Origin of the sequence: Pseudoalteromonas sp. TB25 (genome assembly GCF_000497995.1) — a bacterium.
GTDB classification, from domain to species: domain Bacteria; phylum Pseudomonadota; class Gammaproteobacteria; order Enterobacterales; family Alteromonadaceae; genus Pseudoalteromonas; species Pseudoalteromonas distincta.
In genome coordinates, this window is record NZ_AUTI01000272.1 from 1 (window position 1) to 44,321 (window position 44,321).

The following is a 44,321-nucleotide window of genomic DNA, read 5'->3' on the forward strand; positions in this document are numbered from 1 at the left end:
GGCTACTTTAATTTCTTTAACTGTACCGGCAAATGGAGCTGGAACTTCCATTGCTGCCTTGTCGCCTTCCACGTTTAAGATAGATTGCTCTTCTGAAACGGTGTCACCAACAGCAACCATGATTTCAGTTACTTCAACTTCATCATCGCCAATATCTGGTACAGTTACTTCTTTAATTGAAGAACCTGTAGAAGCAGCTGGTGCTGCTTCTTCAGATTTAGCTGGAGCAGCGGCTGATGTATTTTCCTCATCAGTGCCTTCACTCTCGCCTTCAAACAAAAATACTAAAGAGCCTGTTGTAACGGTGTCGCCAACGTTAACTTTAATCTCTTTTACAGTCCCTGCTTGAGAAGCAGGTATTTCCATTGATGCTTTGTCACCTTCAACATTTAGTAATGATTGGTCAACATCTACTTTATCGCCAACGCTTACTAATATTTCGGTTACTTCTACTTCGTCGTCACCAATATCAGGTACTTTAATTTCAATACTCATTGCAAACCTCTTATGCGTACAGTGGGTTAAGTTTGTTAGTGTCGATGTTGAACTTTTTAAGTGCTTCAACAACTACTGACTTCTCAACTTCACCGCGTTTAGCAAGTTCAGATAACGTAGCAACAACAACGTAGCTTGCGTTAACTTCAAAGTGACGACGTAGGTTTTCACGGCTATCAGAACGACCGTAACCATCTGTACCTAACACTTTGTAGTTGCTGCTTGGAATGAATGAACGCGCTTGTTCTGCGTAGTTTTTCATGTAATCCGTTGCTGCAACAGTCACAGAGTCGTTTAATACGCTTGTGATAAATGCTGTTTTTTGCTCGCTTTCAGGATTAAGCATGTTAAAACGCTCAACATCTTGACCATCACGCGTTAGCTCATTGAAAGATGTTACTGAGTAAACATCTGATGCAATACCATATTCTTCGCTTAAGATTGAAGCAGCTTTGCGCACTTCAGTCATAATAGTACCTGAGCTTAATAGCTGTACGTTGGCTTTTTTACCTTCGTAACTTTCAAGCTTGTAAATACCTTTACGAATACCTTCTTCAGCGCCTTCTGGCATAGCTGGTTGATGGTAGTTTTCGTTCATAAGCGTTAGGTAGTAGTAAATATTTTCTTGGTCGTCACCGTACATACGACGAATACCGTCTTGTACAATAACAGCCACTTCAAACGCGTAAGTTGGGTCATAAGAAACACAGTTAGGAACCGTGTTTGCAAGAATGTGGCTGTGACCATCTTCGTGTTGTAAGCCTTCACCATTTAGCGTTGTACGACCCGCTGTAGCACCTAATAAGAAACCACGTGCTTGTTGATCGCCCGCCATCCATGCCATATCGCCAACACGTTGGAAACCAAACATAGAATAGTAAATGTAGAATGGGATCATTGGTAAATCGTTAGTGCTGTATGAAGTTGCAGCAGCAACCCATGACGACATTGCACCTAACTCATTGATACCTTCTTGCAATACTTGACCTGAAGTTGCTTCTTTATAGTAAGAAACAATATCACGATCCTGTGGCGTGTAGTTTTGGCCATGCGGGTTATAAATACCGATTTGACGGAATAAACCCTCCATACCAAATGTACGCGCTTCATCTGCAATAATTGGTACGATATTTTTACCAATGCCTTTATCTTTTAATAAGATATTAAGTGCACGAACAAAGCCCATAGTAGTAGATATATCACGCTTTTGCTCTTCAAGTAGTGGCTTAAATGCATCTACTTCTGGCAACGTAAGTTTTTCACTAAAACGTGGAATACGCTTAGGTGTGTAACCTTTAAGCTCATCACGACGCGCATGTAGGTACTTGTACTCAGGTGAACCTTCTTCAAGCTCTAGGTATGGTAATTCTTTTAATTGCTCTTCAGATACTAAGTCATCAAGACCAAGGCGTGAACGTAAATGTGCAACATGCGACATGTCCATTTTTTTCACTTGGTGCGCAATGTTTTTACCTTCAGCTGCTTCACCCATGCCGTAACCTTTTACAGTTTTAGCAAGAATTACAGTTGGACGACCTTTTGTCTCTTCTGCTTTTTTAAATGCAGCAAATAGTTTTGATGGCTCATGACCACCACGCTTAAGCGCAAAAATTTCATCATCTGTCATATCTGCAACAAGGGCAGCTGTTTCAGGGTAGCGACCAAAGAAATGCTCACGCACGTATGCGCCATCTTTAGCTTTGTATGTTTGGTAATCGCCATCAATTGTTTCGTTCATCAATTGTAGTAATTTACCTGTTGTGTCTTTAGCAAGCAGAATATCCCAACCGCTGCCCCACACTAGTTTAATTACGTTCCAGCCAGCGCCTTTAAACAAGCCTTCTAACTCTTGAATAATTTTACCGTTACCCATAACTGGGCCGTCTAAACGCTGTAAGTTACAGTTAATTAAATAACAAAGATTATCTAGTTTTTCACGTGCAGCGAAAGAAATAGCACCACGTGATTCCGGCTCATCCATTTCACCGTCACCTAAAAACGCATATACACGTTGGTTTTTAGTGTCTTTTAAGCCACGACCATCTAAGTATTTTAAGAAGCGTGCTTGATAAATTGATGAAATAGGACCTAAGCCCATTGATACCGTAGGGAACTGCCAAAACTCAGGCATTAACTTAGGGTGTGGGTACGATGGTAAGCCTTCGCCATCAACTTCTTGGCGGAAGTTATCTAGTTGCGCAGCCGATAAACGACCTTCAACAAATGCTCGTGCATAAATACCTGGAGAAATATGACCTTGGTAATAAACTAAGTCACCACCGTCTACATCATTTGGTGCTTTAAAGAAGTGGTTAAAACACACTTCATAAAAAGCAGCAGATGATTGGTAAGACGCCATATGGCCGCCTAAGTCGAGATCTTTTTTAGATGCACGTAGAACGATCATAATCGCGTTCCAACGTATAATTGAACGAATACGACGTTCAAGATTTACATCACCTGGGTAAGCAGGCTCTTGATCTACAGGAATAGTATTAACGTAGTTCGTGGTAATACCCGTTGGCATATCAACGCCGTCTAAACGGGCTTGCTCTAATACTTGCTCAAGTAAAAACTGAGCTCGTTCAACACCTTCTTCGCGCACAACTGATTCAAGAGCTTGTAACCACTCTTGTGTTTCTAGCGCGTCTACGTCAATTTTATTGACTTCAGACATATGGAGGTTTCCTTATGTTTAAAATACGAATATTGTTAATTTAATATCACAGCTACTTAATTTGTGTGTTCAAAGTAGTTATGTACTAACTTAATTTTGTTTAGTGCGTCTTAAACTACGTTCAATTCGCGAATGTTCTTTGCCTGCTTCAAGTAGTGCTTCTTCGATAAATGCTAAGTGCGCATTACTTGCTAAACGGGCTTGCTCTGGATTACCGTCAATAACGGCATCCATTAATAAACGCCTGTGTTGGGCTAACTGACTGCTAATATCTGACTTTTTTAATAGAACAGTTAAATTTTGCAATACATTTTGCTCAAGCAGCGCTTTCATACCTCTAACTAAATGCAGTAACACCACATTGTGCGAGGCTTCTGCCACGCTAAAGTGAAATGCATTAATTGCTTTTGCTTTTTGCTGTAAATCATCATTAACTAAGGCAATTTCATCAAAGCTTTGTTTTACTTTGCTAAAATCGTTGCTGGTCCCGCGCAGTGCTGCGTAGTAAGCAGCAATCCCTTCTAATGCATGACGAAATTCAAGTAAATCAAACTGCGACTCAGGGTGTTTACTAATCAAATCAAAAAGTGGATCAGTAAGCCCTTCTTCGAGCTGATTTTTTACAAACGTGCCGCCACCTTGGCGACGCGTAACTAAACCTTTCGCTTCTAATTTTTGAATTGCCTCACGCAGTGACGGGCGAGACACTTCAAACTGCTTTGCTAGTTCACGCTCTGGTGGCAACTTTTCACCTGGTGCTAACGAGCCTTCAAGAATCATATTCTCAAGTTGCTGTAAAATAACATCAGATAATTTTGCTGCTTTAATCTTTAAAGACATGAATCAACGTCCGCGTTGTATAAATACCAAGAGCCCATAAAACGGGGCTTTAAGTAGTATGATTTACCCAAAAGGTAAATTGGTCATACCAAAAATTTTCAATACGGTATCAAAAACACTATTAGCTGTCAATTTACAGGTAGTTTGAGCAATTAAAGTAGCGTAACGCATTTTGAACGAAGATCAAACAATGCGCAATTTACAAAAATTGTTATAACGTATTTGGGATGAAAACAATTGGTCTGACCAGAATAAATTAGAATATTAGCTCTATTTTATTGTACTTAAAAACTGCAGGAAGAGATTAAAGCACCTTACATTGCATAAGGTACTTTATTAAAAAAGTATTAACTTAAGACAGCCCACCAAATAATGTAAGCAACGCTATAAGTACTAAGTAAAATAATACATTACGCTTAACAAGCTTAATCATACACGTGGCTTCGTAGGTACAGCCGTAATAACGCTTTTCAATTTGCTCTGCAGCAAGTGCAGTACATGTTACTACTTCGCGATTTGGAGACTTAAAGTTAAGCACGTAACGTAGCCAACAACTTGTGCCTTTATTAAAGTTACCTATTACTAAATAACCAAAGCTGGTAATACGTGCAGGTAACCAGTCGAGCCAAAACAATAGTTTATGTATAAGTTTAAAACGCTTAGCAAATATTACTTTATGATCTTCTCGTACTAAATCAGCTAAAGTACGTACCAGTGCATATAAAACCGCACCTGGCGCACCTAAAACAACAAACCAAAAAATCACCGCACAGTAAAATCTAAAGTTTACCCATGCCAATGTTTGCCCAAAGGTTTCGCCACCATCTTGATCATCAGTACGCTTTTGACCTATTTGCAGCGCATATAAAGATGCAGCAGTACCATCATCTCGCGTTAAGGCATTTAAGTAAGACTTATATAAAGCACGCTGCTTGGCACAACCAAAGCAAACCAAAAGCACAGCAATATTAATAGCTAACTGCCATAGTACAAAATCAGATAAACAATAAATAAACGCTATTGCTATTACTGGAAGTAACAGCCAAATTAAAAAGCCCGGAGCAGAACTAAATAAGCCTTTGTCACCTAGTAGCTTATTAGAGCGATTTAAATAACCATTTGTGTAATAGCTTATCTGCCAGTAATTAGACCGAGCCCCTAAACGCTCCAGAATTAATGCAATTATTATAGAAACTAAAATCATGGGAATAACTCTCTTAACTTAGTTGTTCAAGCATATTAAAAAACAATGGCCAATTAAAGCTACTGCCAGGATCGGTTTTACGTCCCGGGGCAATATCGCAATGCCCAACAATACGCGAAGGGGTAATTTTTGGATAGCGTTGTATTATAGATTTACTAAGTGTAGCTAATACTTCGTATTGCGCTAAAGAGTATGGCGTGGTGTCGGTACCTTCAAGCTCAATGCCAATGCTAAAGTTATTACAAGCAGATACGCCCTCAAACTTAGATTGCCCTGCATGCCAAGCACGTTTTTCAAAAGGCACGTATTGTATAACCTCACCGGTGCGCTTTATAAAGCAATGGGCCGATACACGTAAATTTTTTAAGTCACTAAAACTCGAGTGAGCATTGCAGTCAATGCTACCCATAAATAACTCATCAACAAAAGGTGTACCAAACTGCCCTGCTGGCAAAGATATATTGTGAATAACCAGTAAAGAAATATCAGCCTCATCAGGGCGCTCATCAAAATGCGAACAAGGCCGCTGCGCTACAGTACTTAAAACACCGTCTAAATCTATTTTCATGATACGTTTATTATATAAATATCAAGATATACATAGCACTGATGCTAAAGGATTTATTAAAACAATGATAGTAACAAACAGGTATAAAACCCTACCTGCAAATAATTCAAACCCACACGTAGGTGCTAATTTACGTCCGCTCATGTAACGTAACTTTTGAAATTAAAAGCGAGGTATAAAACCTCATCTACAGGTAATACAACCCCACACGTAGATACTAATTTACTATAAGCACTTATCTTTATATTGGTGAAAAGGCAATCGCTTCTCTTTCTTTTATAAACATAGTAAAATTTGCTTAATTTATTAACGCTTATGAGCATCCCATGTCTATTTCGCACACTCTTATTACTCAGCTTGTTACTCTTGCACTTGACGAAGATTTAAATTATCAAACAGCACAAGAAGGCGATATTACCGCGCAATTGATCCCTCAAAATGAGCAAGCAAACGCCAAAGTAATCACCCGCGAAGACTGTATTTTTTGCGGAAAAGACATCATCCTTGAAGTATTTAAACAAGTAGACCCAAGCGTTAAGGTTAATGTACTTATTAATGATGGCGACGCAGTTAAAGCAAACAGCACATTATTTACAGCCACTGGTTCAGCGCGTTCAATATTAACTGCCGAGCGTACTGCACTTAACTTTGTACAAACGTTATCGGGTACNCAGCCACTACTACAGCCCATTATGTAAAAGAGCTAAGCGGCACAACAACGCAACTACTCGATACACGCAAAACCATACCAGGCCTTAGAGCACTTCAAAAATACGCAGTAAAATGTGGCGGCGGTGCAAATCATCGTATTGGTTTATTTGACGCATTTTTAATTAAAGAAAATCATATAGCGGCTTGTGGCACAATAAACAAAGCCGTTGCTCAAGCTAAACAAAATCACCCAAACAAACCTGTCGAAGTAGAAGTAGAATCACTCCCAGAACTTAAGCAAGCAATTGAAGCTGGCGCCGACATAATTATGCTAGACAACTTTAGCGTAGAGCAAATTAAGCAAGCTGTAATTTTAACCAATAAGCGCGCAAAACTAGAGGTTTCAGGCAATATGACCCTAGAAACGCTCAAAATTTATTCACAAGCAGGTGTCGATTTTATATCAAGCGGGGCATTAACAAAAAACTTACAATCAATCGATTTATCGATGCGCTTTGAACAATTATGAAGCAATAATGGGTAATTAATACCGCTAATTAATTGACAAGTTAAGTAAAAAAGCATTAAATAACCCAAAAGGCTTACTTTGTAACAAATTGTTAAATTAAATCGCTTTTTTATAATAAGATACGTGCTAAATACTAAAATAAAATGGTAGACTAATTCTGTTGTACTATTTTATTTAAAAAGATAGTCATAAATAACTAGTACCTTTACTTTTTAAAGACATAATTAAAAACTAAATCAACTAAACTACTTACTTTATGCCTATACTATTTGTTGCTACAACATGTAGTGCACTTAGTAAACTTTTATAATTAGTACTAAACATAATGAATTCACATTCGGCTTTTGTGTTTCATACTCTAAAGCTAAAGTGTAATAAAATTAATTTTAAGTAAAACTGTAAAGTAAATCAGTTAAATTAAGTGAGGCATTTTGCCGCTTAAGTGATTTAAGTTACAAAAATCTATCCTTTAGGAGAGGAAACATGAAAACAATGACTCAAAAACAACAGGGTTTCACCCTAATTGAATTAATGATTGTAGTAGCAATCATCGGTATTCTTGCTGCAATTGCATTGCCTGCGTATTCGAACTATCAAGCAACATCAAAACTTACGGCTGGGTTATCTGAAGTTTCAGCGGGTAGAACAGGCTTTGAGATAACGTCAAATAGCGGCACAACTCCAACAAATGCTCTTGTTGGTCTTCAAAATACAACAGAAAATTGTACAATTACAACTGATGCCACAGGTATTGAGTGTGCAATTCGAAATGCTCCTACTCAAGTAACTGGTGCTAAAATCAAATGGACTCGTACATCGACTGGTGGCTGGTCTTGTGCGACCACAGGTATTACAGGTGACAAAACTCTTGCACCTAAAAGCTGCCCACAATCTTAATCATTTATTGATTACTAAAAAGCGCCTTGTTTGGCGCTTTTTTAATGCGTAAGAATTAGCATTCATGAATTTAACAAATACAACAAAACCATCGCTTATCAGCTTTTTTTTTCTATGTGCGCTAATACCTTTGATACCAATAGTTTCCTACGATTATCATAACCACCAACGTATCATTCAAATAGCTTTTTTACTTATCACAAGCCTACTAGTGCTTACTCCTTTTTTAGGTAATAAAAAACCTACTTTTAAGCTTTCACTAAATAAAAAAAGCAGTGTTTTGTACTTAATTTTTATTTTCAGTGGTTGCTTATCTACATTGATGAGTGTGGAGCAAAGTTTTAGTCTGCTGTACACGCTTCATATAAGCTTACTTATTTTAACTATGTATTACGTAAGTACCATAAATGACAAAAGGTCTATTTTATTTATCATTTATGCATTATTGATAGCTCATACGAGCTTAATTTTAATATGCCTACTTAATATAATTTTTACACTTTCGGAGCAGCAACCTTTAAATCCATACATAATTTACTCAGGCTTTATTAATATTCGCTTTTTTAATCAAGTACAGGTATTTATTCTTCCATTTTTAGTGTTACTCCTAAAATTTACAAGCATACAGCGCCTTGTATTTATTATTTTATTTTTAAACTTATTACTTATATTTATTGGGCAAGCTCGCGGGGCTTTACTCTCATTTTTAGTTTTCTCTATTTTTGCTCTCGCTTTAAAAACTACATTAAAAAAACAAGTACTTATTGGATTAGTCTGCCTTGCTTTAAGTTGTATTACTTTTTATGCCCTGGATTCATTAAATAAAGGAGGTACTGAAATACTACGCACATCCTCCTCAGGCCGTATCGAGCTATGGTTTAATACTTTTTCTAACCTATCTTTAAAGCATTTATTTATCGGCAATGGTCCTGGAGTATTTGAAATGTCACTTGGGAGTTCAGCCCCTTTTAGTCACCCCCACAATTCATTAATTGAAATTTTAAATGAATGGGGTCTTATCGCCCTTATATGTATTTTAACCGCTGTTTTTACAACATTTAAAAAAGCGATAACACATTTAAAAAAGCATAAAAAAGACATCATTACTGAAAGCCTCTTTTATTCTTTTGCTATAGGAATTACATACTCACTATTTTCTGGTGTGCATGTAATGCCGGTTTCGCAAACACTCTTATTTATAATGTGGGGGTTGCTACTTGGTAGAATCAATAAAAAAAGTATCCAAAGCATTTCCATAAATAAATACTTAAAAGCTTTAATAGCCATTTTATTTATTTTTGCATGGTACCTTTACTTACAAAAAGCGATAAGTATTTATAATAATATTGACCCTGATAAGGGCTACATTTACGGGCCTAGATTTTGGTCCGTTGGGCAACGATTTTAAAGCGTCCAACTTTTCTACCAAGAATCATTAGTTTAAGTTATGCTTGTAATAATGAAGTTTAAACCAAATTCAGCTGGGTACTCTTAATGGCAAAAAAACAACAAGATAAAGGCCTCGATACTTTTCAGTGGGTCGGTGTAAGTGCACGAGGGAAGAAACTTGAAGGCGAGCTTACAGGTAATAGTATTGCATTAGTAAAAGCTCAGCTTCGTAAGCAAGGTATCACTCCTTCAAAAGTGAAGCGTAAAGCAAAACCACTGTTCGGTATTCAAAGTGTTCAAAAGGTAACCCCTAAAGATATAGCACTACTTACTCGCCAAATTGCGACTATGTTGATGGCGGGCGTTCCTTTAATACAGGCCATTGAAATGATTGGCTCTGGCTCGACCAATAAAAGTGTCGCCAAATTAATGGAAACTATTGCTGATGAAGTAAAAGCGGGGCAACCACTATCTACTGCACTTAGAAAACACCCACGTTATTTTGATGATTTATATTGCGACCTTGTAGCCTCTGGCGAGCAATCTGGTGCACTTGATAAAATATTTGACCGAGTTGCTTTATATAAAGAAAAGTCCGAAGCGCTAAAATCAAAAATTAAAAAAGCGATGTTTTATCCTATTTCAGTATTAGTAATCGCCGGCATTGTAACCTCAATACTATTAATATTTGTAGTGCCGCAGTTTCAAGATATATTTGCAGGTTTTGGGGCAGAGCTTCCTGCATTCACTTTGTTTGTTATTGGCATATCAGACTTTATGCAAGCATATTGGTGGATGATACTAATCGCTATTGTAGCTTTTGGATACGCTTTTAAAGAAGCAAAACTAAGAAGTTTAAAGCTCAGAGATGCAACCGACCGAGCTATACTAAAACTGCCAGTAATTGGTATGATTTTAAACAAAGCAGCTGTTGCTCGCTATGCACGAACTCTGTCGACTACGTTTGCTGCAGGTGTGCCGCTGGTTGATGCGCTTGACTCTGCTGCCGGGGCTTCAGGTAACGCTGTTTATCGCTATGCCATTTTAGATATTAAAGTTGAAGTGAGCTCTGGTAATCAAATGAACTGGGCAATGCGTAACTCAAAAATATTCCCTGATATGGTAATACAAATGGTTGCGATTGGTGAAGAATCTGGCTCACTAGACGGTATGCTTGCTAAAGTAGCTACTATTTACGAGCAAGAAGTTGATGATGCAGTAGACGGCCTTTCAAGCCTACTTGAGCCACTTATTATGGCTGTACTAGGTGTACTTGTTGGTGGCTTGATTGTTGCGATGTACTTACCTATTTTCCAACTTGGCTCTGTTATTTAATTACCAAAAATAACAATTTACAGGAAATAAAAGAGAGGCTTACTTTTTTGATAAGGTATGGCTATTAATGTCTTCTCATTTACTCTCTTTCACTTCTCTATGTGATAAATACTTCACTTAATTTTTAAACGCTTAATTTTTAAAATAATTTTCAGGTAATATGATGCAAAGTATTATTGAAGTAATGCAAAGCCAGTTGTGGTTTTATTTAACCACTATTGGCTTAATTAGTTTATGTATTGGTAGTTTTTTAAATGTGGTTATTTATCGCTTACCACTGATGATGCAACGTGAGTGGCAAAGCGAATGCCGCATATTGCTAGATGATGAGCTTACAGCTAATAAATCTAAACAAGCCAATATCAATAAGCCTTTTAACTTAGTAAAACCCAACTCTACCTGCCCTAAATGCAAAACTGCCATTAAGCCTTGGCAGAATATTCCTATTATTAGTTGGTTAATACTTAAAGGTAAATGTGCAAGTTGCAGTAATCCTATTTCGGTCCGATACCCTGCTGTAGAGCTAATTACTGCCCTATTAAGTTTAATTGTTGCCTATAGCTTTGGTGCGACCGAGCAAGCTTTATTATATATTTTTGTAACGTGGATTTTAGTAGCACTGACCTTTATTGATATTGACCACATGCTGCTGCCAGATCAACTTACACTTCCGCTTGTTTGGCTTGCACTTATTACCTCGGTAATGGGTTACACAATTACACCAACCGATGCCATTATTGGTGCGGCTTNGCTTGTGGTTATTTAAGTCTATGGAGCGTGTTTTGGCTATTTAAGTTATTAACCGGTAAAGAAGGCATGGGTTATGGCGATTTTAAGTTGCTTGCTGTATTTGGGGCGTTACTTGGCTGGCAGTCATTGCTTACTATTATTCTGCTTTCGAGCGTAGTGGGTGCCATTATAGGTATTGCACTGTTAAGCATACAAGGTAAAGACAAAGCGACCCCTATCCCTTTTGGCCCTTATTTAGCGATAGCTGGCTGGATCACTATGCTTTGGGGCAACCAAATTCAAGGCGCTTATTTTAATTTAATTGGTTATTAAAATGAGTGAGCAAATTACTAAAGTAAACAGCTGGGTATTAGGTTTAACAGGCGGTATTGGCTGTGGTAAAACGGCCATCAGTAACATGTTTGAAGAGCTTGGGATTACAATAGTTGATGCCGATATAATTGCGCGCGAAGTAGTACTCCCAAATAGCAAAGGGCTAAAAGCGATTACAGCACACTTTGGCAAAGATATTTTATTGCCTGATGGCACATTAAATAGAGCAGAGCTTCGCGCAAAAATATTTACTAACAACAGTGACAAAGAATGGCTTAATGCGTTGCTACACCCTCTTATTCGCGCAAAAATACTAAACGATTTAAATAATGCAACTAGCCCTTATGTTGTTTTAGTAGCGCCTTTATTGTTTGAAAACAACCTTGATAAATATTGCGACCATACCTTACTTATTGACGTACCAACCTCTGTACAAGTAGCGCGTACAGCAAAACGTGACAACACAAGTAGTGAGCAAGTTAAAAGTATTATTGCCTCGCAAATGTCACGTGCCGATAAACAGCAAAAAGCGGATGATATTTTAAATAACGACCGTAGTTTAAACCTAGTGCATATAGAACTTGTTGATCTGCATAAAAAGTACCTACAATATGCATTACACAACAAAACTAACTCACTTTAACACTGTCCTAACTCACACAAACTCGTATTTTAGTTAGTAAAATCACAACAAAGAATGAAAGGTGATGTAATCACCTTCTTTTTTCTGATAAATTGCTTACTATTGAAGGAATAAAACAGGTGCGCAATGAATATTAACTCACCGTTATTGAGAAAATTTATAACCCTTGGCCGCATTGATGCCGACACGGTTAAAAACAAACAAAATGAATTTGCCTCAACAGCTGAGCTTATTTCTAAATGTGGAAAAATCGATAGTAAAGATTTAGCTGAACAATGCATTGATTTGTTTCGCGTACCTTATTTTGATTTAAAAGACTTTGATCCTACAAGAATCCCGGCCGATCTCGTAAAAGAAAAACTCATACGTAAACATCACATTTTACCGCTTGTTCAAAAAGATCGAAAAGTTTATATAGCAGCATCAGACCCAACAGATTACGGCGCATTCGAAAACTTTGAGTTTAGTACCGGTCTTTCATGCGAAATTGTTGTTGTTGATTATATTCAACTCGATAACAAAATTGAGCAATTACTAGATGCCACTGGCAGCTTAAATCTAACTGATGACGAGTTTCAAGAATTTGCTGATTTAGACTCAGAAAGCCAAAGAGATACAGCACCACAAGATGACGATAAAGATGATGCGCCTATCATCGTATATATCAACAAAATTTTAATGGATGCCATTAAAAAAGGCGCCTCTGATTTACATTTTGAACCGTATGAGCACAAGTACCGTATTCGCTTTCGTATTGATGGCATTTTGCATGAAGTGGCAAGCCCACCTAATACATTAGCAACCAAGCTTTCTGCGCGTATTAAAGTAATGTCGCGACTCGATATTGCCGAAAAACGCAAACCACAAGATGGTCGTATAAAGCTAAAAATTACTGAACGCAAAAGTATCGATTTTCGTGTAAGTACCATGCCTACCTTGTGGGGCGAAAAAATAGTAATGCGTATCCTTGATTCATCAAGCGCTATGTTAGGCATTGATGTATTAGGCTATGAGCCTGAGCAGAAAAAGCTCTACATGGACGCGCTTGCCCAGCCTCAAGGGATGATACTTGTAACAGGGCCAACGGGTTCTGGTAAAACAGTATCGCTATACACAGGTTTAAATATATTAAACCAGCCTGAGCGTAATATTAGTACTGCGGAAGATCCGGTTGAGATTAACCTTGAAGGTGTAAACCAGGTACAAATTAATATTAAAGCCGATATGACTTTTGCCAACGCCCTGCGCGCATTTTTACGTCAAGATCCTGATGTAGTTATGGTAGGTGAAATACGTGACTTAGAGACCGCAGAAATATCAATAAAAGCGGCGCAAACAGGTCACTTGGTTTTATCAACATTGCATACAAACTCAGCGCCGGAAACAATCACTCGTTTATTAAATATGGGTGTACCCGCTTATAACGTAGCAAGTTCGATTAGCTTAATAATAGCCCAGCGTTTAGCACGTCGCTTGTGCCCTAAATGTAAAACGCCAGAACAACTTCCGAGTGAAGAACTTGCTCGCCAAGGATTTAGTGCCGAGCAAATTGAAGAAATGACGTTATATATGCCTAAAGGGTGTGATAGCTGTACTGATGGTTACAAAGGGCGTGTGGGTATTTACGAAGTAATGCAAATTACTCCTGAAATTGCCCAAATTATTATGCGCGGTGGAAATTCGCTTGAAATAGCAGAGGTATCACTTAAAGCCGGTTTTAATAATTTACGTTTATCGGGTTTACGCAAAGCAGCCGATGGCCTTACATCCCTTGGTGAAATAAACCGCGTAACCAATTTTTAAAGTCCCACAGTAAAAGATAAGGCTCTAAGCTCAGAGCCTTATAGCTAGAGACTCATATCTAAGTAATGTAATATGCACCAAAAATTTGTAGAGAGTAATTTATGCCTACTGTTGTAAACTGCCCAACCTGTAAAACTAAAGTTGAATGGTCAGAGCAAAGCCCATTTCGCCCTTTTTGCTCAAAGCGCTGCCAACTAATTGATTTAGGTGAATGGTCGTTCGAAAATAATAAAATTTCTGCACCAATCACCTCGGCACAAGAGTTTAGCCAAGACATGATAGAAGATATTGAGGCAATGATGGCTAAAAATGAAGATGACTTTTTTAAATAATTTATCTTCATAATGCCCTAAATACAAAAACCAGCATTACGCTGGTTTTTTAGTATTTACAAAAAAGTAAAATTAACTTTTTTGTTTACGGTGCTTTTTATTCATACGCTTTTGCATTTTAGCAAACTTCTCTTTTTGCTCAGCGTTAAGCACTTGCATTACTTGGTGTTGTGTTTTTAGTTTAATTAAACCAAATTGCTCACCTTTTGCATGACGTTCATTTAATAGCTCTTTTGCTGCATTTTCGTCAAATGTCGCAGCCGAAAGTAATGCATCCATTTTTGCTTTGTGCGCTTCACGCATCGCTTTACGGGCTTCTTTATCGTCGCCACGCAGAGCTTTCATTTGTGTTTTTTGCGCTTCAAAAATAGCCTTTAGCTTAGTTTGCTGCTCATCTGTTAGGTTTAATTTTTCAACGCCGCGCTCAGAAAGTAAAAAGCGAGCTTGAGAATGGCCTTGCTTATGTCCGTCGCCTTTAGCTAACACGCTACCAGCACCAAGCGTTGCTGTTGCTAAGCCACAGATAAGTACTAATTTTGAAAGTGTGTTTAATTTAGTCATAATCATTACCTTAATATTGGGTTGGTTGTGGCTGCTAAGCCAGTGAGTTAACTATACCTAACTCAACGCAAAGTAACGCAAAGCAGTGTAAAGGTTGTGTAAAGATTCACCTTTGCACTATTTAGCGGGTAAAATAACGCTATAAACAACTCTAAGGGTTTGTAAATGAGACTATTAATGATTGATGACGACACTGGCCTTTGTGAGCTATTAAGTGAATATTTAACTGTCCAAGGCTTTGAAATACAAAGCGTACACGACGGTGAACAAGGCCTTAAACTAGCACAAGCAAATGACTACGCCCTTATATTGCTAGATGTAATGTTACCAACGCTTGATGGTTTTGAAGTACTTAAACAACTTAGGCAAACAAAACTCACACCGGTAATAATGCTTACAGCAAAAGGTGAAGACTTTGACCGTATTTTTGGTCTAGAGCTAGGCGCTGACGATTACATTCCAAAGCCTTTTAATCATCGTGAATTACTAGCCCGCGTAAAAGCGATAACTCGCCGTATAGAGCACATTAATAGTTTAAATATAGCTACAACGAGTAAGTTACTCGTTAATGGCATTACTGTTAACCTTGCAGCTCGAGAGGCCTCAATAGACGGCTCTACACTAACGCTTACTGGTACAGAGTACGAAATACTCACGCTATTGTGTAAAAATGCAGGTGAAGTGGTTAGTAAAGAGCAAATTAGTGAAGAAGTACTAGGTAGGCGTTTAGCTTCTTTTGATCGCTCTATCGATATGCATGTAAGTAATATCCGCAAAAAAATAGCAGAGCATATTCCAGGTGAGCGAATTAAAACAATGAGAGGTACGGGTTATGTCTTTATCCAAGGCGAATAAAAGCACTTACTTTGCTTGGTTAAAACACCCTGGGCACTACCTGTTTTTTAAAATATTTATTTGGTTTTGGTTAACTATAATCGGCACCGTTGCAGCGCTTATATTTTTAAGTAACATTACCGCTATTAACGCGGTAACTAACGAGCCGCTTTATGGCCCTATGAAAAAAAACTTAATATATACCGCTAAAAGTATTGAGCGCACTGCTATTAAACATAAGCGCAGCCTAAGCGATGTATTAGTACACCCTCGCCTATCAAAGCGTAAACTTTTATACTTAAGCGCAGCTCAAAGCGAAGACTCCCTTAGTAGTAAAGAGGTGCCAGAGAGCATCGACTTAAGTTTATTAAACTTTACTCAAAATATGTCACCACAAATTATTTTTACTGAAAAATATCAAGCCTTCGGCCCTGTTAACATAAACGTGCCTGAAGGGAGTTTTTATCTTTATGAAATAGATATTAACCATCAACCGCCGCTATTAATGCGCTTTAAGCTTATGCCTAATTGGATGAAAATAGTCATCGCAATTGTTGCCTCTCTTATTTTAAGCTTTGTATTTAGCCGTAACTTAATAGCCCCTATAAATAGTCTTAAAAAAGCAGCTATTAAACTATCAGCGGGCAACCTAAGCGCAAGAGCCGACATTTCTGTAAACCGAAAAGATGAGCTGGGAATACTTGGGCGAGACTTTAACAGCATGGCCAATCAGCTAGAGCTTTTAATTAGTTCACAAAAACGCTTATTAGCCGACATATCACATGAGTTACGCTCGCCCCTTACGCGTTTAAAAATGGCTACNTAGCCAATCGTATTTATTACGCATAGAAAAAGAAGCAAACCAACTTGATAAGATGATTGCAGACGTGCTGCAAGTTTCTCGCTTAGAAGCAAAAAGCCAAGCGCTTTCACTGCAAAAACAATCATTACAAATAATTGTAGATCACGTTATTAACGATGCGCAGTTTGAAGCAAAACAAAATAATAAGCAGCTAAATATAGTGGGCGCTGTAGAGGTAAATATTAATTGCGACGAAACACTTATTGCCAGTGCGCTTGAAAACCTACTTCGTAACGCTATTAAATACGCAAACAATACAATTAGCATTACTCTAAAGCACACAGATGCCATTTATATAGAAATATGTGATGATGGCTCTGGTGTGCCCGATGATCAACTGAGCAAGCTTTGTGAGCCCTTTTTTAGGCAATCAGATGCGCGGGATCGCGTAAGTGGTGGTACGGGTTTAGGGCTGGCGATTGCTAAAAATGCTATTACTGCGCATGGTGGCAGTTTAGTATTATCAAATAAAGAACTAGGTGGCTTGTGTGCTAATATAACCTTGCCATTAATAAAAGAGTAAAGCATGTTTTATAGTTCAGAAGCCCAGCTTGAGAGCAATCAAGAGGCCATTAATGTTTTTTATACTGAAAATTTAATTAAAAGCTACTTAGATACGCCATCAGGAAAGCTATTTTACGCATACGCAATCCCTAAAAACGCGACAACCGCAATAGTAGTAAGTACAGGGCGTATTGAAGGCCTAGAAAAATATAAAGAACTGCTCTGGGAGCTGTATTGTAATAATTTTGCTGTGTTTATTATGGATCATCAAGGTCAGGGCCGCTCTTACAGGCACCTTAAAAATAAACATAAAGGCTTTGTAAAACATTATAATAACTACAGCAGTGACCTAAATAACTTTGATCAGCAAATAGTTTCAAAACATTGGCAAGGTAAAAAAGTCATGCTGGCTCATTCAATGGGTGGCGCCATTGCTATTGATTATTTAGCAAAATTTGAAAATAGCTATAAAGGCGTGTTTTTGTCTGCTCCTATGTTTGATATTTTTACAAAAGACGTACCAAAAATACCAACGAAGTTTATTGTTAAATTAGCCACTTTACTTGGTTTACACTCTTGCTATGCATTTGGACAAGGCAACTACAACCCGATCCCATTTACCGAAAACGTACTTACTAGCAGTGAGAAGCGTTACACCTACTTTAGGCAAACCTATAAATTAGAACCTAACATACAATTAGGTGGCGTTACGTTTGGCTGGCTAGCAGCTACAATATCGTTTTTAAAGTCTGTTGATAACCTAAACGTACCAATCCCTTTGTTTATAGCAAGTGCAGCTAGCGATACAGTGGTAAACAACGAAGCACAGTACAGTATTGCAAAAAGGCATGCTCATGCAACGATTGAGAGTTTTGAAGGCGCTAAACACGAGCTACTTTTTGAACGTGACGAAATTCGAAAGCCGCTATTAACTAACTTTTATCAATTTTGTGAGTCGGTGACGGCTTAACAAGTACTGACAAAGGGTCGAGGTGGATCAGTATATCTACCTCAGACTCAAAACGTTCTTTGAGCATTGCCTCTACTTCATCAGCCACATTGTGCGCGCGAATCAAGCTTAAATGATCATCAAGCTCTAAGTGCATTTGAATAAACTTAACTTTTCCGCCTTGGCGAGTACGAATATCATGCACGCCATGCACATCAGCATGGGCTCTGGCTATGTCAAATATGCTTTGTTTTTCATCATCAGGTAGCTCTTTATCCATTAAATGATCGGCACTATCGCGAGCTATATCCCAGCTGTTATAAAGTAAGTAACCCGCTACACCTATTGCAAAAATAGGATCTGCATACAACACGCCATAATAAGCTAACAAAATAGCTAACAGCACAGCAGCGTTTAATATTAAATCGCCTTTGTAATGTACTGAGTCGGCTTTTATAGCAATTGAATCGGTATACTTAACCACTTTGTTTTGTACAAATACAATGACGAGCGTACACGCAATAGCAAAAATACTTACCCACACACCTAATAAAGAATGGCTTAACTGTATAGGGTTAAATAATCGCTCAATACCATGAAAAGCAAGTAGGCAACCTGATCCAGCAATAAATGCGGCTTGGCCAAGTCCTGCAAGTGCTTCAGCTTTTCCGTGTCCAAATCTATGGTCATCATCTGCTGGGCGCAGTGCGTAACCCAACACTAAAAAGCTCATAGCGGTGGCAGTAATATCCATTAACGAATCAGTTAACGAGCCAAGCATTGAAGCCGAGCCAGAAGCCAGCCAGGCCCATGTTTTTGCGCCGATCATTAAGCTAACCATGACCATGGTAACAATGCTGGAAGTTTTAACCCAAAATTCGTAGCTACGGTTATGCACGCGTGTATCCATTAATCACTGTATTGAATGTGTTGAGTATATCATTTTTTTAAAAGGTTTCGTGTATACTGCCCTTCGTCAAACTACAGATTATTTTATAAGGCTCATTATGCTGGATATTGTTTTATACCAACCTGAAATACCGCCTAACACAGGTAATATTATTCGCCTATGTGCCAATACTGGCTATGCATTACATTTAATTGAGCCATTAGGTTTTGAATGGGACGATAAACGCGTGAAACGTGCGGGCCTTGATTACCATGAATTTAGCCATGTTCAACGCCATGCCTCTTTTGAGGACTACCTTGAAAAATGCAAACCTAAAAAAGTGTATGCCTGTACAACTAAAGGCAGTCAGTTTCATCATGAAGCAAGTTACGAAGCTGGCGACTGCTTGGTATTTGGTCCTGAAACACGCGGCCTGCCTGATGAAATGATTCAAGCATTACCAAACGATCAGCGTGTACGTATTCCTATGCAAGCAAATAGCCGTAGTATGAACCTTTCAAATGCAGTTGCCGTGTTTGTTTACGAGTCGTGGCGTCAGTTGGGCTTCCCTAACGCCCAGTAAATATAATCCGTTAGGCAATAAAAAACCGACATAATGTCGGTTTTTTAGTTAAGGCCTAGCTCAAGCGCTTATTCAGCGCGTTGTTCTCGTCCTAAAAGAGCCATAGCGGCTTCTTTCATGTCTTTATTTTCATAAAGTACTTTATAAATTTGCTCTGTGATTGGCATTTCTACGCCAGCACGCTGCGCTAGTAAATACACTTCTTTAGTGTTTCTAAAGCCTTCAACTACTTGGCCAATAGACTCAATAGCAGCATCAACACTCTCGCCTTTACCTAACGCCAAACCAAATCGACGATTACGTGATTGGTTATCTGTACAGGTTAGTATTAAATCACCAAGGCCTGCCATTCCCATAAAGGTTTCTGGCTTAGCACCCAGAGCACAACCTAAACGAGTGAGCTCTGCAAGGCCTCGGGTAATGAGCGCGGTACGCGCATTAGCACCAAAACCTACACCGTCCGAAATACCGGCACCAATTGCAATTACATTTTTAACCGCACCACCGAGCTGTATACCAATAAAGTCATCATTGTTATACACACGGAATGAGCGACCACAATGAAGTAAATCAGCCAGTTGCTGCGCAAATTCAGGTGACGTAGAAGACACTGAAATAGCTGTAGGTGACCCCATCGCCATTTCTTTTGCAAACGTAGGACCCGAAAGTACCGCAAGTGGTATGTCATCACCCAATTCTTGCAAAGCAACTTCTTGTAACAAACGTCCAGTATTAGGCTCAAGCCCTTTAGTTGCCCACGCTACTTTAGCACCCTCTTGCAATGCAGGTTTTATTTGCGCAAGCGTGTCGCCAAAAGCATGGCTTGGCACAACAACAAGTACAATAGCACTGCTAGCAACGGCATGTTGTAAGTTAGCTTCAAGAGTAAGAGTATCTGGGAAAGGAGCATCAGGTAAGTAACGTTGATTTTTCCGCTCAGCTGCAAGCGTGGCAACGTCGTCGCTATTTCTTCCCCAAAGTGTCACCTGGTGACCATTTCGGGCTAAACAAATAGCAAGGGCGGTGCCGTAAGACCCTGCCCCTAATACAGTAACAGCTGTAGTTGCTGTACTCATAAGTTATGCGTCTGCTGAAGCCTGGTCAGCTTGCGCAGTACGTTGTTGCATGTATTGTGCAAATAACGCATCAAAATTAACTGGCGCAAGGTTAAGCTGTGGGAAAGTACCACGGTTAACAAGATTTGAAACAGCTTCACGTGCATATGGGAATAACACGTTAGGACAAAATGCACCTAGCATGTGCGCAAGTTGCACTTCTTCAACTTCAGCAATAGTAAAAATACCTGCTTGTTGAATTTCACATAAGAACGCAGTTTCTTCACCAATAGATGCAGTTACAGTTAGCGCTAAAACAACTTCAAATACACCTTCGTCCAACTTGTTTGAGCGTGTATCTAGGTCTAGCTTAACTTCTGGTGTCCATTCTTTTTGAAAGATGGCCGGAGAGTTTGGCGTTTCAAACGATACATCTTTAGTGTAAATGCGTTGAATAGTAAATTGTGCGCCAGCTTCAGCAGCTGCTACGTTTTGATTTTCTTCGTTCATTGTTATTCCTAACTTGTTCGTTATTATAATTAAATTAAGCGTTTAGCTTAGCGTCAAGTTTACCTTGCGCTTCAATAGCCATCATGTCGTCGCAGCCACCGATATGTTCATCATTAATAAAAATTTGCGGTACTGTGCTTGCACCACCTGCTTTGGCAATCATTTCATCGCGTAGCTCAGGCTGCACACCAATATCATAATTTGTGTATTCAACGCCTTTGCTGTTTAAAAGCGAAAGAGCACGCTGACAAAATGGACAATACGCCTTGGTGTATAAAACAACATTACTCATAATAAATCCTCTATCGGCCTAGCTAAACTGATTAGCGACCTGTTGTAGTTGGTAAGCTGGCAGATTGCCACGCACCCATGCCACCTGCTAATAAGTAAACTCGTTCAAAACCAGCTTTACTCATAGCGGCTGCAGTACCTTGGGCAGTCATACCTGTAGTACATACAACTATAATGGGTTTAGTCTTGTACTTTTCAAGGCTTGAAAAGTCAGATTTTTTCGCATTCTCTGGGCTTAAGTGCTCAGCACCAGAAATACGCCCTGCATTAAACTCTTTTTGCGCACGTATATCGATTACTTGACCGTCATCACGGTTAATAAGTAACGTAAGCTGCTGGGGATTTATTTGACGAACAGCTGAAAGCTTACTTTTTATCCAGCCACTAACAATAAGGAAAACAATACCAACCCAAGCAAGGCTTAAAATGGGATGATTTGTAATAAATTCAATATATTGATCCATTCTACTTCCACTATGAAATTATGTTTTAAACCTAGGGCGTGTTGGCCTTTGTGGATTGAAATTTGTTCAATCTAGGGGCGATTAAATCGCGGCGCGAGATTTGTAACCTAGTGGGCTAAGTAAAAACCGAGCAACAAAGAGGTAATAGTCCCTAGAAAGAACCCAGCGGGCAGCGTATGTTTGGTATTTATGCTACGTTATCGCCTATTTATGGGGAGTAACCACACTTCATAGGCTCTGCCTTGCCTAAAAACCAAACATACTGCTGCAAATTCAACCACCAAAGTGCAACACGCCCTAATATTTTAAGGATTTTGTACTTTAGCCACGCAAGTATACCCAAACCAACCTAAAATGCGAGTTTAGGAGCACTTAGAGGCGTTTAAAAAACGATAAAGCCCCCCCATATATAGTTAACAAGAACTCTGGATAATAAATTTATCTCAAGCAGAGTTCAGGTTAGTCAATGAGGTATAAGTGAAAAAATTTAATATCTTGTTTTCAATGCTGATCCTAGCTTAAAAACACGGTATGCTAAAACCACGCTAATAAACCTTTTTAGGTGCACAGTATCCATCAACAGATACTAATTTTCAGGAGCTATTATGACAGAGCATAAAAAACCACTGGTATTAATGATTTTAGACGGTTGGGGACACCGCGAAGATACGCAAAGTAATGCTATTCTTGCAGCTAACACACCTGTATTAGACAACTTATGGGCCACCCGCCCACACACATTAATATCGGCTTCGGGTTTAGATGTTGGTCTTCCTGATGGTCAAATGGGTAACTCAGAAGTTGGCCATGTAAACTTAGGTGCAGGGCGCATTGTGTATCAAGATTTTACCCGTATCACCAAAGCAATTAACGATGGCGAGTTTGATTCAACCCCAGCCTTAGTTGAAAACATAGACAAAGCAGTAAGTGCTGGTAAAGCGGTTCACATAATGGGTCTTTTAAGCCCAGGTGGTGTGCATAGCCATGAAGATCATATAGTTGCAAGTATTGAGCTGGCGGCAAAACGTGGTGCTAAAGAAGTCTATTTCCATGCATTTTTAGACGGCCGTGACACACCTCCACGTAGCGCAAAAGCATCAATTGAACGAATTGAAGCGTTATTTAGTAAACTTAAGTGCGGACGTTTAGCATCACTTATTGGCCGTTACTACGCAATGGACAGAGACAACCGTTGGAACCGTGTAGAAAAAGCTTACAACGTAATGACGCTCGCCGAAGGCGACTTTAATTTTGATAATGGTGTTGAAGCACTTAATGCAGCGTACGAGCGCGACGAAAACGACGAGTTTGTAGCAGCTACGACTATTACGCCAACAGGTGCCACTCAGGCTTCAATAAACGATGGTGACACCGTTATTTTTGCTAACTTTAGAGCAGATAGAGCCCGCGAAATTACCCGCGCTTTTGTTGAGCATGAATTTGATGGTTTTACTAAAAAAAGAACGCCAGAGCTTAGCGCATTTGTAATGATGACAGAGTATGCAGCCGATATAGACGCACCTGTTGCATTTGGACCTACACCACTAATAAACGTACTCGGTGAATGGTTTGAAAAAAATAATAAAACACAGCTTCGTATTTCAGAAACCGAAAAATACGCACACGTTACATTTTTCTTTAGTGGCGGACGTGAAAGCGAATTTAAAGGTGAAACACGCGAGCTAATTCCTTCGCCGCAAGTAGCAACCTACGACCTACAACCTGAAATGAACTCAGAAATGCTAACCGACAAACTGGTAGAAGCAATTAAAAGCGGTAAATACGATGCTATTATTTGTAACTACCCTAATGGCGATATGGTTGGTCACTCAGGTGTATTTGAAGCCGCTGTTAAAGCTTGTGAAGCTGTAGATAGCTGTATCGGACGTGTTGTTGATGCGCTAGAAGAGTTTGGTGGTGAAGCACTAATTACAGCCGATCATGGTAATGCTGAGCAAATGGCTGATCTCAAAACAGGCCAAGCACATACTGCCCACACTAGCGAACCTGTGCATTTTATTTATGTTGGTCGCGATGCAGAGCCAATGCAAGGTAAAGCCTTGAGTGATGTAGCCCCAACAATGCTTCACTTAATGGGTATGGAGCAACCAAAAGAAATGACTGGTACGCCTATCATGATGTTGAAATAACACATGAACAAACGTATTAACCGGTTAATTAAGTGCGGTTTGATACTAACTTCATTAGTGGCTGCATCTGCAGTTGCTAATGAAGATCGTACTAAAAAAGACTTATCAGAGGTTCAAAATGCACTTGAGCAAAGCCAAGCTGAATATAACGCCCAAAGAAAAAAAATAGCGTCGCTACAAAAAAATCTAAAAAGCCATGAACTCGATATAGCTAAAAATGCTAAAGCACTTAACATGGCAGAGCAATCCGTAAAAGAGACTAAAACACAGCAAAAAGAGTTACAAAGTAAAGCCGATGAGCTTGATAAAAAATACGCTCAGTTTCAGAAAATTTTAGCCGCGCAACTCAAAAGTGCCTATATGGCCGGTGGCGACGACTACTCTAAAATGCTGTTGAATCAAGAAGACACAGCCAAGTTTGAGCGCACACTTAGCTATTACAATTACTTAAATAAAGCCCGTATTGAACAAATCGAAGATCTAAAAGATCTTCAACAGCAAATAGTACAAAACCAAGAAGAGCTCGTTAAAACGCAAGAAAAACTAGAGCTTTTATTTGATGAACAAAAAAGGCGCCAAACTGCATTACTTAATGCACAAAGTGAGCGCCAAGCTAATCTTAAAAACTTACAAGCTCAGCTCAACAGCACTAAAAGCTCAATAAATTATTTAAAAGAAAACCAACAAACTTTAGTAACAACGATTAAAGAGCTCGAAAAAGAAAAAACACAAAAAATAGAATTACTTGGCCTAAATAAGAGCAAGGGCAAATTAGACTGGCCGAGCAAAGGTAAGTTAGAGCACACATTCGGCCAACGTAAACATGGTGGTATTGATTGGAAAGGCGTATTAATTGGTGCAAAAGAAGGCACTAATATTAATAGCGTGCACAACGGGCAAGTTGTATTTGCCGATTGGCTAAAAGGTTATGGATGGGTAATTGTTGTAGACCATGGTGAAGGTTTTATGAGCCTATATGGCCACGCTCAAACGCTACTAAGAGATGTAGGGGATATGGTACGTGAAGGCGAAACCCTCGCTTTAGTAGGCCAAAGCGGCGGACAGGCAAGTTCTGGTCTATACTTTGAAATACGCCACAAAGGACGCGCAGTAAATCCTGTAAAATGGTGCAAACGTATTTAATTAGATAAATCGCTGCACCGCCCTGGAGCAGCTGATGACAACTAAAAAACACACAATAAATACCGTTAATAAAAAAAGTGCAGACTTTTATATAAGTCTGTACTTGCTTGTATTACTAACCCTAATTACCTTTACTAGTAATGCACTAGCAAGCTCAATTAAAGATCTTAAAAGACAACAAATAGACGAAATACTCTTCAACATTCATACCTATTACGTTGAAGATCTCACCTTACAAAATAGCCACCATATTAAATATAACAACCAACAGTTTGAGCGTTTATATTCAAAACTCGACTCCTATTCTAAGTACTTAAATGAGTATGAATTAGCCTCATTATTTGATAACACAAATGGTCGTTACACAGGTATTGGTATAGAAGTTAAGAACATAGACGAGAATATGACTATTGTTAACGTGGTTAATAATTCGCCCGCAAAAGCGGCAGGTATTTTACCAGGCGATATTATTGTAAGTGTAAACAACAACGCAGCCCAAAACCGTACTATCGACGAAGTAGCAACACTAATAAGAGACAGTGAATTTTCGAATATAGATATAATTGTAAATCGCGATAACAATAAAAACCCACTCACTTTTCATGTCACACGTCGCCAAATAAACCTCGAAAGTGTAACAAGCGAACTTTTAGATTTTGGAACTGGTTACATAGCTATCAATAACTTCTCTAACCACACATTACATGAAGTTGCACTACAAGTTGCCGCCCTGCAAAGCCATTTTGGCTACCCACTTAAAGGCTTAGTAATTGATTTACGTGATAACCCAGGGGGGACATTACAAAGCGCAGTGGCTGTATCAGACCTATTTTTACAAAGTGGCACTATAGTGACGACTAAAGGACGTTTTTACGATGCTAACCAAGCATTTTATGCAAAGCGTGGAGACATTCTAAAAAATGCGCCCATAGTTGTGCTTATAAACGAAAATTCTGCCTCTGCAGCCGAAATACTTGCAGCAGCACTTAAAGATAATAACCGAGCAACCATTGTTGGCAGCCAATCTTTTGGGAAAGGCTCTGTACAATCACTCATTCCACTCGGTGATGGCAATACCGCATTAAAGCTCACCACAGCGAAATACTTCACACCGTTAGGTAAATCGATTGATGGAATAGGAATAACCCCAGATGTGGCGGTTAATCAAACAAACCTTTCACAAAGTAATAAAGCCGTTATAATAAAAAATGAACACACTAACAATAATGCGCAATTACTTACTGGTAATCTAACCGATTTACAGTTGGTTAAAGCCAAACAATTACTCAGCATGCAATAGCTTGTATAAGCTGTATAAATAAAGCTAAAAAGATAATAAAAACTATAAACGTGAAAATAATAAAATGGCTAACATTAGCTATTTGTTTTAGCTCTGCAACAATTAGCGCCAAGCAAATAGCAATAGTGATAGACGATATAGGCTATCATCAACGGGACTTAGAGTTCCTTTCCTTACCTGGGCAATTGTCGTATTCAATTTTGCCCCATACCCCTTATTCGCAAATTTTTGCAACACTTGCCAGTCAATCAAATAAAGAGTTATTGCTTCATGTACCTATGCAAGCACTTAACGGTAAAGAACTAGGGCCTGGTGCGCTTACTTTAAATATGAATAAAGAGCAGCTTCAGCAAACTCTTGGAACAGCTCTCGCTAGTTTACCGCAAGTTAAAGGCGTTAATAACCACATGGGCTCAGCGCTTACGCAAAAAAGCCAAGCTATGAAGTGGACAATGGAAGTACTTAAAAAGCGTCATTTATATTTTTTAGATAGTCGCACAACCGATTTGAGTCAGGCACAAAATGCCGCTAACTTTTTGGGTGTTGCTAATATTAGTCGCCAAGTGTTTTTAGACAACATAACTACACCAGAACAACTGCAGCTAAGGCTTGAAGAGTTAAAACAATTAGCCATTTCCCATAGCTTTGCCATTGCAATTGCTCATCCCTACCCTGAAACCATCGAATTTTTACGCCATGCCTTACCAGAGCTAACTAAGCAAGGTTTTGAACTCGTACCTGTTTCGCAATTAGTTGAACGTAAGTACATTCAGTTAGCGCATGCTGAGGGAAAGGGAGTGAGTGCTAGGTAATATAAGCTTTAAATAATGCTATATCCGAATAATAAACTAATACCAATTCGCTTAATTAAGTGGTCTATTTTGAGGGCGGAAAAACGTGTTGATAGCTAGGCAAAAAATTCACTATTCGGTTGTTCTAAATGAGACTTTTTTAACGCAGGTAGCGACACGTTTAGCCTCGCAAAATGATTAAGTATTATTGCGGATTGGTATAACCATTCGATAATGCAGAGTATCGGTATTACTTGATTAGATATTTTATCGTTGGGTTTCGCTTCGCTCAAACCAACCTACTCAAAAGCAAAAAGCCCCGCATTTTCATGCAGGGCTTTTTAAATTTTGCTGCTTGAGCAATATTAGCTCATAGCGCTTTGTAACTTTTTCATCGCTGTTTTTTCAAGCTGACGAACACGCTCAGCAGATACACTGTACTTTTGTGCAAGCTCCTGAAGCGTCGCTTTATCATCAGACAACCAACGTGCGCTAACAATATCTTGTGAACGTTCATCTAGTGTTTTAAGTGCGCTAAATAAACGGGTATGCGCTTGCTCTTTCCACTGCTCTTGTTCAACGTCGTCAGCTAAGTCAGCTGCGCCATCTGTTAAATACTGTACTGGAGAGTATGTACTTGTTGGTGCATCGTCGTTATCGTCACCAGTTAGGTCAAAGCCCATGTCTTGGCCGCTCATGCGCGATTCCATTTCACGTACTTCTTTTTCACTCACACCTAGCTCGCTAGCAACAGTGCTAACCTCAGCTTGGTTGAACCAACCTAAACGCTTTTTGTTTTTACGAAGATTAAAAAACAATTTACGTTGCGCTTTAGTGGTTGCAACTTTAACTATGCGCCAATTTTTAAGAACAAACTCGTGAATTTCGGCTTTAATCCAATGCACTGCAAACGACACTAAACGTACACCCACTGTAGGGTCAAAACGTTTAACCGCTTTCATCAGGCCTATATTACCTTCTTGAATAAGGTCAGCTTGTGGTAAGCCGTATCCCGAGTAGCTTTTAGCAATATGTGCTACAAAGCGTAAATGCGACATAATGAGTTGCTTGGCAGCACTAAGATCGCCTTCTTCCTGAAGTCTTTTAGCAAGTTCTTGCTCTTGTTCAACTTTAAGCATAGGAATAGTGCTTACCGCTTGAAGGTAACCGTCCATGCTTGCGCTTTGTTGTCCGACTGTAAGTGCCATTGCGTATAAATCTTTACTCATTTTTCACCTCGGTGATAAACATTTGAAACTATCTTAGCACTCTTTCTCTAAGAGTGCTAACCCCAATTTAAAACTTTTTAAAAGTATAAATCAAGCAGTTTTTAGTATGTGTTTAGTCTACTACAAGCGACTGAATAAGTGATGAATTGAGGGATTGCAGCCAATTAACCTAACCGCATCACCTTATTTACAACTCATTACTTTATGGGAGGATAGTACACAAATATGACAGTTTTAGTAACGGGAGGTACAACCCAGTCCGATACGTTACGCATATCAAGCTGGGTTGGTTCACTTATAGTTTGCAGGGTTTTTTATACTTTATCGGGTTCTATTTCTTTAATATATCGATTTACAGAAAGGTACGAGCCTACAAATCCTAAGCTTGTTGCAAGTAACACTAAAAAGCCGAGTTCATTAAGCGATAATCCTATTAACGAAAAACTTGTTTGATACACCCCCGCTACACTGCTCACAGCGCTTGAAAGCCACCACATCATCAGACCTACGCATATAAAGGCAAACAAACCACCTATTACACCATACCAAATACCGGTCCACAAAAATGGGGCATGTATAAAGGTGTTCGTTGCGCCTACTAGCTTCATTACTTGTATTTCTTCTTTTTTATCCATGATCGACAAACGAATGGTGTTACCAATAATAAGTGTCACTGAGGTAAGTAGTAATAATGCGATAGTTATTACACTTTCTTTGAGTAAATCTAGTAATGCATTTAAACGCTCTAACCACGCTATATCGAGCTTACCAAAATCAACTTCACGTTCACTTTCTAATTTAGTTAGCAGTACTTTAGCGGCATTTGGGTGTCTGTGACGTTTTGTTGGAGTAACGAGTACCACATCCGGTAATGGATTTTTATCTAAATACTCCAAAGCTTGCCCAAAGCCAGATACGTCTTTAAATTCTGTTAATGCCTGTTGTTTTGAAATAAACTCAACACTTTCCACTTCTGGGTAAAGTGCTAAACGCTTTACTAATGTTTGCGTTTCTTGCTCGTTCATACTTTCTTTTACAAACAACGATATTTCACTCGCCTCTTCAAAGCCACTACTCACTTGCTGTACGTTTTTAACGACTAAGTAAAGTGTTGCAGGTAACGTTAGGCTCAAACCAAGTACAGCGATAGTCATCATAGACGCAAGCGGCGTGCGCCACATTTCACCTAAGCTATGCACACCTTGGCGAAAAATATTAATAATAAAAAAATAACCGCCAGCTAATACTGATTTTTTTTGCTTGTCGTTACTATTTTGGCGACCTTTAAAAAGTAAACTCATAGTGCCCCCTCAGCAAGCGGGTCTTGAAGCATACGGCCATCTTTTAAGGTTAAGCTACGATACTTCATACGTGCAACCAAACCCAAATCATGCGTTGCGATAAGAACAGTGGTACCGTGTTTATTAAAGTCTTCAAACAACTTGAGTATTTCCATTGAAAGCTCTGGGTCAAGATTACCTGTTGGTTCATCAGCTAGTAAAATTGGTGGGGAGTTTACAATAGCTCTGGCAATACCAACTCGTTGCTGTTCGCCTCCAGAGAGCATAGAAGGATGACATTTAACTTTGTCAATTAGGCCTACCTTGTCAAGCGCGCCATGGACCCGTTTAGCTATTTGCTTATGGTGAGTCCCCTCAATAATGAGAGGTAATGCCACGTTATCAAAAATAGTGTAGCGCTCTAATAACCTATGGTTTTGAAAAATAATACCTATATCACGACGAGCATAAGGAATTTGACGCGAGTTTACTTTGTTTAAATCAACACCGTTGATAAATACACTACCTGCTGAAGGACGTTCCATTAAGCTAATTAACTTAAGCAACGTACTTTTACCCGCACCACTGTGGCCAGTTAAAAAGGCAAGTTCACCCGGTTTAATATGAAAATTAACTTTTTCGAGGGCGCGGTGCCCTCCAGGATAGGTCTTACTTACTTGCTGAAAATTTATCATCTTTTTATTATGCCAACTCCATTAACACATTAATGAAATTAGTATTCCTCGCAATTAAAAAGGGAGCTAGCTCCCTTTTTTGGTAAATTAAACGTCGTCCTCATCTTGGCTAAATAACGCATCAATAAAATCATCGCTTTTAAAAGCGCGTAAATCATCAATACCTTCACCAACACCAATGTAACGAATTGGAATATTAAACTTATCTGCAACCGCAAAAATAACACCACCCTTTGCAGTTCCATCAAGTTTTGAAAGCGTAATACCAGTTAAACCAACACATTGATTAAACAGGTTTACTTGGCTAATTGCATTTTGCCCTGTGCCTGCATCGATAGTTAACATCACTTCGTGCGGCGCATCAGGATCAATCTTTTTCATTACACGAGCTATTTTTTCAAGCTCTTGCATTAAATTATCTTTATTTTGCAAGCGCCCAGCTGTATCAGCAATTAACACATCTATATTACGTGCTTTAGCCGCTTGGAATGCATCAAACACAACTGATGCACTATCTGCACCTGTATGCTGTGCAATAACGGGAATGCTGTTACGTTCACCCCAAACCTGAAGCTGCTCAACAGCTGCCGCTCTAAACGTATCACCAGCAGCCAGCATAACCGACTTACCTTCGTTTTGAAATTGCTTAGCCATTTTACCAATAGTCGTTGTTTTACCAACACCATTTACACCTACCATTAAAATAACAAACGGCTTTTTATCTTCGCTTATGACTAAAGGCTGTTCTGCCGTTTTAAGCATCGCAGCCATTTCTTGTTTCATTAACTCATAAAGCGCATCACCATCTTTTAACTGTTTACGGTTCGCTGCATCAGTTAAACGATCAATCAACTTCATGGTAGTATCAACGCCTAAATCGGCGGTGAGTAATTGAGTTTCAAGATCTTCAAATAATTCGTCGTCTATTTTTTTTCCACTAAAAATAGACGCAAAACCAGAACCTATATTAACGCGAGTCTTTAACAAGCCTTTTTTAAGACGAGAGAAAAACCCTTCTTTTTTTGGCTTTTCGGCTTTTTTAGCTTCTTCAATTGCAAGTTCTGCTGTGATACGTTCTTGTTCTAAACGCTCATTTTCTGCTTTTTCAGCTACAATACGTTCTTGCTCTAAACGCTCATTTTCTGCTTTTTCAGCCGCAAGGCGTTCTTGCTCTAAGCGTTCATTCTCTGCTTTTTCAGCTGCAAGGCGTTCTTGCTCTAAACGCTCATTCTCTGCTTTTTCAGCTGCAAGGCGCTCTTGCTCTAAACGCTCACTTTCTGCTTTTTCAGCTGCAAGGCGTTCTTGCTCTAAGCGTTCATTCTCTGCTTTTTCAGCCGCAATGCGTTCTTGCTCTAAGCGTTCATTCTCTGCTTTTTCAGCCGCAATGCGTTCTTGCTCTAAACGTTCATTCTCTGCTTTTTCAGCCGCAATGCGTTCTTGCTCTAAACGTTCATTCTCTGCTTTTTCAGCTGCAATACGTACTTGCTCTAAGCGCTCATTTTCTGCTTTTTCAGCCGCAATGCGTTCTTGCTCTAAAAGCATCTGCGCTTCTTGTTCTGCTAAGCGCTTCGCTTGCTCTTGCCTTTGAGCTTCAGCATCCGCTTGTTCTTTTGCTAATAACTCAGCATTCGCTTGCTCTATTGCAAGCTTTTCGGCTTTGATCGCCTCATCTTGTTTTTCAAGGCGTATTTGCTCTAGTCGCTCAGCCTCTACTTTTTCTGCCGCTAATCGTTCTTGCTCTAAGCGCATCTCTTTTTCTTGATCGGCTAAACGTTGCGCATGTTCTTGTCTTTGCGCCTCGGCATCTGCTTGCTGTTTTGCAAGTAATTCAGCATTGGCCTGCTCAATGGCAATCTTTTCCGCGTTTTCAGCACGCTGGCGTTCTTGTTCTAAACGCTCTGTTTCAGCCTCTGCTTTTAACCGTTCAGCTTCAGCTTGCTCTTGCGCTAGTTTTTCTTGCTCTAGCTTCTGGGCCTCTTCTTGCGCTAATACTTGTTGTTTATCAGCTGCTGCTTTTTGCTCTGCTTCTTTTTTATCTGACTTGCCAAAACCGAGCCACGACATGAATTTACTTTTTTTTGTCATACTTGCTAATAACCACTTATAAAAATCTGATAAACTAAAATTTGAAATAGCTTGGCAATGCCCAGCAATAGTTGCTAATAAATACAACCATTCAAAACGTAAGTGTTTAATAGTAACACTTTTAATGCGGTTGAAAAATGAAGCTACACGTAATCGCCCATAATATTATCTGAGCTAGATACCATATACCATTTTTTAGTGAGCTAAATGAGAAAAAAAACAACGCAAAATAAAGCTGCTAACAAGCCCAGTGATGGCTTTATTAGAGTGATTAGTGGTCAATTTCGAGGCCGTAAACTCCCGGTTAAAAACGTAGAAGGCTTGAGACCTACTACCGATCGAATTAAAGAAACTGTATTTAATTGGCTAATGCAAGATACGCGTGACGCAAATGTACTTGATTGTTTTGCCGGTTCTGGTGGATTGGGATTTGAAGCGCTATCACGATATGCTAAAAGCGCTACATTTATCGAGCTCGACTCATTAGCTGCTAAGCAATTAGAACAAAATATTAGCACTTTAAAGCTCGACAACGCATACGTTAAACATACTAATTCGCTCTCCTTTTTAGAGCAAAAAAACACAAACGAAGCTTTTAATCTTGTATTTGTTGACCCACCATTTCGTAAAGATTTAGCGCAAACAACCTGCGATTTATTAGAAAAAAACCAATGGTTAAGCAACGACGCATTAATTTATGTTGAAGTAGAGGCAGAGCTAGCCGCCTTAGAAACACCAACCAACTGGTTGTTAATTAAAGAAAAAAAGGCAGGACAAGTACTTTGCCAACTGTACCAGCGCCAAGCAAATTAATACTGTTTAACGTAATGCGTTTCTGTTAATATTGTCCTTTACATGTGGTGTTGCTTCGGATTACAATACCGCACCATTTTTGAACCACTTGATCAATGTTTGATCAACTTGAGCAACGCTCATAATTTAGGTAGGTGAATTTTTAATGCCAGTAATTAAAGTAAGAGAGAACGAACCGTTTGACGTAGCACTTCGTCGCTTCAAGCGTTCATGTGAAAAAGCAGGAATCCTTTCAGAAGTTCGTCGTCGCGAGCACTATGAAAAACCAACAGCTGAGCGTAAGCGTAAAAAAGCTGCTGCAGTTAAACGTCACATGAAAAAACTTTCTCGTGATAACGCTCGTCGCGTTAAATTATACTAATATATTAGGTCTTGTATAAATGAGCCTTTTAATAACGCTAAAAGATGCGCAAAAAGATGCGATGAGAGCTAAAGACAAGCAACGTCTTAACCCTATTCGTATGGTACTTGCTGCAATCAAGCAACGTGAAATTGACGAGCAAATAACGCTAGACGACGCAGGTATTACCTCCGTTATAGTGAAGCTTGTTAAACAACGTCGTGACTCTTACACTCAGTACAAAGATGCTGGGCGTGATGATTTAGCTGATATTGAAGCCAATGAAATAGTAGCGCTTGAAACTTTTTTACCTCAACAATTGAGTGAAGAAGAAATAATTGCTCTCATTGACGCGGCTATTGCTGATACTAATGCAGCAGGTATGCAAGACATGGGTAAAGTAATGGGTATAATCAAAAGCAAAGCTGAAGGTCGAGCCGATATGGGTAAGATTTCTGGTTTAATTAAGCAACGATTAACTGCCTAATACTCCCACATACATTAAAGTATGATTGAAGTAAACCGAGCCTAGCGCTCGGTTTCTTTGTTTTTAACTTTAATAAAAAGTACACCGATTAGGTTACTTTAAAATGAAATTTTTTATAGCTTCCCTATTTATTTCGCTGTCATTTTGGTAAGTTAAAGCACACTATATTTTGCATCAAGCAAGTATAAAAAAGTAAATTTCATATTCGTTCTTCTTCTTATTATTTCAGGACTGTATTTTACTAATGGCCGGAAAGATCCCACGTAACTTTATAGACGATTTACTTGCCAGAACCGATATTGTCGACCTGATAGACTCAAAAGTAGGTCTAAAAAAAGCAGGTAAGGATTATCAAGCTTGCTGCCCATTTCATAACGAAAAATCTCCCTCATTTACTGTATCGCAAGACAAACAGTTTTATCACTGCTTTGGGTGTGGCGCTAATGGTAATGCAATTTCGTTTGTAATGGAGTACGAAAAGCTAGAGTTTGTAGATGCTATTGAAGAAATAGCTAGCATGCTTAACTTAGAAGTACCTCGAGAACAAGGCGCAAATTCAGCACCAGAGCGTACGGCTGCGCAAAAGCGCTCCGATTACGACTTAATGCTTCATACTGCTCGCTTTTATCAGCACCAATTAAAACACCATAGTAATTCTGCTGCTGTTATTGAGTATGTTAAAGGCCGTGGTTTAAGCGGTGAAACTGTTAAAAAATTTATGATTGGCTACGCTCCCAGTGAATGGGATGGGCTATGCCTACAGCTTGGTCGTAATAAAGAACAAAAAGAGCAATTGGTTGAGCTAAAGCTAGCTTCAGAAAAAACACCAGGCAGACAATTTGATTTTTTTCGCGATCGCCTAATGTTCCCTATTCGCGATAAACGCGGACGCGTTATTGCATTTGGTGGGCGTGTAATGCAAGCCGACCAAGGGCCAAAATATCTAAACTCGCCAGAAACCCGAATTTTCCATAAAGGCTTTGAGCTTTATGGGCTTTACGAAGCAAAGCAAGCCCATAAAAAACTTGATCATGTAATGATTGTTGAAGGTTATATGGATGTTGTTGCCTTAGCTGAAGAAGGGATTGAATATGCAGTTGCATCACTGGGGACAGCAACAACAAGCGAGCACATGCACACTTTATTTAGAACTACTGATAAAGTAATCTGTTGTTACGATGGCGACAGGGCTGGCCGTGACGCTGCTTGGCGGGCACTTGAAAATGCACTCCCTTATTTAAACGATGGTAAAGCACTACAATTTGCATTTTTACCAGATGGCGAAGACCCTGACTCGCTTGTACAAAAAGAAGGTAAGGAGCAATTCGAATTGCGCCTAAGCCAAGCAGATGACTTTACCAAAGTATTGTTTAATAAATTAAGCCAAGAGGTTGATTTAACACTCGATTCAGGAAAAGCTAAACTTCTTAGTGCAGCACTTCCACTAATTGAAAAAATTCCAAGTGAGTTTTATCAAGAAAACATTCTTGAACAATTAGGACGCTTAATTGGCAGAACGCGTGAGCAGTTGAATAGCCGTTTAAAAACGCCTAAACAGCAACACTCTATTGAACGTAAATTTAAAATAACACCTATGCGCCAAGCTATCGGTATATTGATCCAGCACCCTAATTTAGCTAAAAGTGTGCCGTATTTACCTGAGCTTGCACAAATGAACATTGCTGGCATAGGGCTGTTATTACGATTACAAGAACAAGCTTTAGAAAAAGAAAATGTGACCACAGCGCAACTGCTCGAGTTTTTTCGAGGAACTGAAGATTACGAGCCATTAATCAAGCTTGCAACGTGGCAACATGAGATAAATGAAGAACGTTTAGAGACGGTTTTTAAAAATACTTTCAAGTTTATTGAAGATCAGTGTTTAAATTATCGACTCGAGACCCTATTAATAAAGGACAAGACACAAGGCCTTAGTAGCGATGAAAGGCTTGAGTGTCATTTGTTAATGACAGCGTTAAAAGCGACTAACAGTTAGGGTCTGTTTATCTTTCGAGGTTAAGTTTACAGCAGTGTGTTTGGTATTTAGACAAGACAGAGCTTATGTAGTGTGGTTATTCCACATAAATAGGCGATAACGCAGCATAAATACCAAACACGCGCTGCCCTTTGGGTTCGACCCAAGGGAGGTTTACTCTTTGTTGCTCGGTTTTTACTTAGCCCACTAGGTTACAAACCTCGCGCCGCGATTAAAACCCCCTTGGATAGAACAAACTTTAATCCTGAAAGACCAACAGACCCTAGTCAAAATTGATTTAAACTGTTATACTGTGCTATTCACTGCGTCACATTATTCTAGTTAGCTTTAATGCAAACTACATGATGGCGCCTGTTGTATCAACTTATCAGAGTGGAAGAAACAATCTCTATGGATCCAACTCCTCAGTCACAATTAAAACTTCTGATTCAGAAAGGTAAAGAGCAAGGCTACTTAACTTTTGCAGAAGTAAATGATCACCTTCCACAAGACATTATAGACTCAGATCAAGTAGAAGATATCATAAGCATGATTAATGACATGGGTATCAAGGTTAGCGAAAACGCGCCTGATGCTGATGAATTAATGATGCAAGAAACAACGACAGACGAAGACGCAGCTGAAGCTGNCTGCCGCTGCAGCCCTTGCGACTGTAGAAAAAGAAATCGGCCGTACAACGGATCCAGTTCGCATGTACATGCGCGAAATGGGTACTGTTGAACTTCTTACACGTGAAGGCGAAATTGTAATCGCTAAACGTATTGAAGAAGGCATTAATCAAGTACAGATTTCTGTTGCAGAGTACCCTGAAGCAATCACTTACCTACTAGAGCAGTGGGATAAGTTTGAAGCTGAAGAAATGCGTTTAAGCGATATTATCGCTGGCTTTATCGATCCTAATGAAGATACAGCGCCAATTTCAGCAACTAACATCGGTTCAGAATTAAGTGCTAAGCAACTTGAGGACGACGATAAAGATGACAAAGATGATGCTGATAGCGATGATGAAGATGAAGAAGAGATAGACACAGGGCCAGATCCTGAAGAAGCTCGTATTCATTTTGAAAATTTACGTGATTTATATAATAAAGCACGTGATACGTTTGAAGCTAAAGGTCGTTCGCATCCTGAATCACAAGCAGCCATTTTTGAAATTGGTGAGCTTTTCAGAACATTTAAATTAATACCTAAACAGTTTGACCGCATGGTAAATAACATGCGTGAAATGATGGATCGTGTTCGTGTTCAAGAACGCCTAATCATGAAGCAAGCTGTTCAAATTGCTAAATTACCAAAGAAAACATTCGTTAAGCATTTTGCTAATAACGAAACTGACGCTTCTTGGGTTGATTTAGAAATTTCAGGTAACGAAAAGTATTCAGCTAAACTTGAAGAAGTTAAGCCAGAAATCATTCGTAGCATTAATAAATTATCTGTTATTGAACAAACAACAGGTTTAAGCATTGAGCGTATTAAAGACATCAACCGTCGAATGAGCATAGGTGAAGCGAAAGCACGCCGTGCGAAAAAAGAAATGGTTGAAGCTAACTTACGTCTTGTAATCTCAATTGCTAAAAAATACACAAACCGTGGCTTACAATTCTTAGATTTAATCCAAGAAGGTAACATTGGTCTGATGAAAGCGGTTGATAAGTTTGAATATCGCCGTGGTTATAAGTTCTCTACTTATGCTACGTGGTGGATACGTCAAGCAATCACACGCTCTATTGCTGACCAAGCAAGAACAATCCGTATCCCTGTGCATATGATTGAAACGATTAATAAACTTAACCGTATCTCTCGTCAAATGTTACAAGAAATGGGTCGTGAGCCAAATCCAGAAGAATTAGCAGAACGCATGATGATGCCTGAGGATAAAATCCGTAAGGTACTTAAGATTGCTAAAGAGCCAATTTCAATGGAAACACCAATCGGTGATGATGAAGATTCTCACTTAGGTGACTTTATCGAAGATACAACTATTGATTCGCCAATCGATTCGGCAACAATGGAATCTCTTCGTGGCGCAACTAACGATGTACTTGCAGGCTTAACAGCTCGTGAAGCTAAAGTACTACGTATGCGTTTTGGTATTGATATGAATACCGACCACACCTTAGAAGAAGTAGGTAAACAGTTTGACGTAACACGTGAGCGTATTCGTCAAATAGAAGCGAAAGCGCTGCGTAAATTACGCCACCCTTCTCGCTCAGATTTACTGAAAAGCTTTTTAGACGCTAAATAATTTTAGCGCTACTATATAAACTAAAAAGGCCGCTATAGCGGCCTTTTTTCTATTTGAAGGAAATAACCATGGCTTGGATCCAAATTCGTATTAATGCCAATGCTGCAACAGCTGATGCCGTAAGCGATCTATTAATGGAAGCGGGTAGCGCTTCAGTAACCTTTATTGACGCAAAAGACACCCCTATCTACGAGCCTAAAATTGGCACCGTTGTGTTCTGGGCTGATACCACAGTTATTGGCCTGTTCGAAGCTAATCATGATATGAACGCAGTCGTTGCGTTATTGAAGCGCCATGATGAGCTAAAAGACAATTTAGTATACAAAATCGAGCAACTTGAAGATAAAGACTGGGAACGTGAATGGATGGATAACTTCCACCCTATTCAATTTGGCGAAAAACTATGGATTTGCCCAAGCTGGCGCGACATTCCTGACCCTGATGCTGTAAATGTATTGCTAGACCCTGGCCTTGCTTTTGGCACGGGTACGCATGCAACAACGGCCTTGTGCCTTAAATGGTTAGAAAGCCAAGATCTGACGGGTAAAACGGTTGTTGATTTTGGTTGTGGCTCAGGCATTTTAGGTATTGCAGCTATAAAACTAGGTGCAGAGCGTATGATTGGGATAGATATTGACCCTCAAGCGCTTGAAGCTAGCCTTGATAACGCGAACCGAAATGGTGTTGCAGACAAACTCGAAGTATACCTTCCAGAAAACCAACCTGAGTTTAGTGCAGATATAGTAGTGGCCAATATTTTAGCCCAGCCACTTCGCGAATTACATAGTGTGATTTTAGGGTTATTAAAGCCAGGTGGTAAAATTGCCATGTCAGGTATTTTAGAAGAACAAGCACAATCGGTTGCTGACATTTATGCACCGTTTATTGAACTAGATGACATTGCCGTTGAAGGTGATTGGACTCGAGTAAGTGGCACTAAAAAAGCGTAATAAATCGAACAATCAAATCTAGAGCATTAACTCAAAACATGCATGTAAAGCCTGTATTTAACAGGCTTTACTATTTTTTTACATATCAAAAAATTTTCTAGTTATCTTGTAAAAAATAAAATCTGTATGAATTTCAAACAAATCAACCTACTTGTCATGTGGTTATCAAATGTCAATACGAAAAGGGCAAAAAAAAGTTACTTTTGTTCAATTTATAGCCTTTGATTTTTGTGAAAAAAACCGTAAACTTAGCGCCCCTTGAAAAGAGGCCTATTGAATATAGTGCGTATCGGTAAATACCAACTTGAGAATAATGTAATTGTCGCGCCAATGGCAGGCATTACAGACAGACCATTCAGACAACTTTGTCGACGCTTAGGTGCGGGCTTAGCTGTGTCTGAAATGCTATCGTCAAATCCTAAGGTTTGGAAAACAGAAAAGTCGATGAACCGTATGGATCACAGCGGTGAGTCGGGTATACGCGCGGTGCAAATTGCAGGAGCAGATCCTGAGCTTATGGCGCAGGCCGCACAATTCAATGTTGCTAATGGTGCACAGATCATAGATATCAATATGGGGTGCCCAGCAAAAAAAGTGAACAAGAAACTCGCAGGCTCTGCCTTATTACAGTTTCCTGAACTTGTGGAAGAGATTATTGATGCAGTTGTTAATGCTGTTGATATACCTGTGACACTTAAAATCCGTACAGGATGGGATCCGGATAACCGTAATGGTGTAGAGATTGCGAGAATAGCTGAACGTTATGGCATTGCATCACTTGCTGTACATGGGCGTACGCGCGCATGTATGTACAAAGGTGAGGCTGAGTACGCCACGATTAGGGATATAAAACGTTCAGTGTCGATTCCTGTAGTTGCCAATGGTGATATTACATCACCAGAAAAAGCAAAACAGGTTTTAGACTATACGGGTGCAGATGCCATTATGATTGGCCGAGCCGCCCAAGGTCGCCCTTGGATATTTAGGGAGATAGACCACTATTTGCGAACTGGGGAACATTTACAGCCACCTGCTATTGCAGAGGTGCGCAGTATATTAATGGAGCATTTAACAAACCTCCATATGTTTTACGGTGAGCCAATGGGAGCGCGAATTGCTCGCAAACATGTATCTTGGTATTTGCAAACCCATGACAGTGATGGTCAGTTTAGGCGAGTATTTAATGCGCTCGACAACCCACAGGCACAGGTCGTCGCATTAGAGCAATACTTTAAAACACTAGCAGCTAACTAAGAAAGAAAGAGACTTAATAATGTTCGAACAAAACGTGACTTCTCCATTTATCACTAACCCTCATGTTCAGTCACACGAGAAACCGCAGCCATTGCGTGATGCAGTAAAAAAAGCTGTTCACCACTATTTAAAGCAGCTTAACGGTCAAGATGTGCAAGACGTTTACGACCTTGTTCTTTCAGAGCTAGAAGCGCCATTACTTGAAGAAGTAATGACATATACACGTGGTAACCAAACTCGTGCAGCAATTTTACTAGGTATCAACCGTGGTACTTTACGTAAAAAGCTTAAAAAATACGGCATGAACTAATACCAATTATATTGAAAGCGTAAGTATTCTAACGAGCTAAACAAGCCCATAACGTCGTTAAAAGTTTTTTATGTAGAATAACTACACTGCAAAATTTTTGCCTTGTTATAGACTTGTTTTTCTATCGTTATTACTACTTACTAATCCAATACAACTGGTATTTTGTAAAAAAAGCACCTTAGGGTGCTTTTTTTATGCCTACAGTATATTAACTAAATTGCAAAATGCTCACGCTTATTGAGCCTTTATAAGTCGTTTTTTGAGTAGTAATCAGTTAAAATGCCCGCTTCTAAGCTAGCTCATTAACTGAGGAAATCAAACTACAATGGATACTCATCGTCCCATTCGTCGCGCACTATTAAGTGTGTCTGATAAAACCGGTATTGTTGAATTTGCCCGCGCACTTGAAGCGCAAGGCGTTGATATTTTATCAACTGGCGGCACATGTAAACTACTTGCTGATAACGCCATAAAAGTGACTGAAGTATCAGATCACACAGGCCACCCTGAAATCATGGATGGTCGCGTAAAAACCCTTCACCCTAAAATTCACGGCGGCATTTTAGCCCGTCGCGGACAAGATGAAGATGTAATGGCAGATAACAACATCTCTGCTATCGATATTGTTGTAGTTAACTTATACCCCTTTGCGAATACTGTCGCTCAAGAAAACTGCAGCCTTGAAGATGCCATTGAAAACATTGATATTGGCGGCCCTACAATGGTTCGTGCAGCAGCTAAAAACCACAAAGATGTAACAATCGTGGTAAACGCAAGCGACTACGACCGTGTTATTAGTGAAATGCAAAACAACAATGGTTCAACAACGTACAAAACACGTTTTGATTTAGCGATTGCCGCCTACGAGCACACTGCACAATACGATGGCATGATTGCTAACTACTTCGGTAAAATGGTGCCTGATTACACCGAGGAAGCTGCTGTAGAGACTAAATTCCCACGTACTATCAACATGCAGTTCACTAAAAAACAAGATATGCGTTACGGTGAAAACTCACATCAAGATGCTGCTTTTTATGTTGAAAATGACATTGCTGAAGCATCAGTTGCAACAGCAACTCAATTGCAAGGTAAGGCCCTTTCGTTTAACAACATTGCAGATACCGATGCAGCACTTGAATGTGTTAAAGAATTTGACGTACCTGCGTGCGTAATTGTAAAACATGCTAATCCGTGTGGTGTTTCAATTGGGGACAATATTCTACAAGCATACGAGCGCGCTTTTAAAACAGACCCTACATCAGCATTTGGTGGCATTATTGCCTTTAACCGAGAGCTAGATGCAGCAACTGCACAAGCAATTGTTGACCGTCAGTTTGTTGAAGTAATTATTGCACCTAGTATTTCGAGCGACGCTGCAAAAATTGTTGAAGCTAAAAAGAACGTGCGCCTATTAGAGTGTGGACAGTGGACAGGTAAAGCCGCAGGCCAAGATATTAAACGCGTTAACGGCGGTATTTTAGTTCAAGACCGCGACTTAGGCATGGTAACGCAAGGCGACTTAAAAGTTGTTTCTAAGCGCCAGCCTTCTGAGCAAGAACTTAAAGATTTACTGTTTTGCTGGAAAGTAGCTAAATTTGTTAAATCAAACGCAATTGTTTATGCCCGTGACGGTATGACCATTGGTGTGGGCGCAGGCCAAATGAGTCGCGTATACTCAGCTAAAATTGCAGGTATAAAAGCCGCCGACGAAAACCTTGAAGTTAAAGGTTCAGTTATGGCGTCTGACGCATTCTTCCCATTCCGTGATGGCATTGACGCAGCAGCAGCAGCTGGCATTACTGCGGTAATTCAGCCTGGAGGCTCAATGCGTGATGAAGAAGTGATTGCAGCTGCTGATGAAGCTGGCATGGCAATGGTACTAACTGGTATGCGCCATTTCCGCCACTAATCACACAAAGGGTTAAACGTTGGTTTAACCCTTTTTGTTTGCTATAAATTCACGTATTCTGATTATTCAATAACCTATTTAAAATTATAATGTGAAGGAACAAACAATGAAATTTGCGCTAAAATCGCTACTTGTAGCCACACTAACAATGACATCGACTATGGCGCTTAGCCATAACCACGAATCAAGCCTTGAACATGCACTTCAATCAAGCGAACGCAATGCTAAAAACAGCGCTCGTGATGAATATCGTCACCCAGCTCAAACACTTGCATTTTTTGGCTTTAAACCAACCATGACAGTTGTTGAAATTGCACCCGGTGGTGGTTGGTATAGTGAAATTTTAGCGCCAGCATTAAAAGAGCAAGGCACTTATTATGCCGCGCATTTTCCTGCTGATTCATCAGTTGGCTACTACCAACGCTCTCTTGCAGGCTTTAAACAAAAAGTAGCTGAAGATAAGCGCTTTAGTAGCGTTAAAATTACTGAGTTTGCACCTGTAACACATTTAGATATTGCGCCAGCTGGCAGTGCCGATATGGTTTTAACATTTCGTAATGTACATAACTGGTATATGGGCAAAGATAAAAGCGGTGCATTAAGTGCATTCCAAGCTTTTTATAAAGCCCTTAAACCAGGTGGTACATTAGGTTTAGTTGAACACCGTTTAGCTGAAGAGCGTGCTGATGAAGATCAAAAAACATCAGGTTATATGAAGCAGAGCTACGTAGTAGACCTTGCTGAACAAGCTGGGTTTGAATTAGTAGCAAGCAGTGAAATAAATGCAAATCCAAAAGATACAGCCGATCACCCTAAAGGTGTATGGACGCTACCACCAAGCTTAAGACTCGGCGAACAAGATGCTGACAAATATAAAGCCATTGGTGAAAGCGACCGCATGACGCTGAAATTTAAGAAACCGCTTTAAATAGGAATTTTCGCCATGAATGTTTTAGTCATTGGCAGCGGCGGCCGCGAACACGCACTTGCGTTTAAAGCCGCTCAAAACACCAAAGTAAATACTGTATTTGTAGCCCCTGGTAATGCAGGTACTGCACTTGAACCAAAACTTGAAAACGTAGCAATAAACGTTGACGACTTAGATGGTTTACTTAATTTTGCACAGCAAAATAAGGTAGAGCTTACTATTGTAGGTCCTGAAATACCGTTAGTACTGGGTGTTGTTGATAAGTTTCGTGAACATAACATGGCTATTTTTGGACCAACGGCGGGCGCAGCTCAGCTTGAAGGTTCGAAATCGTTTACTAAAGACTTTTTAGCACGTCATAAAATCCCAACGGGTGACTACCAAACGTTTGAACAAATTGAGCCTGCCCTTGCTTATTTAAAAGAGAAAGGCGCGCCAATTGTTGTAAAAGCAGATGGTTTGGCTGCGGGTAAAGGCGTAATTGTA

37 protein-coding genes and 5 pseudogenes are annotated in these 44,321 nt (G+C 39.5%); 27 read left to right on the forward strand and 15 right to left on the reverse strand.

The features are described from left to right. From L652_RS0108965 to ampD, 5 genes are all read right to left on the reverse strand, one after another. Nucleotides 1-495: biotin/lipoyl-containing protein (locus L652_RS0108965; RefSeq protein WP_029770242.1), on the reverse strand; the 495-nt coding region annotated here is incomplete at its 3' end. 10 nt (nucleotides 496-505) lie between these two features. After that, nucleotides 506-3,172: a pyruvate dehydrogenase (acetyl-transferring), homodimeric type gene (aceE, locus tag L652_RS0108970; protein WP_002957763.1), complete on the reverse strand. Its 2,667-nt coding sequence runs from the start codon at nucleotides 3,170-3,172 to the stop codon at nucleotides 506-508. 90 nt (nucleotides 3,173-3,262) lie between these two features. Then, on the reverse strand, nucleotides 3,263-4,012 hold the full coding sequence (gene pdhR / locus L652_RS0108975) for a pyruvate dehydrogenase complex transcriptional repressor PdhR (RefSeq protein ID WP_002957764.1): 750 nt from the start codon (nucleotides 4,010-4,012) through the stop codon (nucleotides 3,263-3,265). A 352-nt stretch (nucleotides 4,013-4,364) separates the two neighbouring features. Further along, on the reverse strand, nucleotides 4,365-5,216 hold the full coding sequence (gene ampE, locus L652_RS0108980) for a beta-lactamase regulator AmpE (protein WP_024597571.1): 852 nt from the start codon (nucleotides 5,214-5,216) through the stop codon (nucleotides 4,365-4,367). 13 nt (nucleotides 5,217-5,229) lie between these two features. Further along, nucleotides 5,230-5,784, reverse strand: coding sequence for a 1,6-anhydro-N-acetylmuramyl-L-alanine amidase AmpD (ampD, locus tag L652_RS0108985; protein WP_024597570.1), 555 nt, complete (start codon nucleotides 5,782-5,784; stop codon nucleotides 5,230-5,232). 326 nt (nucleotides 5,785-6,110) lie between these two features. Here ampD and nadC point away from each other — a divergent pair. From nadC to yacG, 8 genes and pseudogenes are all read left to right on the forward strand, one after another. Further along, nucleotides 6,111-6,964 (forward strand): annotated as a pseudogene (gene nadC / locus L652_RS01000000123560) (carboxylating nicotinate-nucleotide diphosphorylase). A gap of 483 nt (nucleotides 6,965-7,447) precedes the next feature. Continuing rightward, nucleotides 7,448-7,861 (forward strand): prepilin-type N-terminal cleavage/methylation domain-containing protein, encoded by a 414-nt coding sequence (locus L652_RS0109000; RefSeq protein WP_029770243.1) that lies wholly within the window; start codon nucleotides 7,448-7,450, stop codon nucleotides 7,859-7,861. Nucleotides 7,862-7,925: 64 nt separating this feature from the next. Beyond that, nucleotides 7,926-9,269: an O-antigen ligase family protein gene (locus tag L652_RS0109005; RefSeq protein ID WP_024597568.1), complete on the forward strand. Its 1,344-nt coding sequence runs from the start codon at nucleotides 7,926-7,928 to the stop codon at nucleotides 9,267-9,269. 86 nt (nucleotides 9,270-9,355) lie between these two features. Then, nucleotides 9,356-10,585, forward strand: coding sequence for a type II secretion system F family protein (locus tag L652_RS0109010; RefSeq protein ID WP_024597567.1), 1,230 nt, complete (start codon nucleotides 9,356-9,358; stop codon nucleotides 10,583-10,585). Nucleotides 10,586-10,748: 163 nt separating this feature from the next. Further along, a pseudogene (locus L652_RS01000000123565) lies at nucleotides 10,749-11,647 on the forward strand (A24 family peptidase). A 1-nt stretch (nucleotide 11,648) separates the two neighbouring features. Next, nucleotides 11,649-12,290, forward strand: a complete 642-nt coding sequence (gene coaE, locus L652_RS0109020; protein ID WP_024597565.1) for a dephospho-CoA kinase — start codon at nucleotides 11,649-11,651, stop codon at nucleotides 12,288-12,290. Between the two features lie 126 nt (nucleotides 12,291-12,416). Continuing rightward, nucleotides 12,417-14,093, forward strand: coding sequence for a type IV-A pilus assembly ATPase PilB (gene pilB, locus L652_RS0109025; protein WP_002957773.1), 1,677 nt, complete (start codon nucleotides 12,417-12,419; stop codon nucleotides 14,091-14,093). A gap of 101 nt (nucleotides 14,094-14,194) precedes the next feature. Continuing rightward, nucleotides 14,195-14,425, forward strand: a complete 231-nt coding sequence (gene yacG / locus L652_RS0109030; RefSeq protein WP_024597564.1) for a DNA gyrase inhibitor YacG — start codon at nucleotides 14,195-14,197, stop codon at nucleotides 14,423-14,425. Between the two features lie 72 nt (nucleotides 14,426-14,497). Here yacG and L652_RS0109035 read toward each other — a convergent pair whose 3' ends face one another. Continuing rightward, nucleotides 14,498-14,986, reverse strand: coding sequence for a Spy/CpxP family protein refolding chaperone (locus tag L652_RS0109035; RefSeq protein ID WP_002957775.1), 489 nt, complete (start codon nucleotides 14,984-14,986; stop codon nucleotides 14,498-14,500). Nucleotides 14,987-15,151: 165 nt separating this feature from the next. On the opposite strand from L652_RS0109035, the gene L652_RS0109040 reads away from it, so the two are divergent. The 3 genes and pseudogenes from L652_RS0109040 (at nucleotide 15,152) to L652_RS0109050 (ending at nucleotide 18,156) form a co-directional block, all read left to right on the forward strand. Then, entirely contained in the window at nucleotides 15,152-15,841 is a 690-nt protein-coding gene (locus L652_RS0109040) for a response regulator (protein WP_024597563.1), read from the forward strand. Then, nucleotides 15,819-17,205, forward strand: a pseudogene (locus L652_RS01000000123570) (ATP-binding protein). Before L652_RS0109040 ends, L652_RS01000000123570 begins: the two are co-directional and overlap by 23 nt. A 3-nt stretch (nucleotides 17,206-17,208) precedes the next feature. Next, complete coding sequence (locus L652_RS0109050) at nucleotides 17,209-18,156, forward strand: alpha/beta fold hydrolase (protein ID WP_024597562.1); 948 nt, start codon at nucleotides 17,209-17,211, stop codon at nucleotides 18,154-18,156. Here the strand turns inward: L652_RS0109050 and L652_RS0109055 are convergent. Beyond that, nucleotides 18,119-19,033: a cation diffusion facilitator family transporter gene (locus tag L652_RS0109055; RefSeq protein WP_029753364.1), complete on the reverse strand. Its 915-nt coding sequence runs from the start codon at nucleotides 19,031-19,033 to the stop codon at nucleotides 18,119-18,121. The genes L652_RS0109050 and L652_RS0109055 overlap by 38 nt on opposite strands. A gap of 109 nt (nucleotides 19,034-19,142) precedes the next feature. Between L652_RS0109055 and trmL the strand changes: the two genes are divergently transcribed. Continuing rightward, nucleotides 19,143-19,607 carry a tRNA (uridine(34)/cytosine(34)/5-carboxymethylaminomethyluridine(34)-2'-O)-methyltransferase TrmL gene (gene trmL / locus L652_RS0109060; protein ID WP_002957780.1) on the forward strand — a complete coding sequence of 155 codons (465 nt, stop codon included), beginning with the start codon at nucleotides 19,143-19,145 and terminating at the stop codon, nucleotides 19,605-19,607. Nucleotides 19,608-19,675: 68 nt separating this feature from the next. Here trmL and gpsA read toward each other — a convergent pair whose 3' ends face one another. Genes gpsA through L652_RS0109080 form a run of 4 tightly spaced genes read right to left on the reverse strand, consistent with a single transcriptional unit; the run spans nucleotide 19,676 to nucleotide 21,927 of the window. Beyond that, nucleotides 19,676-20,683, reverse strand: coding sequence for an NAD(P)H-dependent glycerol-3-phosphate dehydrogenase (gpsA, locus tag L652_RS0109065; RefSeq protein WP_024597561.1), 1,008 nt, complete (start codon nucleotides 20,681-20,683; stop codon nucleotides 19,676-19,678). A gap of 3 nt (nucleotides 20,684-20,686) precedes the next feature. Then, the gene (gene secB, locus L652_RS0109070; RefSeq protein WP_002957782.1) at nucleotides 20,687-21,172 is read right to left on the reverse strand and encodes a protein-export chaperone SecB; all 486 of its coding nucleotides are present in this window, start codon (nucleotides 21,170-21,172) and stop codon (nucleotides 20,687-20,689) included. A gap of 34 nt (nucleotides 21,173-21,206) precedes the next feature. Next, nucleotides 21,207-21,464, reverse strand: a complete 258-nt coding sequence (gene grxC / locus L652_RS0109075; RefSeq protein WP_002957783.1) for a glutaredoxin 3 — start codon at nucleotides 21,462-21,464, stop codon at nucleotides 21,207-21,209. Nucleotides 21,465-21,495: 31 nt separating this feature from the next. Beyond that, a complete protein-coding gene (locus L652_RS0109080) occupies nucleotides 21,496-21,927 on the reverse strand; it encodes a rhodanese-like domain-containing protein (protein WP_002957784.1) in 432 nt (143 codons plus the stop codon). 605 nt (nucleotides 21,928-22,532) lie between these two features. Between L652_RS0109080 and gpmM the strand changes: the two genes are divergently transcribed. The 4 genes from gpmM to L652_RS0109100 are packed head-to-tail and all read left to right on the forward strand — an operon-like array spanning nucleotide 22,533 to nucleotide 27,332. Further along, nucleotides 22,533-24,077: a 2,3-bisphosphoglycerate-independent phosphoglycerate mutase gene (gpmM, locus tag L652_RS0109085; protein WP_024597560.1), complete on the forward strand. Its 1,545-nt coding sequence runs from the start codon at nucleotides 22,533-22,535 to the stop codon at nucleotides 24,075-24,077. 3 nt (nucleotides 24,078-24,080) lie between these two features. Next, nucleotides 24,081-25,220 (forward strand): peptidoglycan DD-metalloendopeptidase family protein, encoded by a 1,140-nt coding sequence (locus tag L652_RS0109090; RefSeq protein WP_024597559.1) that lies wholly within the window; start codon nucleotides 24,081-24,083, stop codon nucleotides 25,218-25,220. A gap of 34 nt (nucleotides 25,221-25,254) precedes the next feature. After that, nucleotides 25,255-26,520, forward strand: coding sequence for a S41 family peptidase (locus L652_RS0109095; protein ID WP_024597558.1), 1,266 nt, complete (start codon nucleotides 25,255-25,257; stop codon nucleotides 26,518-26,520). A gap of 50 nt (nucleotides 26,521-26,570) precedes the next feature. Next, nucleotides 26,571-27,332, forward strand: coding sequence for a divergent polysaccharide deacetylase family protein (locus L652_RS0109100; RefSeq protein ID WP_024597557.1), 762 nt, complete (start codon nucleotides 26,571-26,573; stop codon nucleotides 27,330-27,332). A 344-nt stretch (nucleotides 27,333-27,676) separates the two neighbouring features. Here L652_RS0109100 and rpoH read toward each other — a convergent pair whose 3' ends face one another. The 4 genes from rpoH to ftsY all read right to left on the reverse strand — a co-directional run bounded on the left by rpoH (nucleotide 27,677) and on the right by ftsY (nucleotide 32,600). Next, nucleotides 27,677-28,540 carry an RNA polymerase sigma factor RpoH gene (rpoH, locus tag L652_RS0109105; RefSeq protein WP_002957791.1) on the reverse strand — a complete coding sequence of 288 codons (864 nt, stop codon included), beginning with the start codon at nucleotides 28,538-28,540 and terminating at the stop codon, nucleotides 27,677-27,679. A 314-nt stretch (nucleotides 28,541-28,854) separates the two neighbouring features. Continuing rightward, nucleotides 28,855-29,841 carry a permease-like cell division protein FtsX gene (gene ftsX / locus L652_RS0109110; RefSeq protein ID WP_002957792.1) on the reverse strand — a complete coding sequence of 329 codons (987 nt, stop codon included), beginning with the start codon at nucleotides 29,839-29,841 and terminating at the stop codon, nucleotides 28,855-28,857. Further along, nucleotides 29,838-30,515 carry a cell division ATP-binding protein FtsE gene (ftsE, locus tag L652_RS0109115; RefSeq protein ID WP_002957793.1) on the reverse strand — a complete coding sequence of 226 codons (678 nt, stop codon included), beginning with the start codon at nucleotides 30,513-30,515 and terminating at the stop codon, nucleotides 29,838-29,840. The genes ftsX and ftsE overlap by 4 nt, the downstream gene beginning before the upstream one ends. Before the next feature lie 87 nt (nucleotides 30,516-30,602). Continuing rightward, nucleotides 30,603-32,600: a signal recognition particle-docking protein FtsY gene (gene ftsY / locus L652_RS01000000123575; protein WP_029753361.1), complete on the reverse strand. Its 1,998-nt coding sequence runs from the start codon at nucleotides 32,598-32,600 to the stop codon at nucleotides 30,603-30,605. A 207-nt stretch (nucleotides 32,601-32,807) separates the two neighbouring features. Between ftsY and rsmD the strand changes: the two genes are divergently transcribed. The 11 genes and pseudogenes from rsmD to L652_RS0109180 all read left to right on the forward strand — a co-directional run. Beyond that, entirely contained in the window at nucleotides 32,808-33,413 is a 606-nt protein-coding gene (gene rsmD / locus L652_RS0109125) for a 16S rRNA (guanine(966)-N(2))-methyltransferase RsmD (protein WP_024597555.1), read from the forward strand. A 145-nt stretch (nucleotides 33,414-33,558) separates the two neighbouring features. Continuing rightward, nucleotides 33,559-33,774 carry a 30S ribosomal protein S21 gene (rpsU, locus tag L652_RS0109130; RefSeq protein WP_002957797.1) on the forward strand — a complete coding sequence of 72 codons (216 nt, stop codon included), beginning with the start codon at nucleotides 33,559-33,561 and terminating at the stop codon, nucleotides 33,772-33,774. A gap of 19 nt (nucleotides 33,775-33,793) precedes the next feature. Further along, nucleotides 33,794-34,240, forward strand: a complete 447-nt coding sequence (locus tag L652_RS0109135) for a GatB/YqeY domain-containing protein (RefSeq protein WP_007376027.1) — start codon at nucleotides 33,794-33,796, stop codon at nucleotides 34,238-34,240. Nucleotides 34,241-34,484: 244 nt separating this feature from the next. Continuing rightward, entirely contained in the window at nucleotides 34,485-36,236 is a 1,752-nt protein-coding gene (gene dnaG, locus L652_RS0109140; protein WP_024597554.1) for a DNA primase, read from the forward strand. A 390-nt stretch (nucleotides 36,237-36,626) separates the two neighbouring features. Further along, nucleotides 36,627-38,481, forward strand: a pseudogene (gene rpoD / locus L652_RS01000000123580) (RNA polymerase sigma factor RpoD). Nucleotides 38,482-38,549: 68 nt separating this feature from the next. After that, nucleotides 38,550-39,431 (forward strand): 50S ribosomal protein L11 methyltransferase, encoded by an 882-nt coding sequence (gene prmA, locus L652_RS0109150; protein WP_002957801.1) that lies wholly within the window; start codon nucleotides 38,550-38,552, stop codon nucleotides 39,429-39,431. A gap of 282 nt (nucleotides 39,432-39,713) precedes the next feature. Further along, the gene (gene dusB / locus L652_RS0109160) at nucleotides 39,714-40,685 is read left to right on the forward strand and encodes a tRNA dihydrouridine synthase DusB (RefSeq protein ID WP_024597553.1); all 972 of its coding nucleotides are present in this window, start codon (nucleotides 39,714-39,716) and stop codon (nucleotides 40,683-40,685) included. 19 nt (nucleotides 40,686-40,704) lie between these two features. Next, entirely contained in the window at nucleotides 40,705-40,995 is a 291-nt protein-coding gene (gene fis / locus L652_RS0109165) for a DNA-binding transcriptional regulator Fis (RefSeq protein WP_002957804.1), read from the forward strand. Nucleotides 40,996-41,320: 325 nt separating this feature from the next. Continuing rightward, entirely contained in the window at nucleotides 41,321-42,907 is a 1,587-nt protein-coding gene (gene purH, locus L652_RS0109170) for a bifunctional phosphoribosylaminoimidazolecarboxamide formyltransferase/IMP cyclohydrolase (RefSeq protein WP_024603412.1), read from the forward strand. A gap of 106 nt (nucleotides 42,908-43,013) precedes the next feature. Next, nucleotides 43,014-43,835, forward strand: coding sequence for a class I SAM-dependent methyltransferase (locus L652_RS0109175; protein ID WP_024597551.1), 822 nt, complete (start codon nucleotides 43,014-43,016; stop codon nucleotides 43,833-43,835). A 15-nt stretch (nucleotides 43,836-43,850) separates the two neighbouring features. After that, nucleotides 43,851-44,321 (forward strand): annotated as a pseudogene (locus L652_RS0109180) (phosphoribosylamine--glycine ligase); the annotation flags it as partial.

Coding starts and splice junctions, on each gene's coding strand:
- aceE (WP_002957763.1), bottom strand. CDS start 3,172: ATGTCTGAAGTCAATAAAATTGACGTAGACGCGCTAGAAACACAAGAG.
- pdhR (WP_002957764.1), bottom strand. CDS start 4,012: ATGTCTTTAAAGATTAAAGCAGCAAAATTATCTGATGTTATTTTACAG.
- ampE (WP_024597571.1), bottom strand. CDS start 5,216: ATGATTTTAGTTTCTATAATAATTGCATTAATTCTGGAGCGTTTAGGG.
- ampD (WP_024597570.1), bottom strand. CDS start 5,784: ATGAAAATAGATTTAGACGGTGTTTTAAGTACTGTAGCGCAGCGGCCT.
- L652_RS0109000 (WP_029770243.1), top strand. CDS start 7,448: ATGAAAACAATGACTCAAAAACAACAGGGTTTCACCCTAATTGAATTA.
- L652_RS0109005 (WP_024597568.1), top strand. CDS start 7,926: ATGAATTTAACAAATACAACAAAACCATCGCTTATCAGCTTTTTTTTT.
- L652_RS0109010 (WP_024597567.1), top strand. CDS start 9,356: ATGGCAAAAAAACAACAAGATAAAGGCCTCGATACTTTTCAGTGGGTC.
- coaE (WP_024597565.1), top strand. CDS start 11,649: ATGAGTGAGCAAATTACTAAAGTAAACAGCTGGGTATTAGGTTTAACA.
- pilB (WP_002957773.1), top strand. CDS start 12,417: ATGAATATTAACTCACCGTTATTGAGAAAATTTATAACCCTTGGCCGC.
- yacG (WP_024597564.1), top strand. CDS start 14,195: ATGCCTACTGTTGTAAACTGCCCAACCTGTAAAACTAAAGTTGAATGG.
- L652_RS0109035 (WP_002957775.1), bottom strand. CDS start 14,986: ATGACTAAATTAAACACACTTTCAAAATTAGTACTTATCTGTGGCTTA.
- L652_RS0109040 (WP_024597563.1), top strand. CDS start 15,152: ATGAGACTATTAATGATTGATGACGACACTGGCCTTTGTGAGCTATTA.
- L652_RS0109050 (WP_024597562.1), top strand. CDS start 17,209: ATGTTTTATAGTTCAGAAGCCCAGCTTGAGAGCAATCAAGAGGCCATT.
- trmL (WP_002957780.1), top strand. CDS start 19,143: ATGCTGGATATTGTTTTATACCAACCTGAAATACCGCCTAACACAGGT.
- gpsA (WP_024597561.1), bottom strand. CDS start 20,683: ATGAGTACAGCAACTACAGCTGTTACTGTATTAGGGGCAGGGTCTTAC.
- secB (WP_002957782.1), bottom strand. CDS start 21,172: ATGAACGAAGAAAATCAAAACGTAGCAGCTGCTGAAGCTGGCGCACAA.
- grxC (WP_002957783.1), bottom strand. CDS start 21,464: ATGAGTAATGTTGTTTTATACACCAAGGCGTATTGTCCATTTTGTCAG.
- L652_RS0109080 (WP_002957784.1), bottom strand. CDS start 21,927: ATGGATCAATATATTGAATTTATTACAAATCATCCCATTTTAAGCCTT.
- gpmM (WP_024597560.1), top strand. CDS start 22,533: ATGACAGAGCATAAAAAACCACTGGTATTAATGATTTTAGACGGTTGG.
- L652_RS0109090 (WP_024597559.1), top strand. CDS start 24,081: ATGAACAAACGTATTAACCGGTTAATTAAGTGCGGTTTGATACTAACT.
- L652_RS0109095 (WP_024597558.1), top strand. CDS start 25,255: ATGACAACTAAAAAACACACAATAAATACCGTTAATAAAAAAAGTGCA.
- rpoH (WP_002957791.1), bottom strand. CDS start 28,540: ATGAGTAAAGATTTATACGCAATGGCACTTACAGTCGGACAACAAAGC.
- ftsX (WP_002957792.1), bottom strand. CDS start 29,841: ATGAGTTTACTTTTTAAAGGTCGCCAAAATAGTAACGACAAGCAAAAA.
- ftsE (WP_002957793.1), bottom strand. CDS start 30,515: ATGATAAATTTTCAGCAAGTAAGTAAGACCTATCCTGGAGGGCACCGC.
- ftsY (WP_029753361.1), bottom strand. CDS start 32,600: ATGACAAAAAAAAGTAAATTCATGTCGTGGCTCGGTTTTGGCAAGTCA.
- rsmD (WP_024597555.1), top strand. CDS start 32,808: ATGAGAAAAAAAACAACGCAAAATAAAGCTGCTAACAAGCCCAGTGAT.
- rpsU (WP_002957797.1), top strand. CDS start 33,559: ATGCCAGTAATTAAAGTAAGAGAGAACGAACCGTTTGACGTAGCACTT.
- L652_RS0109135 (WP_007376027.1), top strand. CDS start 33,794: ATGAGCCTTTTAATAACGCTAAAAGATGCGCAAAAAGATGCGATGAGA.
- dnaG (WP_024597554.1), top strand. CDS start 34,485: ATGGCCGGAAAGATCCCACGTAACTTTATAGACGATTTACTTGCCAGA.
- prmA (WP_002957801.1), top strand. CDS start 38,550: ATGGCTTGGATCCAAATTCGTATTAATGCCAATGCTGCAACAGCTGAT.
- fis (WP_002957804.1), top strand. CDS start 40,705: ATGTTCGAACAAAACGTGACTTCTCCATTTATCACTAACCCTCATGTT.
- purH (WP_024603412.1), top strand. CDS start 41,321: ATGGATACTCATCGTCCCATTCGTCGCGCACTATTAAGTGTGTCTGAT.
- L652_RS0109175 (WP_024597551.1), top strand. CDS start 43,014: ATGAAATTTGCGCTAAAATCGCTACTTGTAGCCACACTAACAATGACA.